This window comes from Salmonella sp. NW38, from assembly GCF_051807745.1.
GTDB lineage: Bacteria > Pseudomonadota > Gammaproteobacteria > Enterobacterales > Enterobacteriaceae > Salmonella > Salmonella enterica.
In genome coordinates, this window is sequence record NZ_JAMMTO010000001.1 from 686,329 (window position 1) to 737,494 (window position 51,166).

47 protein-coding genes, 2 tRNA genes, 5 other RNA genes and 1 other annotated feature are annotated in these 51,166 nt (G+C 51.6%); of the genes, 33 read left to right on the forward strand and 21 right to left on the reverse strand.

All coding sequences use genetic code 11. From position 1 onward, the window contains the following. Positions 1-74 precede the first annotated feature (74 nt). The 10 genes from trpL to NA624_RS03570 all read left to right on the forward strand — a co-directional run bounded on the left by trpL (position 75) and on the right by NA624_RS03570 (position 9,474). Complete coding sequence (gene trpL, locus NA624_RS03525) at positions 75-119, forward strand: trp operon leader peptide (protein WP_010989026.1); 45 nt, start codon at positions 75-77, stop codon at positions 117-119. After that, positions 96-191: a sequence feature (Trp leader region), on the forward strand. Its footprint overlaps the gene before it by 24 nt. Before the next feature lie 22 nt (positions 192-213). Beyond that, positions 214-1,776: an anthranilate synthase component I gene (trpE, locus tag NA624_RS03530; RefSeq protein WP_001194069.1), complete on the forward strand. Its 1,563-nt coding sequence runs from the start codon at positions 214-216 to the stop codon at positions 1,774-1,776. After that, positions 1,776-3,371 carry a bifunctional anthranilate synthase glutamate amidotransferase component TrpG/anthranilate phosphoribosyltransferase TrpD gene (gene trpD / locus NA624_RS03535; protein ID WP_000763497.1) on the forward strand — a complete coding sequence of 532 codons (1,596 nt, stop codon included), beginning with the start codon at positions 1,776-1,778 and terminating at the stop codon, positions 3,369-3,371. Before trpE ends, trpD begins: the two co-directional genes overlap by 1 nt. Before the next feature lie 3 nt (positions 3,372-3,374). Further along, the gene (gene trpCF / locus NA624_RS03540) at positions 3,375-4,733 is read left to right on the forward strand and encodes a bifunctional indole-3-glycerol-phosphate synthase TrpC/phosphoribosylanthranilate isomerase TrpF (protein WP_001195293.1); all 1,359 of its coding nucleotides are present in this window, start codon (positions 3,375-3,377) and stop codon (positions 4,731-4,733) included. Positions 4,734-4,742: 9 nt separating this feature from the next. Next, on the forward strand, positions 4,743-5,936 hold the full coding sequence (trpB, locus tag NA624_RS03545) for a tryptophan synthase subunit beta (RefSeq protein ID WP_000209487.1): 1,194 nt from the start codon (positions 4,743-4,745) through the stop codon (positions 5,934-5,936). Continuing rightward, complete coding sequence (trpA, locus tag NA624_RS03550) at positions 5,936-6,742, forward strand: tryptophan synthase subunit alpha (protein WP_000443034.1); 807 nt, start codon at positions 5,936-5,938, stop codon at positions 6,740-6,742. Before trpB ends, trpA begins: the two co-directional genes overlap by 1 nt. 478 nt (positions 6,743-7,220) lie before the next feature. Next, complete coding sequence (locus tag NA624_RS03555) at positions 7,221-7,403, forward strand: general stress protein (RefSeq protein ID WP_000807657.1); 183 nt, start codon at positions 7,221-7,223, stop codon at positions 7,401-7,403. An 89-nt stretch (positions 7,404-7,492) separates the two neighbouring features. Further along, on the forward strand, positions 7,493-7,996 hold the full coding sequence (locus NA624_RS03560) for a YciE/YciF ferroxidase family protein (protein WP_001022826.1): 504 nt from the start codon (positions 7,493-7,495) through the stop codon (positions 7,994-7,996). A 73-nt stretch (positions 7,997-8,069) separates the two neighbouring features. Then, complete coding sequence (locus tag NA624_RS03565; protein WP_001109977.1) at positions 8,070-8,576, forward strand: ferritin-like domain-containing protein; 507 nt, start codon at positions 8,070-8,072, stop codon at positions 8,574-8,576. Positions 8,577-8,595: 19 nt separating this feature from the next. Continuing rightward, positions 8,596-9,474, forward strand: coding sequence for a manganese catalase family protein (locus tag NA624_RS03570; RefSeq protein WP_000488353.1), 879 nt, complete (start codon positions 8,596-8,598; stop codon positions 9,472-9,474). Between the two features lie 81 nt (positions 9,475-9,555). On the opposite strand, the gene ompW is transcribed toward NA624_RS03570, so the two are convergent. Then, positions 9,556-10,194, reverse strand: coding sequence for an outer membrane protein OmpW (ompW, locus tag NA624_RS03575; RefSeq protein ID WP_000714801.1), 639 nt, complete (start codon positions 10,192-10,194; stop codon positions 9,556-9,558). A gap of 336 nt (positions 10,195-10,530) precedes the next feature. On the opposite strand from ompW, the gene NA624_RS03580 reads away from it, so the two are divergent. The 4 genes from NA624_RS03580 to yciA all read left to right on the forward strand — a co-directional run bounded on the left by NA624_RS03580 (position 10,531) and on the right by yciA (position 12,862). Continuing rightward, entirely contained in the window at positions 10,531-10,935 is a 405-nt protein-coding gene (locus NA624_RS03580) for a YkgJ family cysteine cluster protein (RefSeq protein ID WP_000114955.1), read from the forward strand. A gap of 25 nt (positions 10,936-10,960) precedes the next feature. Beyond that, positions 10,961-11,704 carry a YciC family protein gene (locus tag NA624_RS03585; protein WP_000028507.1) on the forward strand — a complete coding sequence of 248 codons (744 nt, stop codon included), beginning with the start codon at positions 10,961-10,963 and terminating at the stop codon, positions 11,702-11,704. Between the two features lie 56 nt (positions 11,705-11,760). Beyond that, the gene (locus tag NA624_RS03590) at positions 11,761-12,300 is read left to right on the forward strand and encodes a septation protein A (RefSeq protein WP_000808682.1); all 540 of its coding nucleotides are present in this window, start codon (positions 11,761-11,763) and stop codon (positions 12,298-12,300) included. A gap of 160 nt (positions 12,301-12,460) precedes the next feature. After that, positions 12,461-12,862 carry an acyl-CoA thioester hydrolase YciA gene (gene yciA / locus NA624_RS03595; protein ID WP_000210317.1) on the forward strand — a complete coding sequence of 134 codons (402 nt, stop codon included), beginning with the start codon at positions 12,461-12,463 and terminating at the stop codon, positions 12,860-12,862. Between the two features lie 59 nt (positions 12,863-12,921). Here the strand turns inward: yciA and tonB are convergent, their stop codons facing one another. Then, positions 12,922-13,650, reverse strand: a complete 729-nt coding sequence (gene tonB / locus NA624_RS03600; protein WP_023376765.1) for a TonB system transport protein TonB — start codon at positions 13,648-13,650, stop codon at positions 12,922-12,924. Positions 13,651-13,873: 223 nt separating this feature from the next. On the opposite strand from tonB, the gene NA624_RS03605 reads away from it, so the two are divergent. Next, positions 13,874-14,170, forward strand: coding sequence for a YciI family protein (locus NA624_RS03605; protein ID WP_000967605.1), 297 nt, complete (start codon positions 13,874-13,876; stop codon positions 14,168-14,170). A gap of 43 nt (positions 14,171-14,213) precedes the next feature. Here NA624_RS03605 and NA624_RS03610 read toward each other — a convergent pair whose 3' ends face one another. Then, positions 14,214-14,387 (reverse strand): YciY family protein, encoded by a 174-nt coding sequence (locus tag NA624_RS03610; protein WP_001531561.1) that lies wholly within the window; start codon positions 14,385-14,387, stop codon positions 14,214-14,216. 142 nt (positions 14,388-14,529) lie between these two features. Between NA624_RS03610 and cls the strand changes: the two genes are divergently transcribed. Together cls and NA624_RS03620 are read left to right on the forward strand one after the other, a co-directional pair. Beyond that, a complete protein-coding gene (cls, locus tag NA624_RS03615) occupies positions 14,530-15,990 on the forward strand; it encodes a cardiolipin synthase (RefSeq protein WP_000206886.1) in 1,461 nt (486 codons plus the stop codon). Positions 15,991-16,023: 33 nt separating this feature from the next. Beyond that, positions 16,024-16,353 (forward strand): HI1450 family dsDNA-mimic protein, encoded by a 330-nt coding sequence (locus NA624_RS03620; protein ID WP_000425070.1) that lies wholly within the window; start codon positions 16,024-16,026, stop codon positions 16,351-16,353. 47 nt (positions 16,354-16,400) lie between these two features. Here the strand turns inward: NA624_RS03620 and NA624_RS03625 are convergent, their stop codons facing one another. The 7 genes from NA624_RS03625 to NA624_RS03655 form a co-directional block, all read right to left on the reverse strand. Further along, entirely contained in the window at positions 16,401-17,237 is an 837-nt protein-coding gene (locus tag NA624_RS03625) for an ion transporter (RefSeq protein ID WP_000059074.1), read from the reverse strand. Positions 17,238-17,284: 47 nt separating this feature from the next. Beyond that, on the reverse strand, positions 17,285-18,289 hold the full coding sequence (oppF, locus tag NA624_RS03630; RefSeq protein WP_000994697.1) for a murein tripeptide/oligopeptide ABC transporter ATP-binding protein OppF: 1,005 nt from the start codon (positions 18,287-18,289) through the stop codon (positions 17,285-17,287). Continuing rightward, on the reverse strand, positions 18,286-19,293 hold the full coding sequence (locus NA624_RS03635) for an ABC transporter ATP-binding protein (protein ID WP_000058861.1): 1,008 nt from the start codon (positions 19,291-19,293) through the stop codon (positions 18,286-18,288). The genes oppF and NA624_RS03635 overlap by 4 nt, the downstream gene beginning before the upstream one ends. Before the next feature lie 11 nt (positions 19,294-19,304). Beyond that, positions 19,305-20,213 carry an oligopeptide ABC transporter permease OppC gene (gene oppC, locus NA624_RS03640; protein WP_000979653.1) on the reverse strand — a complete coding sequence of 303 codons (909 nt, stop codon included), beginning with the start codon at positions 20,211-20,213 and terminating at the stop codon, positions 19,305-19,307. Positions 20,214-20,227: 14 nt separating this feature from the next. Beyond that, positions 20,228-21,148, reverse strand: coding sequence for an oligopeptide ABC transporter permease OppB (oppB, locus tag NA624_RS03645; protein WP_000911097.1), 921 nt, complete (start codon positions 21,146-21,148; stop codon positions 20,228-20,230). A gap of 122 nt (positions 21,149-21,270) precedes the next feature. Next, positions 21,271-22,902, reverse strand: coding sequence for an oligopeptide ABC transporter substrate-binding protein OppA (gene oppA / locus NA624_RS03650; protein WP_001543136.1), 1,632 nt, complete (start codon positions 22,900-22,902; stop codon positions 21,271-21,273). Positions 22,903-23,666: 764 nt separating this feature from the next. Further along, complete coding sequence (locus NA624_RS03655) at positions 23,667-24,314, reverse strand: YchE family NAAT transporter (protein ID WP_000615840.1); 648 nt, start codon at positions 24,312-24,314, stop codon at positions 23,667-23,669. A 476-nt stretch (positions 24,315-24,790) separates the two neighbouring features. Here NA624_RS03655 and adhE point away from each other — a divergent pair, with 476 nt between their 5' ends. Next, a complete protein-coding gene (gene adhE / locus NA624_RS03660; protein ID WP_000301678.1) occupies positions 24,791-27,469 on the forward strand; it encodes a bifunctional acetaldehyde-CoA/alcohol dehydrogenase in 2,679 nt (892 codons plus the stop codon). Positions 27,470-27,665: 196 nt separating this feature from the next. Here the strand turns inward: adhE and tdk are convergent, their stop codons facing one another. Then, positions 27,666-28,283 carry a thymidine kinase gene (tdk, locus tag NA624_RS03665; protein WP_000068097.1) on the reverse strand — a complete coding sequence of 206 codons (618 nt, stop codon included), beginning with the start codon at positions 28,281-28,283 and terminating at the stop codon, positions 27,666-27,668. Between the two features lie 662 nt (positions 28,284-28,945). Here tdk and hns point away from each other — a divergent pair. After that, a complete protein-coding gene (gene hns / locus NA624_RS03670) occupies positions 28,946-29,359 on the forward strand; it encodes a histone-like nucleoid-structuring protein H-NS (RefSeq protein ID WP_001287383.1) in 414 nt (137 codons plus the stop codon). 131 nt (positions 29,360-29,490) lie between these two features. On the opposite strand, the gene galU is transcribed toward hns, so the two are convergent. From galU to rssA, 3 genes are all read right to left on the reverse strand, one after another. Continuing rightward, complete coding sequence (galU, locus tag NA624_RS03675) at positions 29,491-30,399, reverse strand: UTP--glucose-1-phosphate uridylyltransferase GalU (RefSeq protein WP_000729450.1); 909 nt, start codon at positions 30,397-30,399, stop codon at positions 29,491-29,493. 202 nt (positions 30,400-30,601) lie between these two features. Further along, positions 30,602-31,615, reverse strand: coding sequence for a two-component system response regulator RssB (gene rssB, locus NA624_RS03680; RefSeq protein ID WP_000193432.1), 1,014 nt, complete (start codon positions 31,613-31,615; stop codon positions 30,602-30,604). 90 nt (positions 31,616-31,705) lie between these two features. After that, on the reverse strand, positions 31,706-32,611 hold the full coding sequence (gene rssA / locus NA624_RS03685) for a patatin-like phospholipase RssA (protein ID WP_001230575.1): 906 nt from the start codon (positions 32,609-32,611) through the stop codon (positions 31,706-31,708). Positions 32,612-32,721: 110 nt separating this feature from the next. Between rssA and NA624_RS03690 the strand changes: the two genes are divergently transcribed. The 10 genes from NA624_RS03690 to NA624_RS03735 all read left to right on the forward strand — a co-directional run bounded on the left by NA624_RS03690 (position 32,722) and on the right by NA624_RS03735 (position 35,987). Then, positions 32,722-33,180, forward strand: a complete 459-nt coding sequence (locus tag NA624_RS03690) for a YchJ family protein (RefSeq protein WP_023257667.1) — start codon at positions 32,722-32,724, stop codon at positions 33,178-33,180. Between the two features lie 50 nt (positions 33,181-33,230). Next, a complete protein-coding gene (gene purU, locus NA624_RS03695) occupies positions 33,231-34,073 on the forward strand; it encodes a formyltetrahydrofolate deformylase (protein WP_001191157.1) in 843 nt (280 codons plus the stop codon). A gap of 170 nt (positions 34,074-34,243) precedes the next feature. Next, a non-coding RNA gene (locus tag NA624_RS03700) (RtT sRNA) lies at positions 34,244-34,385 on the forward strand. 28 nt (positions 34,386-34,413) lie between these two features. After that, positions 34,414-34,498, forward strand: a tRNA-Tyr gene (locus NA624_RS03705). Positions 34,499-34,542: 44 nt separating this feature from the next. Next, positions 34,543-34,674: non-coding RNA, RtT sRNA (locus NA624_RS03710), on the forward strand. 34 nt (positions 34,675-34,708) lie between these two features. Then, a tRNA-Tyr gene (locus NA624_RS03715) sits at positions 34,709-34,793 on the forward strand. A gap of 43 nt (positions 34,794-34,836) precedes the next feature. Further along, a non-coding RNA gene (locus NA624_RS03720) (RtT sRNA) lies at positions 34,837-34,967 on the forward strand. Between the two features lie 43 nt (positions 34,968-35,010). Further along, a non-coding RNA gene (locus NA624_RS03725) (RtT sRNA) lies at positions 35,011-35,142 on the forward strand. Between the two features lie 43 nt (positions 35,143-35,185). Next, a non-coding RNA gene (locus NA624_RS03730) (RtT sRNA) lies at positions 35,186-35,316 on the forward strand. Positions 35,317-35,432: 116 nt separating this feature from the next. Beyond that, the gene (locus NA624_RS03735) at positions 35,433-35,987 is read left to right on the forward strand and encodes an AAA family ATPase (RefSeq protein WP_001088482.1); all 555 of its coding nucleotides are present in this window, start codon (positions 35,433-35,435) and stop codon (positions 35,985-35,987) included. A gap of 167 nt (positions 35,988-36,154) precedes the next feature. Here the strand turns inward: NA624_RS03735 and narI are convergent, their stop codons facing one another. The 5 genes from narI to narK form a co-directional block, all read right to left on the reverse strand. Next, a complete protein-coding gene (gene narI, locus NA624_RS03740) occupies positions 36,155-36,832 on the reverse strand; it encodes a respiratory nitrate reductase subunit gamma (RefSeq protein ID WP_000545594.1) in 678 nt (225 codons plus the stop codon). Next, entirely contained in the window at positions 36,832-37,542 is a 711-nt protein-coding gene (narJ, locus tag NA624_RS03745) for a nitrate reductase molybdenum cofactor assembly chaperone (protein ID WP_000571666.1), read from the reverse strand. The genes narI and narJ overlap by 1 nt, the downstream gene beginning before the upstream one ends. Continuing rightward, the gene (narH, locus tag NA624_RS03750; protein ID WP_000702614.1) at positions 37,539-39,077 is read right to left on the reverse strand and encodes a nitrate reductase subunit beta; all 1,539 of its coding nucleotides are present in this window, start codon (positions 39,075-39,077) and stop codon (positions 37,539-37,541) included. The genes narJ and narH overlap by 4 nt, the downstream gene beginning before the upstream one ends. Beyond that, entirely contained in the window at positions 39,074-42,817 is a 3,744-nt protein-coding gene (locus tag NA624_RS03755; RefSeq protein ID WP_000032874.1) for a nitrate reductase subunit alpha, read from the reverse strand. The genes narH and NA624_RS03755 overlap by 4 nt, the downstream gene beginning before the upstream one ends. 387 nt (positions 42,818-43,204) lie before the next feature. Next, on the reverse strand, positions 43,205-44,602 hold the full coding sequence (narK, locus tag NA624_RS03760; RefSeq protein ID WP_000019849.1) for a nitrate transporter NarK: 1,398 nt from the start codon (positions 44,600-44,602) through the stop codon (positions 43,205-43,207). A 340-nt stretch (positions 44,603-44,942) separates the two neighbouring features. Here narK and narX point away from each other — a divergent pair, with 340 nt between their 5' ends. Both narX and narL read left to right on the forward strand, forming a co-directional pair. Further along, complete coding sequence (narX, locus tag NA624_RS03765) at positions 44,943-46,739, forward strand: nitrate/nitrite two-component system sensor histidine kinase NarX (protein WP_000476260.1); 1,797 nt, start codon at positions 44,943-44,945, stop codon at positions 46,737-46,739. Next, positions 46,732-47,382 carry a two-component system response regulator NarL gene (gene narL / locus NA624_RS03770; protein ID WP_001064598.1) on the forward strand — a complete coding sequence of 217 codons (651 nt, stop codon included), beginning with the start codon at positions 46,732-46,734 and terminating at the stop codon, positions 47,380-47,382. Before narX ends, narL begins: the two co-directional genes overlap by 8 nt. Here narL and NA624_RS03775 read toward each other — a convergent pair whose 3' ends face one another. Beyond that, the gene (locus NA624_RS03775) at positions 47,383-48,807 is read right to left on the reverse strand and encodes a YchO/YchP family invasin (protein ID WP_001116354.1); all 1,425 of its coding nucleotides are present in this window, start codon (positions 48,805-48,807) and stop codon (positions 47,383-47,385) included. A 176-nt stretch (positions 48,808-48,983) separates the two neighbouring features. On the opposite strand from NA624_RS03775, the gene NA624_RS03780 reads away from it, so the two are divergent. Next, entirely contained in the window at positions 48,984-49,337 is a 354-nt protein-coding gene (locus NA624_RS03780) for a DsrE/DsrF/TusD sulfur relay family protein (protein ID WP_001179794.1), read from the forward strand. A 79-nt stretch (positions 49,338-49,416) separates the two neighbouring features. Here the strand turns inward: NA624_RS03780 and chaB are convergent, their stop codons facing one another. Next, on the reverse strand, positions 49,417-49,647 hold the full coding sequence (gene chaB / locus NA624_RS03785) for a putative cation transport regulator ChaB (protein ID WP_001146392.1): 231 nt from the start codon (positions 49,645-49,647) through the stop codon (positions 49,417-49,419). A 266-nt stretch (positions 49,648-49,913) separates the two neighbouring features. Between chaB and chaA the strand changes: the two genes are divergently transcribed. Next, positions 49,914-51,014, forward strand: a complete 1,101-nt coding sequence (gene chaA / locus NA624_RS03790) for a sodium-potassium/proton antiporter ChaA (RefSeq protein ID WP_000148418.1) — start codon at positions 49,914-49,916, stop codon at positions 51,012-51,014. The last annotated feature ends 152 nt before the right edge of the window (positions 51,015-51,166 follow it).

The window sequence follows — 51,166 nt, forward strand, 5'->3', positions numbered from 1 at the left end:
CTGAAATAGGTGTTGACATTATCCCATCGAACTAGTTAACTAGTACAAAAGTTCACATGAAGAGGGTATCTAAAATGGCAGCGACATTTGCATTACACGGTTGGTGGCGCACTTCCTGATAGCGGGCGGTGTATGAACAGCTGTAATCAGCCAAACGATACCCGGCCCGCCTGTTAAGCGGGCTTTTTTTTGAACAAAATAATGAGAATAACCATGCAAACACTAAAACCCACGCTCGAACTGTTGACCTGCGATGCCGCCTACCGGGAAAACCCAACGGCGCTTTTTCACCAGGTCTGCGGCGATCGCCCGGCCACGCTGCTGCTGGAGTCCGCAGATATCGACAGTAAAGACGATTTAAAAAGCCTGCTGCTGGTAGATAGTGCGCTGCGCATTACCGCTCTAGGTGACACTGTCACTATTCAGGCGTTATCTGATAATGGCGCCTCGTTATTACCGCTACTGGATACCGCCCTCCCCGCTGGCGTGGAGAACGAAGTCCTGCCTGCCGGTCGCATTCTACGCTTTCCGCCCGTCAGCCCATTATTAGATGAAGACGCCCGTTTATGCTCTCTGTCGGTATTTGATGCGTTCCGCCTGTTACAGGGAGTGGTGAACATACCGACGCAAGAGCGGGAGGCTATGTTTTTCGGCGGTCTGTTTGCCTACGACCTGGTCGCTGGCTTTGAAGCGCTGCCACACCTTGAGGCTGGCAATAACTGCCCGGACTACTGCTTTTATTTAGCGGAAACGCTGATGGTGATAGACCATCAGAAAAAAAGCACCCGTATTCAGGCCAGTCTGTTCACCGCCAGCGACCGGGAAAAACAGCGCCTGAACGCCCGCCTGGCGTACCTTAGCCAACAGTTAACCCAGCCTGCGCCGCCGTTGCCAGTGACGCCGGTGCCGGACATGCGCTGCGAATGTAATCAGAGCGATGACGCGTTCGGCGCGGTGGTACGCCAGTTGCAAAAAGCCATCCGCGCGGGGGAGATATTTCAGGTGGTGCCGTCGCGCCGCTTTTCATTGCCCTGCCCGTCGCCGTTGGCTGCCTACTACGTGCTGAAAAAGAGCAACCCCAGCCCGTATATGTTCTTTATGCAGGATGATGATTTCACGCTTTTCGGCGCGTCGCCGGAAAGCTCGCTGAAATATGACGCCACCAGCCGTCAGATTGAAATTTACCCCATCGCGGGTACCCGTCCACGCGGTCGCCGCGCCGATGGTACGCTGGACAGAGATCTCGACAGCCGTATTGAGCTGGACATGCGTACCGACCATAAAGAGCTTTCCGAACATCTGATGCTGGTCGATCTGGCGCGCAATGACCTGGCGCGCATCTGTACGCCGGGCAGTCGCTACGTTGCCGATCTGACAAAAGTTGACCGCTATTCGTACGTGATGCATCTGGTTTCCCGGGTGGTGGGCGAACTGCGTCACGATCTCGACGCGCTGCACGCCTATCGCGCCTGCATGAACATGGGCACCCTGAGCGGCGCGCCGAAAGTACGCGCCATGCAGTTGATTGCCGATGCGGAAGGACAGCGCCGCGGCAGCTATGGCGGCGCTGTCGGTTACTTCACCGCCCACGGCGATCTGGACACCTGTATTGTTATCCGCTCCGCGCTGGTGGAGAACGGTATCGCCACCGTACAGGCGGGCGCCGGAATCGTGCTGGACTCTGTTCCGCAGTCTGAAGCCGATGAAACCCGTAATAAAGCGCGCGCCGTATTGCGTGCTATCGCCACCGCGCATCATGCACAGGAGACCTTCTGATGGCTGATATTCTGCTGCTCGATAACATCGACTCGTTTACATGGAACCTGGCAGATCAGCTACGGACCAACGGTCATAACGTGGTGATTTACCGTAACCATATTCCGGCACAGACGCTTATCGATCGCCTGGCGACAATGAAAAATCCGGTGCTAATGCTCTCCCCCGGTCCGGGCGTTCCCAGCGAGGCAGGCTGTATGCCGGAGCTGCTGACCCGACTACGCGGCAAGTTACCGATCGTCGGCATTTGTCTGGGGCATCAGGCGATTGTCGAAGCTTACGGCGGTTATGTCGGTCAGGCGGGAGAAATCCTGCATGGCAAAGCCTCCAGCATTGAGCATGACGGTCAGGCGATGTTCGCCGGGCTGGCGAATCCGCTACCGGTCGCGCGTTATCATTCGCTGGTCGGCAGTAATGTTCCTGCCGGGCTGACCATTAACGCCCATTTCAACGGCATGGTGATGGCGGTACGTCATGATGCGGATCGCGTTTGCGGTTTTCAATTTCATCCTGAGTCCATCCTGACGACACAGGGCGCGCGTCTGCTGGAGCAAACATTAGCCTGGGCGCAGCAAAAGCTGGAACCGACCAACACCCTACAGCCGATTCTGGAGAAACTCTATCAGGCGCAAACTCTGACGCAACAAGAGAGCCATCAGTTGTTTTCGGCGGTCGTCCGCGGCGAACTTAAGCCTGAACAGCTCGCTGCTGCGCTGGTGAGCATGAAAATTCGCGGCGAGCATCCCAATGAAATTGCCGGCGCCGCCACTGCGTTGCTGGAAAATGCCGCCCCGTTCCCGCGCCCGGAGTATCTGTTTGCGGATATCGTTGGTACCGGCGGCGATGGCAGTAACAGTATCAATATCTCTACCGCCAGCGCCTTTGTCGCGGCGGCCTGTGGACTGAAAGTGGCGAAACACGGCAACCGCAGCGTGTCCAGCAAATCGGGGTCATCCGATCTGCTGGCGGCATTCGGTATTAATCTGGATATGAACGCCGATAAATCACGTCAGGCGTTAGATGAACTGGGCGTCTGTTTCCTGTTCGCGCCGAAATATCACACCGGATTCCGTCACGCGATGCCGGTTCGCCAACAGTTAAAAACGCGAACCCTGTTCAACGTACTCGGCCCGCTGATCAACCCGGCGCATCCGCCGCTGGCATTGATTGGCGTCTATAGTCCGGAACTGGTGCTGCCGATTGCGGAAACCTTAAGGGTACTGGGCTATCAGCGCGCGGCGGTAGTACATAGCGGCGGCATGGATGAGGTTTCGCTCCATGCGCCGACGATTGTCGCGGAGCTGCATGACGGCGAAATTAAAAGCTATCAACTTACGGCGGAGGATTTTGGCCTGACGCCTTACCATCAGGATCAGTTGGCTGGCGGCACGCCGGAAGAAAACCGTGACATTCTGACGCGGTTATTACAAGGTAAAGGCGATGCCGCGCATGAGGCCGCCGTCGCCGCCAATGTGGCGATGCTGATGCGTCTGCATGGTCAGGAAGATCTCAAAGCCAACGCGCAAGCCGTGCTTGATGTTCTGCGCAACGGCACCGCATATGACAGAGTCACCGCACTGGCGGCAAGAGGGTAAATAATGCAAACCGTTTTAGCGAAAATCGTCGCAGACAAGGCGATTTGGGTAGAAGCCCGCAAACAGCAACAGCCGCTGGCCAGTTTTCAAAATGAGATCCAGCCAAGTACACGCCATTTTTATGATGCGCTCCAGGGCGCGCGTACCGCCTTTATTCTGGAGTGTAAGAAAGCATCGCCATCAAAAGGCGTGATTCGCGATGATTTCGATCCGGCGCGTATTGCCAGTATTTATCAACATTACGCCTCGGCAATCTCGGTGCTCACCGACGAAAAATATTTTCAGGGGAGCTTCGATTTTCTGCCGGTCGTTAGCCAAAGCGCGCCGCAGCCGATTCTGTGTAAGGATTTTATTATCGATCCCTATCAGATCTACCTTGCCCGTTACTATCAGGCCGATGCCTGTTTACTGATGCTCTCGGTTCTGGATGACGAACAGTATCGCCAACTCTCCGCCGTCGCGCACAGTCTGAAAATGGGCGTGCTCACGGAGGTCAGTAATGACGAAGAACGGGAGCGCGCGATAGCGTTAGGCGCAAAAGTGGTAGGTATCAACAATCGCGATCTGCGCGATCTGTCGATTGATTTGAATCGCACCCGCCAGCTGGCGCCAAAACTGGGCCACGGCGTGACTGTCATCAGCGAGTCCGGGATTAACACCTATGGTCAGGTACGCGAACTGAGCCACTTCGCCAACGGTTTTTTAATTGGCTCCGCGTTAATGGCGCATGACGATCTTAACGCCGCCGTCCGTCGCGTGCTGCTTGGCGAGAATAAAGTCTGCGGCCTGACCCGCGCCCAGGACGCTAAAGCTGCCTGTGACGCTGGCGCAATATATGGCGGGTTGATTTTTGTACCCTCATCTCCGCGCGCGGTGAGCGTTGAGCAGGCGCGAGAAGTGATAAGCGCCGCGCCATTGCAGTATGTCGGCGTTTTCCAGGACGCTGATATCGCCGATGTTTGCCAGAAAGCTGCCGTCCTGCCGCTTTCTGCCGTACAGCTACATGGCAGCGAAGACCAGGCGTATGTCAACGCGCTGCGCGAGGCGTTGCCCAAACAGGTGCAAATCTGGAAGGCGCTGAGCGTTAGCGATGCCCTTCCCGCACGCGATTACCACCATGTCGATAAATACATTTTCGACAATGGGCAAGGCGGCAGCGGGCAGCGCTTCGACTGGTCACTGCTACAGGGGCAACCGCTGGATAATGTGTTACTGGCGGGCGGGCTGGCGGCCGATAACTGCGTCCAGGCGGCGCAAGTCGGCTGTGCCGGTCTCGATTTTAATTCAGGTGTGGAGTCACAGCCGGGCATCAAAGATGCTCGTCTTCTGGCCTCGGTTTTTCAGACACTGCGCGCATATTAAGGAAAAAACATGACAACACTTCTCAACCCCTACTTTGGTGAATTCGGCGGCATGTATGTGCCGCAGATCCTGATGCCTGCGCTGAACCAGCTTGAAGAGGCCTTCGTCAGCGCGCAAAAAGATCCTGAATTTCAGGCGCAATTCGCCGATCTGCTAAAAAACTACGCGGGACGCCCCACTGCGCTGACGAAATGCCAGAACATTACCGCCGGTACGCGTACCACGTTGTATTTAAAGCGCGAAGATTTACTGCACGGCGGCGCGCACAAAACCAATCAGGTACTGGGTCAGGCGCTGCTGGCCAAACGGATGGGGAAAAGCGAGATTATCGCTGAAACCGGCGCCGGTCAGCACGGCGTCGCCTCTGCGCTCGCCAGCGCCCTGCTGGGTCTGAAATGCCGTATCTATATGGGCGCCAAAGACGTTGAGCGCCAGTCGCCGAACGTCTTCCGTATGCGTCTGATGGGCGCTGAGGTCATCCCGGTTCATAGCGGCTCCGCTACGCTAAAAGATGCCTGTAACGAGGCGCTGCGCGACTGGTCCGGTAGTTACGAAACCGCGCACTATATGCTCGGCACGGCGGCAGGACCGCATCCCTATCCCACCATCGTTCGCGAGTTCCAACGCATGATTGGCGAAGAGACGAAAGCGCAAATCCTCGGCAAAGAGGGCCGTCTGCCAGATGCCGTTATCGCTTGCGTCGGTGGCGGCTCAAACGCTATCGGGATGTTTGCGGATTTTATTAATGATACCAGCGTCGGGCTAATAGGCGTTGAACCTGGCGGTCACGGTATTGAAACCGGCGAGCATGGCGCGCCGCTTAAACATGGTCGCGTTGGCATCTATTTCGGGATGAAAGCGCCGATGATGCAAACAGCGGACGGGCAAATTGAAGAGTCCTATTCCATTTCCGCCGGGCTCGATTTCCCGTCCGTTGGGCCGCAACATGCGTACCTGAACAGCATCGGACGCGCGGATTATGTCTCCATTACCGATGATGAGGCGCTGGAAGCCTTCAAAACGTTGTGCCGCCATGAGGGAATTATCCCGGCGCTGGAATCCTCCCACGCGTTGGCGCACGCTCTGAAAATGATGCGCGAGCAGCCGGAAAAAGAGCAACTGCTGGTGGTTAATCTCTCTGGCCGCGGAGATAAAGACATCTTTACCGTACACGATATCCTGAAAGCGCGAGGGGAAATCTGATGGAACGCTACGAAAATTTATTTGCACAGCTCAACGATCGCCGGGAAGGCGCTTTTGTCCCCTTCGTGACCCTGGGCGACCCTGGCATTGAACAGTCACTGAAAATTATCGACACACTGATTGACGCTGGCGCCGACGCTCTGGAACTGGGGGTTCCCTTCTCCGATCCGCTGGCCGATGGCCCTACTATCCAGAATGCGAACTTACGCGCCTTCGCCGCTGGCGTCACGCCGGCTCAGTGTTTTGAAATGCTGGCGCTGATTCGTGAAAAACACCCGACCATTCCGATTGGCCTGCTAATGTACGCGAATCTGGTGTTCAATAACGGCATAGATGCGTTCTATGCCCGTTGTGAACAGGTTGGCGTAGATTCCGTGCTGGTCGCAGATGTCCCGGTTGAAGAATCGGCCCCCTTCCGCCAGGCGGCGTTACGGCATAATATCGCGCCGATCTTCATCTGCCCGCCAAATGCGGATAACGATCTTCTGCGCCAGGTCGCATCTTACGGCCGCGGTTACACCTACCTGCTTTCGCGTTCGGGCGTCACCGGCGCGGAAAACCGTGGCGCATTGCCGTTGCATCATCTCATTGAGAAGCTTAAAGAGTACCACGCCGCGCCTGCGTTACAGGGCTTCGGTATCTCCTCGCCGGAACAGGTGTCTGCGGCCGTGCGTGCCGGGGCGGCTGGCGCTATCTCCGGCTCAGCCATTGTCAACATTATCGAGAAAAACCACACGTCTCCCGAACAGATGTTGGCGGAGCTCAGGTCCTTTGTCTCAGCGATGAAAGCCGCCAGCCGCGCATAACGGGTTAAGCCGTCAGCATAACGCTGGCGGCTTAATGAGAGGTTGCGCCGAACCAGAATCACGATTCAGGCGTACATCATCAATCTTTTTGGTGTTATTCCCTGTCCAGCTTTCAAAAAGTCTGAAGTCAATTTTTGTTAAGAAAACTCCTAATCACGCCGAAAAATTTAGCGTTTTCACGTCAATTTCCCCCACCTTTATGTAAAGAAATGTCAACAAGCAATGCATTAACGTTTCTATTGCCGCAGATAGTGACACTTGTTATTAATAACAATGCAAAGCATTTTCTGTTAAATCGCTTATTCTAAAAGAAAATATAGAATATATTATCTCTAAACCATTTTTTGTGTGTTATTTACGCGGTAAATCACAACTATTTCCGTCAATTTGACTAATCGGTTTAACCAACTAATTTTAATAGGGTGTCGACACGGTTAAAACCGATTTTTTCAGCAAGCAACGAGACAGGAGAAATAATATGGCCGAACATCGTGGTGGTTCAGGAAATTTCGCCGAGAATCGTGAAAAAGCATCTGAAGCGGGCCGCAAAGGCGGTCAGCATAGCGGCGGGAATTTCAAAAACGATCCGCAACGAGCTTCTGAAGCCGGTAAAAAAGGTGGTCAGAATAGTCACGGCGGACGTAAATCCGATAATTCCTGATTTACTGTAATGTAAATATAACACATGCTTTTATCAAGCAATCTGCGAGTCTTCTGGCTCGCAGTATTTTGCCCAGGAGAATTAGATTTATGAATATTAAAACCGTTGAAGACCTTTTTATCCATCTACTTTCAGATACCTATAGTGCAGAAAAACAATTAACCAAGGCTCTTTCTAAACTAGCCAGAGCCACGTCCAATGAAAAATTAAGCCAGGCCTTTCAATCTCATCTTGAAGAAACCCAGGGTCAGATTGAACGTATTGATCAGATCGTCGAATCTGAATCTGGCATTAAACTGAAAAGAATGAAATGCGTCGCTATGGAAGGGCTGATTGAAGAAGCCAATGAAGTCATCGAAAGTACGGAGAAAAACGAAGTACGCGATGCAGCGCTTATCGCCGCGGCGCAAAAAGTCGAGCATTACGAAATCGCCAGCTACGGCACGCTTGCCACCCTGGCCGAGCAGCTCGGCTATAGCAAAGCATTAAAACTGCTCAAAGAAACCCTCGACGAGGAAAAACAAACTGATTTAAAACTTACCGATTTAGCAGTCAGCAATGTTAATAAAAGTGCTGAACGCAAATCGAAATAATATTTTTAATTATCAGCTTGCATGATTCCGATTTTATTATCGGAGCAGATTATCACGCATTGAGGAATTTAAAATGAATTATACTGAACATTATCATGACTGGCTTCGTGACGCCCATGCCATGGAAAAACAGGCAGAATCGATGCTTGAATCTATGGCCAGCCGTATTGAAAATTATCCGGATATAAAAGCCAGAATTGAACAACATATTAGTGAAACCAAACATCAAATTACCATGCTCGAAGAAGTATTGGACCGTAATGGCATTTCTCGTTCGGTGTTGAAAGACTCCATGAGTAAAATGGCAGCAATGGGGCAATCTATCGGTGGCATGTTCCCTTCCGATGAAATTGTCAAAGGCTCAATTAGCGGTTATGTTTTCGAGCAGTTCGAAATTGCTTGTTATACCTCCCTGCTGGCGGCGGCAAAAAAAGCTGGCGACACTGCCTCAATTCCGACGATTGAAGCCATTCTGAAAGAAGAAATGCAAATGGCTGACTGGCTTATCAAACATATTCCGCAGACAACGGAACAATTTTTACTGCGATCTGAAGCAGATGGCGTTGAAGCCAAAAAATAAATAATAAGCAGGAGGCAATATGTTTCGACACGTAAAACAACTTCAATATACAGTGCGAGTGAGCGAACCTAATCCTGGATTAGCTAACCTGCTGCTGGAACAGTTTGGCGGCCCGCAGGGCGAACTGGCGGCCGCCTGCCGCTACTTCACGCAAGGTTTAAGCGATGATGATGCCGGTCGTAGAGAGATGTTAATGGACATCGCCACCGAGGAGCTGAGTCATCTGGAAATTATCGGCTCACTGGTAGGAATGCTTAATAAAGGCGCTAAAGGCGAGCTGGCGGAAGGCACCGAAAGCGAAGCGGAACTTTATCGCTCGCTGACGCAGAATGGTAATGACAGCCATATCACCTCTCTGCTGTATGGCGGCGGCCCTGCGTTGACAAACTCCGGCGGCGTACCGTGGACCGCGGCTTATATTGATACTATCGGCGAAGTCACAGCCGATCTACGCTCAAACATCGCGGCAGAGGCGCGAGCGAAGATCATTTATGAACGCCTGATTAATCTGACCGACGATCCTGGCGTAAAAGACACGCTCAGTTTCTTAATGACCCGTGAAGTCGCGCACCAGCTCTCTTTTGAAAAGGCGCTGTATTCGATTCGTAACAACTTCCCGCCGGGTAAATTACCGCCAGTAGAACAGTATACCGACGTGTACTACAACATGTCGCAAGGCGACGATCCGCGAGGTAGCTGGAATAGCGATGAGAACTTCAACTATGTCGCAGAACCGATGCCTGCTGTTGATGGCGGCGATGGCCTGGCGACAGTGAAATTGCCGCGCGAGCAGCTGGCGCTGCTCAAAGCGATGGCAGAAAGAACGAAATCGGACCCCACCGTTGATCCTCTCACTGGCGCAGAACTAGGCTGCGGCGAACCGAAAGAAGACAAGTGAGTTCCGACAAGTAAAATCCGTGTGTCATGTCCTTTTTTGACCCCGCCTGGCGGGGTCTTTTTTCGTCACAACATCACGCGATTAGAAACGATAGCCTGCCGAGAACATAAATACCCATGGGTCCAGACGCACGCTGTCATGATGCTGAACGCCGCCCATTTTATAATTGGCGGTAGTATCAATATCCATGTACCAGACAGAGGCGCCAATTAACCAGTCGCGGTTAATCAGGTAATCTACCCCAACTTGCCCTGCCGCGCCCCAGGAATCCTTAAAGCTCAGATCGGACAGCCCGGCATTTTTACCATTATCGTTAAAGCCGTTATCGAAGAAGGTGGTGTAGTTCACCCCTACGCCGACATAAGGACGCACTTTGCTGCTGGAATCGCCGAAGTACCACTGCGCCATTAACGTTGGCGGTAACAGGTGGACCGTGGCGATATCGCCCGTCGCGCCCGTACCCACCTTATGGCGGAACGGCGTGGCCGCCAGCAATTCAACCCCGATATTGTCCGTCGCCATGTAAGTGAATGTCAGGCCGAGTTGCGTGTTATTACTCACATCAAACCCGTTTAAATGCCCCAGCGTACCACCCGCCCCTTCTGTAGGTCTGACGGTTGCCGGACCTGCACGCATAAAGAATTCTCCGGCTTCGTGCGCGAACGCGCTGCCTGAGAGAAGAGTTGTTAACGCCAGTGCCGCCACTGTAAATTTTTTCATACCCGCTCCATCGTTATGGTTATAAAAGCGTGATGAATATACCCACAATGAAGTAATAAGTGATCTAACACAGATCACATTTGTTCTTATAATTTAACATTTATTGATCCAGATTAATTTAGAACTTGTATTGAAAATCCTGGTTATAGGAATTCAGATCAATTTTGACATATTCACGCTATGCAAATATTTGTCTGCTCTGTTGCCCTGGCGATAAAGGCTGGCTAAGGTAATCAATGTCCCGCAATGGCGCGTGGCGTTAAGATTCGCGAACACTGCGGGACAGATTAATTTCCGTTGTAATCTATTGATACGTGAGTTTTTTGCAGGTGAATCATGAGCGTTCTTAACCCATGCATGACATGCGGTGCCTGTTGTGCCTATTTTCGTGTCTCCTTTTATTGGGCTGAAGGCGACGATGCCAGCGGACGCGTTCCGGCATCATTAACCGAGCCCGTTACCCCTTTTTTACGTTGTATGGCCGGCACCAACCAAAAACAGCCGCACTGTAAAGCGCTAATTGGCACGCCGGGTGAAAACGTCAGTTGCGCTATTTATGAAAACCGCCCTTCAACCTGTCGCGAATTTTCGATATCGGGCGAAGGAGGCGAAGTGAATGAGGCGTGCAATCGCGCCCGCGCGCGATACGGATTACCGCCGCTTTACAAAGATATGCTTTTCCATACAACTGCTGATGCTGCCACTGTAGAGTTATCCAGGGTACAATTGCCCGCAAATTAACACCTGCAAAACTCAAGGAGAGTGCATGTCTATCACGGCGAAGTCCGTTTACCGTGACGCCGGAAATTTTTTCCGAAATCAATTTATTACTATCTTGCTGGTTTCGTTGCTGTGCGCATTTATCACGGTGGTCTTAGGTCATGCCTTTTCACCCAGCGATGCGCAAATCGCGCAACTCAGTGAAGGAGAACATCTGGCAGGCAGCGCTGGCCTGTTTGAGCTGGTGCAAAATATGACGCCGGAGCAGCAGCAGATCCTGTTGCGCGCCTCTGCCGCCTCGACGTTTTCCGGGCTTATCGGCAACGCTATTCTGGCCGGCGGTATCATCCTGATGATTCAGTTAGTTTCAGCGGGACATCGGGTTAGCGCGCTGCGCGCTATCGGCGCCAGCGCCCCTGCATTGCCTAAACTGTTTATTCTCATTTTTCTGACTACCCTGTTAGTGCAAATCGGTATAATGCTGATTGTCGTTCCGGGGATTATTATGGCCATTGTGCTGGCGCTTGCGCCAGTGATGTTGGTTGAAGAGAAAATGGGCGTGTTTGCCGCAATGCGCAGCAGTATGCGTTTAGCCTGGGCTAACATGAGACTGGTCGCGCCTGCGGTGATAGGCTGGTTGCTGGCTAAAACATTGCTATTGCTGTTCGCGCCCAGCTTCGCTGTACTGACCCCAAATGTAGGCGCTGTACTGGCGAATACGTTGAGCAATCTGATTTCCGCAGTATTGCTTATCTACTTATTCCGCCTGTATATGTTGATTCGCCAATAATCCGCAATGCGCCGTTACGCGGCGCATTCGACGCTCGTTGATGATGGAATCGAAGAATGAAGCAGTTTCTGGATTTTTTACCGCTGGTTGTCTTTTTTGCGTTTTATAAACTTTATGACATCTATGCGGCGACCTCCGCACTGATTGTCGCGACGGCAATCGTGCTGATTTATAGCTGGGTGCGCTATCGGAAAATAGAGAAGATGGCGCTGATTACCTTTGTTCTGGTTGCCGTCTTCGGCGGTCTGACGCTCTTCTTCCATAACGATGAATTTATTAAATGGAAGGTGACGGTTATTTATGCGCTGTTCGCTGGCGCGCTGTTAATAAGCCAGTGGGTGATGAAAAAACCGTTAATCCAACGTATGTTAGGTAAAGAACTGGCGTTGCCGCAGCAGGTCTGGTCAAAGCTGAACCTGGCGTGGGCGCTGTTTTTTATTGCGTGCGGTCTGGCTAACATTTATATCGCCTTCTGGTTGCCGCAAAATATCTGGGTTAACTTTAAGGTCTTCGGACTCACGGCGCTGACGCTCATTTTTACCCTGCTGAGCGGCGTCTATATCTACCGGCATCTGCCACAGGAAGATAAATCATAACCCTCCCGTGACTTATCATCGCCAGACTGCGAACGCCTGGCGATATTTTCTCCACCTTTACGCCCTGCGCTTTCCCGTCAGTACCTTTATTCCCTCTATTCTCCACACAAAATTCATAGTAGCATCGCGGCTGTAATTTTTTCTGATAGTCGGTTTTACAATGACAACAATGGATAATACTCCTCAGGGCGAGCTGGTTTTACGTACATTGGCCATGCCTGCCGATACCAATGCGAACGGCGATATTTTTGGCGGCTGGCTGATGTCGCAAATGGATATTGGCGGCGCGATACTGGCCAAAGAGATCGCGCACGGTCGGGTTGTAACCGTACGCGTGGAAGGAATGACATTTCTGCGCCCCGTCGCGGTTGGCGATGTCGTATGCTGCTACGCGCGCTGCGTTAAACGCGGTACGACGTCTATTAGCATAAATATTGAAGTCTGGGTGAAAAAAGTCGCGTCAGAACCGATTGGACAGCGCTACAAGGCCACCGAGGCGCTGTTTATTTATGTTGCCGTCGATCCGGACGGTAAACCTCGCCCGCTCCCGGTTCAGGGTTAAGTATACCCGCTTACGCCGCCAGCAGGTGATGGTAATATTCCTACTGGCGGCGCCAGAGATTACTCAATCTGTGCCGTACCGTTCAGACGGAAGATAATATTGACCACCAGCCCGGAACCCGGCTTGCCTGCTTCATAGCGCCATTTGCGCATCGCATTCTTAACTTCACGCTCAAACATATTGGCTGGCTGCGCGGACAGAATCTGTACATTTTCCACTCGCCCAGCAGAGGTCACGTCAAACTTCACCTTTACGCGGCCTTCAATACGTAACGCCTGTGCTCGCGCCGGATACTGCGGCTGGTTACGGCTCAGAGCGCGAGGCCCAGTGGGCACGCTCACCGCCGGCTTGCTGGTCGCCGACGCGGTGCTGCTTGTTGGCCGCGCCGGGGCGCTATTTTCAAACGGTGAGGCAGGACGCGGCGCAGCCGGTTTGACTTCGCGCTTCGGCTGCTCTTCAACCTTTTTCACCGGTTCCGGTTTCGGTTTTGGCTTGGGTTTTGGCTTAGGTTTGGTTTTCTCAATCACCACGGGCGCTTCTTTAGGCGGTTCAGGGATCGGCTCTGGCTCCGGTTCGGGTTCAACCACTGGCTCCGGCGGCGGCTGAACCGCCTGGGGCGGCTCCAGGTCAGCGGGTGAAACCATTGTCACCGTGATAGGCTGCGCTGGCGCAGGCAATTCAATAACCTGATGTACCGAGGTATAGAGCAAACCTGCCACTACAGCACCATGAATGCCTACGGAAAGGAGTGTCGGCCAGGGAAAGCGACGAGGTAAATCAAGGGTCATTGAAGTCATAATCGTTTCAGTTGAAAAACCAGAGCTGAATTTTAAATGCAAATAGCAATCATATTCAATAAGGCATTGCCGATAGCGGCATTTAAAAGATGATATCGCACAAAAACACCACACAAAATGTGCATGTTTAACAAAGTCGGTATCTTTACATTGCAGTTAAATGCCCTTTCCAATAACGTAATCAGCAACTTTTACCGATTAAGGAGCTCTACCCGTGCTGTATGTTATTTACGCTCAGGATAATGCCAACTCGCTTGAAAAACGCCTCTCGGTACGGCCCGCGCATCTGGCGCGCCTGCAACTTCTGCATGATGAAGGGCGATTATTAACTGCCGGGCCGATGCCCGCAGTGGACAGTAACGATCCTGGGGTAGCCGGATTTACCGGGTCAACGGTGATTGCTGAATTTGAATCTTTAGAAGCGGCGCAATCCTGGGCTGATGCGGACCCCTACGTCGCAGCGGGCGTCTATGCGCAGGTTTCGGTCAAACCATATAAGAAGATCTTTTGAAAAGGATGGCCTGTTGGGCACCGCATACGGTGCCCTTTCTGGCTCACACACCGTGAATCGCAAAGAGTAATGAATTACGCTGACGATTAAAGATGCATTTCCTGATGGTATGGATACGCATATTACGGCGTGATTGCCCTTCAAGCCAACGCGCTTTACGGCGGCTCGCCTGACGTAGCATTCGCCAGCGCCCCACTTCCGTTCTACTACGCTTCATGTTTACGACTCTCACTGTAACAGAAGCGCCATTATACCCCCTCGCCGGATGCAGACCAGCGCTTTTCCCGTGTTTTTATTTGCCATGTGAATCCTGACGCGTAAACTCTTAACAACACGCTTTCTAAAGGATTTTTAAAGTTATGACAACCTTCTACACCGTGGTGAGTTGGCTGGTCATTTTGGGATACTGGGTTCTCATTGCCGGCGTCACATTACGTATTCTAATGAAACGGCGCGCAGTTCCCTCCGCAATGGCCTGGTTATTAATCATCTATATCCTTCCGCTGGTCGGGATCATCGCCTATTTGTCCGTGGGCGAATTGCATTTAGGCAAACGTCGCGCCGAGCGTGCCCGCGCCATGTGGCCGTCTACCGCCAAATGGTTGAATGACCTCAAAGCCTGCAAACACATTTTCGCGCAAGAAAACAGTAGCGTCGCATCGTCCTTGTTTAAGCTGTGCGAACGACGTCAGGGGATTGCGGGCGTCAAAGGCAACCAGTTGCAATTGCTTACCGACTCCGATGATGTCATGCAGGCGCTTATTCGCGATATCCAACTGGCGCGGCATAATATCGAAATGGTATTTTACATCTGGCAGCCAGGCGGCATGGCGGATCAGGTCGCTGAATCGTTAATGGCCGCCGCCCGCCGCGGCATCCACTGCCGGCTTATGCTGGATTCCGCGGGTAGCGTCGCTTTCTTCCGCAGCCCCTGGGCGGCCATGATGCGTAACGCTGGCATTGAAGTCGTAGAGGCGCTGAAGGTGAATCTGATGCGCGTCTTTTTACGCCGTATGGATCTTCGCCAGCACCGTAAAATGGTGATGATTGACAATTACATCGCCTATACCGGCAGTATGAATATGGTGGACCCGCGTTTTTTCAAACAGGATGCCGGCGTTGGGCAATGGGTCGATTTAATGGCGCGGATGGAGGGCCCCGTGGCGACAGCAATGGGGATTGTTTACTCCTGCGATTGGGAAATTGAGACGGGTAAACGCATTCTGCCTCCCCCGCCGGATGTGAATATTATGCCGTTTGAGCAGGCCAGCGGGCATACCATTCATACCATTGCTTCCGGTCCTGGTTTTCCGGAGGATCTCATTCACCAGGCACTATTAACCGCCACCTATGCTGCGCGCGAATATTTAATTATGACCACGCCATATTTCGTCCCCAGCGACGATCTGCTGCACGCCATTTGTACCGCTGCGCAGCGCGGCGTGGATGTCAGTATTATCCTGCCCCGTAAAAATGATTCACTGCTCGTCGGCTGGGCCAGTCGCGCCTTTTTCAGCGAGTTACTGGCGGCGGGCGTGAAAATCTATCAGTTCGAAGGCGGGCTGTTGCATACCAAAAGCGTACTGGTCGATGGCGAACTGAGCCTGGTCGGTACCGTGAATCTCGACATGCGTAGCCTGTGGCTTAATTTCGAGATTACGCTGGTCATTGATGATACGGGTTTCGGCGCCGATCTGGCTGCGGTACAGGACGATTATATTTCGCGCTCCCGCCTGTTAGATGCGCGTTTGTGGGTAAAACGTCCGTTATGGCAGCGTATTACCGAGCGATTGTTTTACTTCTTTAGTCCATTGCTGTAAAACGTGACCAACATGAGTAAACAGGTAGTCACTATGGAAATGGATCTGAACAATCGCCTGACTGAAGACGAAACGCTTGAGCAGGCTTACGATATTTTTCTTGAGCTGGCGGCGGATAATCTTGATCCGGCTGATATCATTCTGTTCAATTTGCAATTCGAGGAGCGCGGCGGCGCGGAGTTGTTTGATCCCGCTGAAGACTGGCAAGAGCACGTCGATTTTGACCTGAATCCAGACTTTTTTGCCGAGGTGGTGATTGGCCTGGCGGATACCGAAGACGGCGAAATTAACGACATTTTCGCCCGCGTTCTGCTGTGCCGGGAAAAGGACCACAAGCTGTGCCATATTCTCTGGCGCGAATAAGCGGTTCAGGCCGGATGGCGTTTGATTGCGCCCTCCGGCAAGCCTGTTTAATCCGGTAGCTTACTGCCGCATCGGTTACAATATTGCGCGCTATGTTCATGCTGGCTTTGCTGGCACTGCGGACATTTTCGCTGCCAGTGACGTTTTTGAAACGCGCTGCTCATGTGCGTGGTAATCAGTCCTGTAGGAATCGCAATCACCGAATAACCAATCAAAATAAGCACCGACGCGACAATACGTCCCAGCGGCGTATGCGGCGTAATATCACCGTACCCCACGGTTGTGACTGTCACTATCGCCCAATACACCGAGGCATTAAGCGTCGTGAAGCCATATTTCGGTCCTTCAATAAGATACATCAGGGCACCGAAAATAATCATCACGATCGCAATAAATGAATAGAACAGAATAAGCTGATGACGCGCGCTAATAATGGCGCTCCAGAATACGCGCAGAGATGGCATAAAGCGTAGCAGTTTAAGAATACGCAGCACGCGAATCGCTCGCATAGCACGCCAGGCAAACATATAGTTCAGGCTAATTTCCGGCCACAGCCACATGACGTACAGCGGCAAAATCGTCACCAGATCAATAAATCCCCAGAAACTAAAAACGTATTTTGCCGGTTCGGGCCAGCTAAACAGTCTGAGCAAGTATTCACCGGTAAATATCAGGGTAACGCAGAGCTCCAGCCAGACAAAAATATGCCATTCATCAAATGTCAGGTGATATTCCGTTCCTACGCCTGATTCAACAAAAATGACCAGTACACTAAGCAGCGCAAACAGCGCGCATAACCCTTCAAAACGGCGACCTGAGCGCGTAGTCAAATCGAACAGATTATGATAAAGACGACGGCGAACCGACGACAAAGAAAGTGACACGGTAACCTCACCTACAAGAAGGGCTGACGAATTGTCAGCCCTTGCGATTATAACGGGTCTACTTTAAGGCAGGAAACGGCATGGCGAAAACTCCCTTCCAGCACCGGTCGCGTTAGCGCGCATTCTGGCCCGGCTAGCGGACAGCGTGTACGGAACACGCAGCCGGAAGGTGGGTTAATGGGCGAAGGTAATTCGCCCTCCAGCAATTGTATCTTCTTATTTCGCTCCAGATCGGGATCGGGAATCGGTACCGCCGACATCAGCGCTTTGGTATAAGGATGCAGTGGGTTATGGTACACCTCATCATAGGTGCCCAATTCTACCGCATGACCGAGATACATCACCAGGACACGATCGGATATGTGCTTTACGACCGCCAGATCGTGCGCAATAAAAATCAACGACAGCCCCATCTCTCGCTGTAACTGCTGGAGCAAATTCACCACCTGCGCCTGAATAGAAACGTCCAGCGCCGACACCGGCTCATCGCAAATAATGAGCTTAGGTTCCAGGATCAACGCCCGGGCGATACCGATGCGCTGGCACTGCCCCCCGGAAAACTCATGGGGATAACGGTTGATGAGATTCGGCAGCAGCCCCACTTTCAGCATCATGGCTTTCACACGGTCACGCACGTCCTGGCGCGAAAGTTTAGGATGATAAGTGCGCAGCGGTTCAGCGATAATTTCGCCAATCGTCATTCGCGGGTTGAGTGACGCCAGCGGGTCCTGGAAAATCATCTGGATATCGCTGCGCACCTCGCGCCACTCATCCGCTTTCATGCCCAGCAGATCTTTTCCCAGCCAGGCGACTTTACCGTCTGTCGCCTTCACCAGACCAATAATGGCGCGCGCAAACGTCGACTTGCCGCAGCCGGATTCCCCCACCACGCCCAGCGTTTCGCCTTCATACAGTCGTAGCGTAACGCCGTCCACCGCTTTCAGGGTTTTCGGCGGTTGCCAGAACCACTGCTTCCCTTCTTTGATATCAAAATGTACTTTCAGATCGGCGATTTCGAGGAGAACTTTACGTTGTTCAATCACAGCATTCATAGCAGTTCCTCCACCGGTTTAAAACAGGCGCGCAAGCGACCAGGACTGAACGCTTCAAGTGGCGGCGCATTATTGCAGATCTCCATCGCATGAGGACAACGCGGCTGGAACGGACACCCTTTAGGCAAACGCAATAAATTGGGAGGATTGCCCGGAATCGTCAGCATTTCCGCCCCCTCGCTATCCAGACGCGGCACCGCATTAAGCAGGCCTATCGAATACGGATGAACGGGCTGATAAAAGACATCGCGCGCCTTACCGTATTCCATGGTACGCCCGGCATACATTACCAGGACCTTATCGCAAATACCCGCGACCACACCCAGATCGTGGGTAATCATGATAATGGCGGTATTAAATTCGCGCTTTAGCTCATTAAGCAAGGTCATAATCTGCGCCTGTACGGTAACATCAAGCGCGGTGGTAGGCTCATCGGCAATAAGCAGTTTCGGCCTGCACAACAGCGCCATCGCAATCATCACACGTTGACGCATTCCGCCGGAAAATTCGTGCGGATACATTTTCATCCGTTTGCGCGCTTCCGGCATTTTTACGGCATCCAGCATTCTGACGGACTCTTCAAAAGCTTCCGCTTTGCTCATCCCTTTATGCAGCATCAGGACTTCCATTAACTGCTCCCCAACGCGCATATAAGGATTTAGCGAGGTCATCGGGTCCTGAAAAATCATCGAAATCTGTTCTGCGCGCAGCGTATTCAGTTCGCGCTCAGGTAGATTAAGAATTTCACGTCCGTTAAAGGTCGCGGAACCGCCGATTCGACCATTCGTCGCCAGCAGTCCCATTAATGCGAACGCCGTTTGCGATTTCCCCGATCCAGACTCGCCAACAATACCTAACGTTTCTCCAGCGCGAAGCGTAAAGTTCAGATCGTTGACCGCCGTCACATCACCATCAGGCGTAGCGAACGTAACACGAAGATCGTTTACCTCCAGCAGTACATTCGCCGATTGCGGCGCCTGAGTTGCGGTTTCTGATAAGCTCATGGCTGTACTCCTTAACGATCTTTCGGGTCGAGGGCATCACGCAGGCCATCGCCAATAAAGTTAAAACAGAATAACGTCACCACGAGAAAGCCAGCCGGAAACAGCAGCAGCCACGGTGAGACTTCCATTGAATTTGCGCCATCGCTCAACAACGCTCCCCAACTGCTTAACGGTTCCTGCGTCCCAAGCCCCAGGAAACTGAGGAAAGACTCAAACAGAATCATGCTGGGCACCAGCAACGATGCATACACTACCACTACGCCCAGGACGTTAGGCACAATATGGCGGATCACAATGCTGGCGGTCGACACACCACCCACCTGCGCGGCTTCGATGAACTCTTTACGTTTAAGACTTAGGGTTTGGCCACGCACGATACGCGCCATATCAAGCCAGGAGACCATGCCGATGGCGACGAAAATCAACAGAATGTTCTGCCCAAAAAACGTCACCAGCAAAATCACAAAGAACATAAACGGGAACGAGTTGAGGATCTCCAACAACCGCATCATCACAGAATCAATTTTGCCGCCCAGATAGCCGGACAGCGAGCCATACAGCGTTCCAACAATGACCGCCACCAGCGCGGCGGCAATCCCGACCATCAATGAGATACGCCCGCCGATGGCAACGCGCACCAACAGATCGCGCCCGGAAGAGTCAGTGCCGAAATAGTGACCGGACGCCATATCCGGCGCGCTGGACATCATGCCCCAGTCGGTATCGAAATAGGTAAATTGCGACAGCATAGGAGCCACTGTCACGAATAAGGCTATCAGAAACAGGACAATAAGACTGGCCACCGCCGCACGGTTATGCATAAAGCGCCGACGGGCATCTTGCCAAAGGCTGCGACCTTCCACCTCCAGCTTTTCACTGAAATTTTCCAGCGTCTCGCTGTTTTTCTTACTTAACATCATCGCGAGCTCCAGTATCAATAGCGAATTTTCGGGTCGATAACGGCATAGAGCACATCGACAATGGCGTTAAACAATATGGTCAGAGCCCCGACTAAAATGGTCAAACTTAACACCAGCGAGTAATCGCGGTTGAGCGCGCCATTAACGAAAAGCTGCCCAATGCCCGGTAAGCCATAAATAGTTTCAATCACCATTGAGCCGGTAATAATGCCGACAAAGGCTGGCCCCATATAGGATAAAACCGGCAGCAGCGCAGGTTTTAACGCATGGCGGAAGATGATTCTGCGCATCGGTAATCCTTTTGCCCGCGCGGTACGAATAAAGTTCGAATGCAGAACTTCAATCATTGAGCCGCGCGTAATACGAGCGATGCTGGCAATATAGGCCAGTGAAAGCGCGACCATCGGCAGGATCATAAATTTTAACGCCCCGCCGTTCCAGCCGCCGCCAGGCAGCCATTGCAAGGTTATCGCAAAGACCATCACCAGTAGCGGCGCTACCACAAAACTGGGGATAACGACGCCGGTCATGGCAAATCCCATCACCGTATAATCCCATCGCGTATTTTGCTTTAGCGCGGCAATCACGCCAGCGCTGACACCAATAATGACCGCCAGTAAAAAAGCGGCGGCGCCAAGTTTCGCCGAAACGGGGAAGCTGGCGGCAACCAGATCGTTGACCGTGTAATCTTTGTATTTAAACGATGGTCCAAAATCGCCATGCGCCAGCTGCTTCAGGTAGCTGAAGTACTGCGTCATGATAGGATCGTTCAGATGATATTTTGCTTCAATATTGGCCAGCACTTCCGGCGGCAATGCGCGCTCGCCGGTAAAAGGACTCCCCGGCGCGAGGCGCATCATAAAGAAAGAGATGGTAATAAGAATAAACAGCGTCGGAATCGCTTCCAGACAGCGGCGTAAAATAAATTTCAACATTGCCCGTACCTTCTGGCCTGTGCCTTTACTTCCCGGACGTGACAAACAGATCCGCCAGGGAACGTTATAGTGCGATGAAAAAAGACACCATGGGACAACCGCAGTTGTCCCATGTCTTGCCATTAATGTTTGATAATATATAAGTTTTTCACATAAATATTATCCAGCGGGTCTTTACCGGTATACCCGCCCACCCAGGGTTTCACCAGGCGCGCGTTAACGTAGTAATACACCGGCACAATAGCCGAGTCTTTATCTAACTGCTGCTCCGCTTTAGCGTAGAGTTCGCTGCGCTGCGTATCGTCCGCCACTTTCAGCGTGTCGGCAATCAGCTTATCAAACGCCGGGCTCTTATAATGCGCGGTGTTATTTGAACTGTCGGACAACATGGTATTCAGGAACGAGGTCGGTTCATTATAATCTGCGCACCACCCGGCTCTGGCGACATCAAAGGTGCCCTGATGACGGGTGTCCAGGAAGGTCTTCCATTCCTGATTCTCCAGATTCACATTGACACCCAGATTTTTCTTCCAGATAGACGCCACGGCAATGGCCAGTTTTTTATGCAGATCGGAGGTGTTATACAGCAGGTCGAATGTTAAGGGCTTATCCGCCGTAAAGCCGGCTTCAGCCAACAATTTCTTCGCTTCTTCATTACGCTTTTGCTGGGGCCATTTGAACCACTCAGGCTCTACCAGTTTTGCGCCATCGGTATACGGCGGCGTGTAGCTATAAGCGGGTAAATCGCCCTGATTTTTAACCTTATTAACAATAATGTCGCGATCTAACGCCAGTTTCAGCGCTGTACGCACGCGGACATCGTTAAATGGCGCTTTTTGATTATTAATTTCGTAATAATAGGTACACAAATAAGGGTCTACGCGAACTTCATTCGGGATCTCTTTTTTCAGTTTCTGGAATAATTCGATCGGCATATTGTTATAAGTCATATCGATCTCGCCGCTGCGGTAGCGGTTGACATCCGTCACCTCCGAAGAGATAGGCAAATAAGTTACCTGATTGATGACGGTTTTGGCGTTATCCCAGTATTGCGGGTTACGCTCCAGCACGATACGTTCGTTCACCACCCAGTTTTTTAACTTATAAGCGCCGTTAGTGACAATATTGGCCGGTTGCGTCCATTTATCGCCAAATTTTTCGACCGCTGATTTCGGTACAGGAGACACTGAAGGATGGACCAACAATTTGTAGAAATAAGGCACCGGCTCACTTAAGGTCACTTCAAAGGTGTGATCATCAAGCGCTTTTACCCCCAGATCGGTGGCGGGTTTTTTACCGGCGATAATGTCATCGATATTAGCGATATGACCGTATTGCAGATAGCTGGCGTACGGCGATGCCGTATTAGGATCGGCCAGGCGTTGCCAGCTATAAACGAAATCATGGGCGGTGACAGGCGTACCATCTGACCATTTCGCATTTTCACGTAGATGGAATGTCCAGACTTTAAAATCTTTATTCTCCCATTTTTCCGCGACGCCCGGTGAAGGATGCCCCTCGACATCACTAATTAATAAGCCTTCAAAGAGATCACGGCTGACGTTCGATTCCGGCACGCCTTCAATTTTATGCGGGTCGAGAGACTGCACTTCTGATCCGTTATTACGTACCAACGTTTGCTTGTCGGCTAACTGAACGCCGGCGGGCACGTCTGCCGCAGTCGCGGCGCTGGCGGCGATGAGCGCAGTGAGTATTCCCGCTGCAATCAAACTTTTTTTCGTGATGTTAGACATTGTGTTTGTACTCCACTCATTATAATTACTGGTTTTTACCAGCCTGTTTAATCCCGTCAGGGCTCCTGTACAGCACTGGTGGTGTACTGCCAGGTCTGTCACTGCTTTTGCTATCACCGACTTTATTTATTCTGACGATTCGTTCGATCGCCTTTCGTCGATTCGGTATACGACGTACCTGCCCACGTCGCACGTTATTTCTGACAACCATGTAAATGAAAATAGTTATCAACAATGTGAAATCTTCTGCAAAATGTTTGGCCGAAAAGTATCAAATGCGTTTCTGAACCGCCAATTCATTTTACAATTTTGTTAACCAATTCTCTTTTATGGAAAATTTCCTGCCCAGAAAAACAGTTAAAGAATGTTAAAAAATTTTAATTTATTATTTATAATCAACCAGTTGAAAGAAAATCATCTCGCTGTCACATCGTAGGATATACTTGCGCCAGAAAACACACACAAATTTAACAAATGCTCATTATTTAGCACATTCATCTACGATGGAGCTGAAACAACTAATAACATTTCAATAATCCTTCATCAAGCCCCAGAGTATGGTGTGAATAAAATAACAGACCTACCGCTTCTCACGGACTCAGTAATGTTCATAATAGTTTGATTAATAAAAATAAATAGCGTTAGATTATATTAGTATTTTTTATCATTAAAACGCTGAATGCTTATCAAAGTAAGAAGTGTTACGTGGGAATGTCACAAGGCGGCCCCCTTAGGGCACCGCCTGTAAATCAACAGGTGGGAGTTTAGTTGAGCAAGCCGGGGAAAATGCCTTTTATTCCTGTGACAATAAATTCGATGCCGAGCGCCATTAACAACAACCCCATGATTCGGGTAATAACGTTGATACCGGTTTGCCCCAGCAAACGAACCAGCCACGGCGCCATACGGAACACGCCCCAGCAGCAAAGCGCAAAAAGCGCAATGGCAACTGAAAAACCAAGCAAATGCGCGATACTGTGATAACGCGTCCCCCAGACGATAGTGGAGCTAATCGCCCCTGGCCCCGCCATTAACGGCAGCGCTAACGGCACAACGCCAATGCTCTCGCGTATGGCCGTCTCTGACTTTTCTTGCTTGTTTTGTTTATCTTCCCCCAGCTTCCCGCTGATCATCGACATTGCAATGGTGACAACCAGGATACCGCCCGCAATTCTGAACGAATCAATAGAAATACCAAACAGCTGCAGGATGCCATCGCCGAGGAATAAGGAACTCCACAAGATAATCGCGACCGACAGATTCGCGGTGAGGTTAGTTTTATTACGCGCCGTGGCCGTCTGGTAGCTGGTCATGCTGATGAAAACGGGGATAATCCCCACCGGGTTAACCAGCGCAAAGAGCCCGATAAAGAACTTAAAGTAAACAGGAAAATCAAAAAGCGGTTGAATCACGGTTAGCTCCGAAGCGTTAGCCGGATGAAGTCAATGTTCGTTAATGATCAAAACGCGCAGAAGATACGCCTTTTATTCGCATAGTTCACCTCTTATCTACACCTAATTTCATCCATTCATCGCTGTTATTTATATGTACTCGTTATGCTAATCCACTCACTCTTCATGACAACGATTTCTTAACAATTTACATAAAAGGCTAAAATGGCCTGCTGAAAGGTGTCAGCTTTGCGTAATCTTGATTTAGATCACACAATCGCTACTCAGAAGTGAGTAATCTTGCTTACGCCACCTGGACGTAACGCGTTAGAGTTAAATGATACTAACGCAGAAGCTCTTTTAGTAAATCAGAGCGAAACGGACGTTAAGTAACCACCTGAATTTCAGGCATTTATACAAAGTATCGTCGATCTGTCTATACTCACGTATCGCGCAGATGATTTACTAAAAAAGTTTAACATTATCAGGAGAGCATTATGGCTGTTACTAATGTCGCTGAACTTAACGCACTCGTAGAGCGTGTAAAAAAAGCCCAGCGTGAATATGCCAGTTTCACTCAAGAACAGGTCGACAAAATCTTCCGCGCCGCCGCTCTGGCAGCCGCTGATGCCCGCATTCCGCTGGCCAAAATGGCCGTCGCCGAATCCGGTATGGGTATCGTGGAAGACAAAGTGATTAAAAACCACTTCGCTTCTGAATATATTTACAATGCCTATAAAGATGAAAAAACCTGCGGCGTGCTGTCTGAAGACGACACCTTCGGTACTATCACTATTGCTGAACCAATTGGTATCATCTGCGGTATCGTCCCGACAACTAACCCAACTTCAACCGCTATCTTTAAGTCTCTGATTAGCCTGAAGACCCGTAACGCCATCATCTTTTCTCCGCATCCGCGCGCTAAAGAAGCAACCAACAAAGCGGCAGACATCGTTCTGCAAGCGGCTATCGCTGCCGGCGCGCCGAAAGATCTGATTGGCTGGATCGATCAACCTTCCGTAGAACTGTCTAATGCGCTGATGCACCACCCGGATATTAACCTGATCCTCGCCACTGGCGGTCCAGGCATGGTTAAAGCAGCATACAGCTCCGGTAAACCGGCAATCGGCGTAGGCGCAGGCAACACCCCGGTTGTCATTGATGAAACCGCTGATATCAAACGCGCTGTGGCGTCTGTTCTGATGTCTAAAACCTTCGATAACGGCGTAATCTGTGCTTCTGAACAGTCTGTTGTCGTTGTTGATTCCGTCTATGATGCCGTTCGCGAACGTTTCGCCAGCCACGGCGGCTACATGCTGCAGGGCCAGGAGCTGAAAGCGGTTCAAAACGTTATCCTGAAAAATGGCGCTCTGAACGCCGCTATCGTCGGTCAGCCAGCCTACAAAATTGCTGAACTGGCAGGCTTCTCCGTACCAGAAACTACCAAGATTCTGATCGGTGAAGTTACGGTCGTTGATGAAAGCGAACCGTTTGCACACGAAAAACTGTCTCCGACTCTGGCGATGTATCGTGCGAAAGATTTCGAAGAAGCGGTAGAAAAAGCAGAAAAACTGGTCGCTATGGGCGGTATCGGTCACACCTCCTGCCTGTACACTGACCAGGATAACCAGCCAGAACGCGTTGCTTACTTCGGTCAGATGATGAAAACCGCGCGTATCCTGATCAACACTCCGGCCTCTCAGGGTGGTATCGGTGATCTGTACAACTTCAAACTCGCACCTTCCCTGACGTTGGGTTGTGGTTCCTGGGGTGGTAACTCCATCTCTGAAAACGTTGGTCCGAAACACCTGATCAACAAGAAAACCGTTGCTAAGCGAGCTGAAAACATGTTGTGGCACAAACTTCCGAAATCTATCTACTTCCGCCGTGGCTCTCTGCCCATCGCGCTGGATGAAGTGATTACTGATGGCCACAAACGTGCGCTCATCGTGACTGACCGCTTCCTGTTCAACAACGGCTACGCAGACCAGATCACCTCTGTGCTGAAAGCGGCTGGCGTTGAAACCGAAGTCTTCTTCGAAGTTGAAGCCGACCCGACGCTTTCCGTTGTTCGCAAAGGCGCTGAGCTGGCTAACTCCTTCAAACCGGACGTGATCATCGCGCTGGGCGGTGGTTCCCCGATGGACGCGGCGAAAATCATGTGGGTCATGTACGAACATCCGGAAACTCACTTCGAAGAACTGGCGCTGCGCTTTATGGACATCCGTAAACGTATCTACAAGTTCCCGAAAATGGGCGTGAAAGCGAAAATGATCGCCGTCACCACCACTTCCGGTACCGGTTCTGAAGTCACACCGTTTGCGGTTGTGACCGACGATGCAACCGGTCAGAAATATCCGCTGGCTGACTACGCCCTGACCCCGGATATGGCGATTGTCGATGCCAACCTGGTGATGGATATGCCGAAGTCCCTGTGTGCGTTCGGTGGTCTGGATGCGGTAACTCACGCCCTGGAAGCTTACGTTTCCGTACTGGCTTCTGAGTTCTCTGACGGTCAGGCTCTGCAGGCTCTGAAACTGCTGAAAGAAAACCTGCCGGCGTCTTACCACGAAGGGTCTAAAAACCCGGTTGCGCGTGAACGTGTTCACAGTGCAGCGACTATCGCCGGTATCGCGTTTGCCAACGCCTTCCTCGGTGTATGTCACTCCATGGCGCACAAACTGGGCTCTCAGTTCCACATTCCGCACGGTCTGGCGAACGCCCTGCTGATTTGTAACGTTATCCGCTACAACGCGAATGACAACCCGACCAAGCAGACCGCTTTCAGCCAGTACGATCGTCCGCAGGCACGCCGTCGTTACGCTGAAATTGCTGACCACTTGGGCCTGAGCGCGCCGGGCGACCGTACCGCCGCTAAGATTGAAAAACTGCTGGCATGGCTGGAAAGCATTAAAGCTGAGCTGGGTATTCCTAAGTCTATCCGTGAAGCAGGCGTGCAGGAAGCTGACTTCCTGGCACACGTTGACAAACTGTCTGAAGATGCCTTCGATGACCAGTGCACCGGCGCTAACCCGCGTTATCCGCTGATCTCCGAACTGAAACAGATTCTGCTGGATACCTACTACGGTCGTGATTTCACCGAAGGTGAAGTTGCAGCGAAGAAAGACGTCGTTGCCGCACCGAAAGCAGAGAAAAAAGCGAAAAAATCCGCTTAATTCGTTATCTGCTTTAGCATGACAATAACGGCCTCAATTGAGGCCGTTTTTTTGTTTTACCTGTTTACCTGATGCCTGAAGGCGCTATGCTGATCATCTGGCCTACGTGCTCACGGCACGCCCTTCGTCTGGAGGCCTGAATAATGACCTCCAAAGCGCTACAGGGCGTTTTATAAGCCGATCTTTACCTCAGGTATCATATGTGCCGATGACGCTCCTGAATCGCCGTCAGTGAGCCCTCCTCCAGCGCGTCCTTATAATGCTTACGGCAAACTGAAACGTAGCGTTCATTCCCGCCAATAACCACCTGTTCGCCTTCGTTATAAGGCCTGCCGTCCTGATCAAGTCGCAGAACCATACTGGCTTTACGACCGCAGAAACAGATAGTTTTTAATTCCACCAGCTTATCTGACCATGCCAGCAAGTATTGGCTGCCGACAAAGAGCTCCCCACGAAAGTCTGTTCGTAGCCCATAGCAGAGTACTGGAATATCTAATTTGTCGACAACCTCGGATAATTGATAAACCTGCTGGCGAGTCAAAAACTGGCTTTCGTCGACTAACACGCAATGTATTGTCTGCCGCGCGCTCTCGGCACGAATCTCTTCAAACAAGGATGTATTTTGGTTAAACAATTTTGCCGGCGACGACAAACCGATACGAGAGCTGACTTTGCCTGCGCCGAAACGATCGTCGATTTCCGCCGTATATACGACGGTACGCATCCCGCGTTCCTGATAATTGTATGAAGATTGCAGCAGTGCAGTCGACTTACCCGCATTCATTGCCGAATAGTAGAAATATAGCTGTGCCATTGGTCGCAGGACCTCACCTGAGTGAAATAAAGATTGGCGGGATTGTACCATAATTTACCGACGCGACGGCGCGGCTCGCGCTCCGGTGAGTATTAAGAATTGTACAAACATCGCTCACTATACCCAAAATAATTCGAGTTGCTTAAAGGCGGCAAGGGAGTGAGTCCCCAGGAGCATAGATAACTATGTGACTGGGGTGAGCGAGCGTAGCCAACACATAAGCAACTTGAAGTATGAAGGGTATATACACATTCCTTCACAAATTATGCCGTTAAAATTCATCAACAATGCTTATCATCACCCGCCAATATGAAAACCTTGTACTTATTGTTACCGTTACTCATACCCGGTGCAAAGTAATAGGGTTTTCTTGTAAGGAAAGCTAATACAAGAGATTGATATCTCAGCAATGAGATCGTATTTCATCATGATAAAATGTGACCTGACTCCTAAATTTTTAGCGACAAACGGTGAGTATCCCCCCTGCCAATAAGCTCTTTTTTGTGCGGCGCCTCAAGGAAAATTTAAGTTGAGATAATTAAAACGTGTGCTTAATAAAGCGTAATTTTGAATTCCTTACATTCCTGGCTATTGCACAACTGAATTTATCGCTCTATTATTAGCTCAACAAACCACCCCAATATAAGTTTGAGATTACTACAATGAGCGAAGCACTTAAAATTCTGAACAACATCCGTACTCTTCGTGCGCAGGCAAGAGAATGTACTCTGGAAACGCTTGAAGAAATGCTGGAAAAATTAGAAGTTGTCGTTAATGAGCGTCGTGAAGAAGAAAGCGCTGCTGCTGCTGAAGTGGAAGAACGCACTCGTAAACTGCAACAGTATCGTGAAATGTTAATTGCCGACGGCATTGACCCGAATGAACTGCTGAATAGCATGGCTGCCGCTAAATCCGGCACCAAAGCTAAACGCGCAGCTCGTCCGGCTAAATATAGCTATGTTGACGAAAACGGTGAAACTAAAACCTGGACTGGCCAGGGTCGTACACCGGCTGTAATCAAAAAAGCAATGGAAGAACAAGGTAAGCAACTGGAAGATTTCCTGATCAAGGAATAATTTACTTCCTGGATGCTTAAAATCCCGCCGCTGGCGGGATTTTTTTTGCCTGAGTTCTCCGCTGACAACCCCAGGCATAAAAAAAGCGCCGGATTTACCAGCGCTTCTGTTAAAAAATTTATAACGTATCGTTACTTCTTAATACCCATTTCTTCTTCAAGCCAGGCTTTAAATTCAGCACCCAGCGAATTATGACGGATGCCATATTCAACGAATGCCTGCATATATCCTAACTTATTACCACAGTCATGGCTTTTACCCTTCATGTGGTAGGCTTCAACCGTTTCTTTTTCGATCAGCATATCGATAGCATCGGTCAACTGAATTTCATCCCCGGCGCCCGGAGGGGTTTTCGCCAGCAACGCCCAGATATCCGCGCTCAACACATAACGCCCGACAATCGCAAGGTTAGACGGCGCGACATCCGCTTTTGGTTTTTCAACCACGCCAACCATCGGCACACTTTCGCCCGGTGCCAGCTCAACGCCTTTACAATCGACCACGCCGTATGCAGTCACATCTTCTACTGGCTCAACCATAATCTGGCTATTGCCGGTTTCGTCGAAACGGCGGATCATTTCAGCCAGGTTATCCTGAGACAGGTCGGACTCATATTCGTCAAGAATAACGTCTGGCAGAATAACAGCGACAGGTTCGTTTCCGACAACGGGATGCGCGCACAATACGGCATGGCCTAGGCCTTTTGCCAGCCCTTGACGTACCTGCATAATAGTGACATGCGGAGGGCAAATAGACTGGACCTCTTCCAGAAGCTGACGCTTAACGCGTTTTTCCAGCATCGCTTCCAGCTCAAAACTGGTATCAAAGTGGTTTTCAATAGAGTTTTTAGACGAGTGCGTCACAAGCACGATTTCAGTAATGCCAGCAGCGATACATTCGTTCACGACGTACTGAATTAATGGCTTATCAACCAGCGGCAGCATCTCTTTCGGGATAGCTTTGGTCGCTGGCAGCATCCTGGTTCCCAATCCCGCGACCGGGATAACGGCTTTTTTGACTTTCGAATTAAGGGCAGCCATTTAAAATTCTCCTGGACTGTTCATGTATTGAACGTGTTCATTAATCTGTATCGTGTTCCAGTATATCAGTACCAGAACAAGCCTCAGGTCCAAAAAGGACTTATATTGGTATAATTAAGACAAATACTTATAAATCTGCCGCAGATAGTAACACTCGTCGGGAAAGGCCGGTAAAGCAATTTCCGCTCACTCTTCCGTTTGGTCATTCCGCAGACAACATCAATCGCAGACGCCCTCCTGCGCCCCATATTTGACACTGCCATGAGTCGCAACGCTGGCTTAATTGGTTAAGGTAGGCGTTACCCAATGTTCCTAGCGGCACGCCGCTGCTAATTTGAACCTGATGAGCGCCCGTATTTAAGGTGGCGTTCAATCCGGCGGAGACGAGAATCAAATTTTTGAGCTCACTGTGATAGTAGCCGACAAATAGCGGGAATTGCCCAGGTAAATTGGCTTGTCTGAGCAGATGATTTACCTGTTTTAATAGCGCGCCTAACTCCGGTAAACGGTGCTTTTGTTGGCCGAGCTGATCCTGCAATAAGCCGTTAAATAGCGCCCGCAGCAACAATGCGGCTAACACGCCGTTATCGCCCGCCCGGGTGACATCCAGGCAATAAAATGCCAGTTCGTTATCAGATAGCGGCGCAATATCCAGCACCAGTCCAGGCTGATCGGCGGAGACGAGCTGCCGGTAATTAATGCGGCAATGAGAAATCACCTGCTGTACCGGGGGCTGCAATTCCTGCAACAATTGCGCTGCGGCGGTCGGATTACTCACCATTGCATCCCAGTCACGAAACAGGCGTTCTTCTTCTTCAACCCGCGAGTTAAACATATTAGGGTATAAGCAAGCGAATACGGTTTCCCGCAAGCGGTTGAGATCTTTTACCGGCTTCAGCAAGACATCTTCAACCCCAAGGCGTAACGCTTTGGCGATATCCGCCATATTTTCTGTTGCGGAAATAACCAGAATAGGCGTCTGGTCTCCGCGATTACGTAAGTTTTCTACCAGTTTGAGACCGTTCATTCTCGGCATAGCGATATCACATATCATGAGATCAGGGGTAAAACGCCCCATCAACTCCAGGGCATCCACCCCGTCGCCTGCCAATGCCGTTGTCGCTCCCAAAGAGGAAAACCACGAATCCAGAAGCGAGCGAAATACAGGCTCGTCTTCAACAATAAGAATCTGTTTTCCGACCAATGGCTGCGTCATGTTCTCTCCCCTGACTGGCTTTAATCAATAGTGGCATGGTATTGCCGCTTGCGCCTGTCAGAATTTGCTTAAGTGATCGTAAAAGGTACATTAAACGTCGGTACGCACCAAGGGTATAAGTTCGTCCATCTTTTTCTCTACGGCTAACTGACCCGCCGCAATAGCGGCATGGGCGCGATGAAAATCCAGCGTAGAGATTTGCGGACAGAATGGTTGAATGAGAATATCAGGCGGATCGCCAGCCATACGGTTACGTTTAAGACGATTTTCCAACACCTGAATGGAGGTTGTCATGATTTCCATTGCCCCAGGCGAACTCACGCCACGGCGTGAAGTCAGGCTACTGAAACGTTCTTTTAAACGCTTATGCCAGGGCAGCGCATCATCGCTCTCTTCATTGATATTCCCGACATTTACAGAGAGCAAATCTTGCTGCATGAGGTGGGCATCATGTTGCAGATCTACCGCAATAACGATATCAGCCCCCAGCGCCCTGGTTAACGAAACAGGTACCGGATTAACGACTGCGCCATCTACCAGCCAGTAACCGTTATGTTCAACCGGAGACATCAGCCCTGGCATACTGCACGACGCGCGTACGGCAAGGTGTAGATCGCCTTCAGTAAACCATAGCTCTCGTCCCGTGCTAAGATTCGTCGCGACCGCGCCAAAACGTCTTGAACAGTGGTCAAAATCCGTGACGGGCATAATATCCCGATAGTGATTAAATACGCGTTCGCCGCGAAGCAACCCTCCTCTGCCCCAGGATACATCCATCAGGCGTAAAACATCCCAGTAGCGGAATGAACATACCCACTGTTCAAGCGCCGATAATTTATTACAGGCATACGCGGCGCCGACCAGTGAACCTATTGAGCATCCCGCAACGATATCAATATCAATGCCTGTTTGCTTGAGGGCTTTGATGACCCCAATATGAGACCATCCTCTCGCTGCGCCAGATCCCAGCGCCAGCCCTATTTTCATTTTTCTCATCGTACTTAACGACTTCCCCTGGCTTCAAGACGTAGCAACATCGCCACTGCTCAGTTAACATAATGCCACCCTGGCGTTCAACGCCGTTTTTTATATTCAGGGAGATTATTGTGTCTCAGCCTTGTCCCTGTGGTAGCGCTGACGAGTATAGCCTATGTTGTGGTCGTATTGTGTCCGGAGAACGAGTAGCACCCGATCCGTCACATCTCATGCGCTCTCGTTACTGCGCTTTTGTGATGAAAGACGCAGATTACTTAATTAAGAGCTGGCATCCAACCTGCAATGCGGCCGCGTTTCGCGATGATATCATCGCCGGATTTGCCAATACCAGGTGGCTCGGCCTGACTATTTTTGAACATACCTGGTCAGACGCAGAAAATACAGGGTATGTTAGTTTTATCGCGCGCTTTTCCGAACAAGGGAAAACCGGGGCGATTATCGAACGCTCTCGTTTTATCAAAGAAAACGGTCAGTGGTATTATATTGACGGTACCCGCCCGCAGTTGGGTCGAAATGATCCCTGCCCGTGCGGTTCAGGCAAAAAATTTAAAAAGTGCTGCGGCCAGTGATGCCTGACAGTATCGATACAACAAACACTCTCAACAGGATTTTTCCGGCAATGCAATCACTACAACGTAAAGTTCTGCGTACTATTTGTCCCGATCAAAAAGGCCTTATCGCGCGGATTACCAACATTTGCTATAAGCACGAGCTTAATATTGTGCAAAACAATGAATTTGTGGACCATCGCACCGGACGCTTTTTTATGCGGACCGAGCTGGAAGGCATCTTCAATGATTCCACTCTTCTGGCCGATCTGGACAGCGCCTTACCGGAAGGCTCTGTTCGTGAACTCAATCCCGCCGGACGCCGTCGGGTAGTGATTCTGGTTACTAAAGAGGCGCATTGTCTGGGCGACTTGCTGATGAAAGCCAACTATGGCGGGCTGGATGTTGAAATCGCCGCGGTCATTGGCAACCATGAAACGTTACGCTCGCTGGTTGAACGTTTTGAGATCCCTTTCGAACTGGTCAGCCATGAGGGATTAACGCGTGAAGAGCATGACACGAAGATGGCGGACGCCATTGATGCCCATCAACCGGACTATGTGGTGCTGGCCAAGTATATGCGTGTTTTGACGCCAGGTTTTGTGGCGCGCTTTCCGAACAAAATTATCAATATCCACCACTCATTCCTGCCTGCTTTTATTGGCGCACGTCCTTATCATCAGGCCTATGAGCGCGGCGTGAAAATCATCGGCGCTACCGCGCACTATGTGAATGATAATCTGGATGAAGGTCCGATCATTATGCAAGATGTGATTCACGTCGATCACACCTACACATCAGAAGATATGATGCGTGCCGGGCGCGACGTTGAGAAAAACGTATTAAGCCGCGCGCTGTATCAGGTTCTGGCGCAGCGGGTCTTTGTTTACGGCAATCGGACGATTATTCTTTAATCGTCAGTAATATGAATTGATTAGCTTTAATCCGTTACGGATGAAAAGTACGCAAACAGTTCATTTCAGGCAAAGGAATGCTTTACAGCGGCGTGTCATTTGATATGATGCGCCCCGCTTCCCGAAAGGAAGCAGGCCAGTATTAAGCATTACCCCGTGGTGGGGTTCCCGAGAGATCATAAGGGAGCTGACTGCAAATCTGCCGTCATCGACTTCAAGGTTCGACTCGAGCAATAGTGAGAGAACGTTGCCGCAGGCAACGGCCCGAAGGGTGAGGAGCTTTAGCTCCGAATAATCCTTCCCGCTATAGAATGCAAGCAGCATAATGAATTTACCCCATGGTGGGGTTCCCGAGCGGCCAAAGGGAGCAGACTGTAAATCTGCCGTCATCGACTTCGAAGGTTCGAATCCTTCCCCCACCACCATTATTCACTACAGCGATGTAGTTAACTCGATGAGCAATGCAGAAGTTTGCACTTGTCGGGGAAGGGTGAGAACCTTCGATTAAGGTTCGACTCGAGCGAAAGCGAGAGAACGTTGCCAACGGCAACGGCCCGTAGGTTGAGGAGCGAAGCGACGAATAATCCTTCCCCCACCACCATCTTCAAGCTTTACCTACAATTTGAATTACCCCTGGTGGGGTTCCCGAGCGGCCAAAGGGAGCAGACTGTAAATCTGCCGTCATCGACTTCGAAGGTTCGAATCCTTCCCCCACCACCATCACTTCCGTCGCGTATCTTATCCCCGTTAAGCACAGTGCTCATATCTCTCCGTACGGGGAAGGATGAGAAGCTTCGACTAAGGTTCGATTCGAGCGCAGCGAGAAAGCGTTGCCGTAGGCAACGACCCGAAGGGCGAAGCGCGCAGCGCTGAGTCATCCTTCCCCCACCACCATCACTCCCGTCGCGTATCTTATCCCCGCTAAGCACAGTGCCTTATATCTCTCTGTACGGGAAGGATGAGAAGCTTCGACTAAGGTTCGATTCGAGCGAAAGCGAGAAAGCGTTGCCGCAGGCAACGACCCGAAGGGCGAAGCGCGCAGCGCTGAGTAATCCTTCCCCCACCACCATCACTCTCGTCGCGTATCTTATCCCCGTTAAGCACAGTGCCTTATATCTCTCTGTACGGGAAGGATGAGAAGCTTCGACTAAGGTTCGATTCGAGCGCAGCGAGAAAGCGTTGCCGTAGGCAACGACCCGAAGGGCGAAGCGCGCAGCGCTGAGTAATCCTTCCCCCGTCATCCGCTGCTGAACACATCTATTCCAAATCACGTCATTCACATCCGAAAACCGCTGCCTTCAGATCTTTTTCAACACCTACCCCCAATTTCCTCACTACAAATGTATAAAGACTATTGCTATGAATTCACGCATTATCATTACTGGCGGGCCCAGCGCGGGTAAAACTACGCTGATTACGGCTCTGGAAAAAAGTGGTTTCCACTGTCAGCCCGAATCCGGGCGTGCTGTTATCAAACAACAAATGGACATAAACGGCGATGCGCTGCCGTGGCGTTCTCCGGCGCGATTTGCAGAAGCCATGCAGGCAATGGATATTAATGCCTGGTATCAGGCCGAACAGTCCGATCGTCCCCTCTTCTACGACCGTGCGCTGCCGGATATTGCAGGCTATCTCACGCTGGTGGGCGAACCAATACCCAACCGGTTACATCGTGCTATTAACCAATTTCGCTATGCCACTGACGTTATTATTCTCCCGCCATGGAAAGCGATATATAAGCAGGATAACGAACGAACACAATCGTGGGAGGAAGCGGTACGGACATATGAGGCAATGAGAGAAATATATCCACGTTATGGTTATCGGCTCCACTTGTTGATGCCTGCATCAATTCAGGAGCGCGTAAATCGGCTTCTGGGGCTTATTAACGTCATATTACCCAGCCGAAAATAAGGCACCGAGCGGTTCAACGTGTGCTTATCCCCGCTCACGCAGGGAAAAATGGGCAAGAAGTGCGAAAAAACGGGCAGGAAGTCAGCCTCCATGCCCGTGCTATTTTTTTCTGCTATATTGCTGAATACATCTCAGTATTACAGTGACTTAAGCTTGTCAATGCACAATCAGTGACGTGCACGTACAATCTGGTATTTGCGGGTCAGATACTCGACCGGCACGCTCCAGATATGCACCAGGCGCGAGAATGGGAACAACAGGAACAGCGTCATCCCCAGTACCAGGTGCATACGGAAGATAAAGGCTACACCGTCCAGATGTGCGGATGCGCCACCGTGGAAGGTCACAACTGACTGCGCCCACCCGACCAGCTTCATCATTTCACTCCCGTCCATATGCTGGGCGGAGAACGGAATGGTCAACAGGCCCAGCGCGCACTGAATCACCAGCAGCGAGAGAATCAAAATATCTGCTCCGGTAGTGGTGGCGCGGACACGTGGGCTGAACAGACGACGCTTGAGCAGTAAAATACCGCCAACCAGAGTCAGCACGCCGCAGGCGCCGCCGGCAATCATCGCCATCTTCTGTTTCACGTCGACCGGCAGAAAAGCTTCATACATCCAGTGCGGCGTTAACATGCCCAGGAAGTGACCGGCGAAAATACCCAAAATCCCAATGTGGAACAGGTTTGACGCCAGGTTCATTCCTTTGCGATCCAGCATCTGGCTGGAGGCCGCCCGCCAGGTGTACTGGCCGTAGTCGTAACGTAACCAGCTACCGATCAGAAATACCGATCCGGCAATGTACGGGTAGATATCAAAGAAGAACATATTCAGGAAGTGCATTAGTGCTGTCCTCCGGTGGTGATATTCAGATATTGCGGCGCCACGGCACCGGCAAAACGACGCTGGTGAGCGGAGATCTCCGACTCGCCACACCCCTGATCGGCGAAGAATTTCACCTGCTCTTCTTCCCAGACCGCATCCAGAGCCTGTGGGGTATCATCACGTGCTTCATTCGCAATTTTTTCAGCCACTTTATCGCTGTCGATAACGGTATTCGCCAGTTTTAACAGCAGATCGAACAGCACCGCATAACGGCTGTCACGCTGTTGCAAACGTGCGCTTAGCAGCGCCAGAATCGGCGCGATATCCTGTAAACCCCCTAACGCTTCGCTTTTCGGCAACTGCGCAAGGTATTCCAGATACAGCGGAAGATGATCGGGAAGTTCGCGGCTGTCGAGCTGCAAACCGTGCTGCTCATACTGTGCCATCAGGTCAACCATCGCCTGACCGCGATCGCGGGATTCCCCGTGTACATGTTCAAACAGCAGCAGCGATGTGGCACGGCCACGGTCAAACAGTTCGCTATAAGCGGCCTGTACATCCAGCATGTCCTGCGCGGTTAAATCGCGCAGGAAAATGCCCAGAGTCTGGGCATCCTCTTTATCCAGGTTCTCAGATGACGCGAGCGCATCGAACAACTCCTGCTGATGCTGCCACAGGGCAGCATCCGGGTACTCGAGCAGACGCGAAACAATGACGAGTTCAATCATGCGTGCGGCTCCGTTTTGCTGGTCACATCAACAGCGTCGATGCGGCGGCTGTTGAACAGATTGAATTTGGTATCAGACCCGTGGCAACCATCGCCGAAGGTAAAGCCACAACCGCTTTTCTCCGGGAATGCGTCACGCGCCAGTTCACGATGGCTGCTCGGCACCACAAAGCGATCTTCATAATTAGCAATTGCCAGGTAACGATACATTTCCTGCGCCTGGGCTTCGCTTAAACCCACCTCTTCCAGCGCGCGGGTATCCACTTTACCGTCTACGGTTTCCGCACGTTTGTAGTGACGCATCGCCAGCATGCGTTTCAGCGCCAACAGTACCGGCTGAGTGTCGCCAGCGGTCAACAGGTTCGCCAGGTACTGCACCGGGATACGCAAACTGTCTACATCCGGCAGAATACCGTTGCTGCCCAGTTCACCCGCGTCGGCGGCAGACTGAATCGGCGACAGCGGCGGCACGTACCAGACCATCGGCAGCGTGCGGTATTCCGGATGCAGCGGCAGCGCCAGCTTCCAGTCCATCGCCATTTTGTACACTGGCGATTGCTGCGCCGCATCGATCACGCTCTGCGGCACGCCGTCCTTCAGCGCCTGTTCAATGACAGCCGGATCGTTCGGATCGAGGAACACGTCCAGTTGACGCTGGTACAGATCTTTTTCGTTTTCCGTACTGGCGGCGCTTTCAATGGCATCTGCGTCATACAACAGTACGCCAAGATAACGGATACGGCCCACGCAGGTTTCGGAGCAAACGGTCGGCTGGCCAGCTTCGATACGCGGGTAGCAGAAGATGCACTTCTCGGACTTGCCGCTCTTCCAGTTGAAATAAATCTTCTTGTACGGGCAACCGGTGATGCACATCCGCCAGCCGCGGCACTTGTCCTGGTCGATCAGCACGATGCCATCTTCTTCACGCTTGTAGATAGCACCGCTCGGGCAGGTCGCCACGCACGCCGGATTGAGGCAGTGCTCGCACAGGCGCGGCAGGTACATCATGAAGGTGTTTTCGAACTGGCCGTACATCGCCTTCTGCATGTTTTCGAAATTCTGATCTTTGGCGCGTTTTTCGAACTCGCCGCCCAGAATCTCTTCCCAGTTTGGCCCGCTGGTAATTTTGTCCATCCGCTGGCCGGTAATCAGCGAGCGCGGACGGGCAATCGGCTGCGCTTTGCTGCCTTCCGGCGCGGTGTGCAGATTCTGATAGTCGAAATCAAATGGCTCGTAGTAGTCGTCGATGCCTGGCAGATGCGGGTTAGCGAAGATTTTACCCAGCAGCAGCGCCCGGTTGCCCATGCGCGGCTGTAGTTTGCCGTTGATTTTGCGGATCCAGCCGCCTTTCCATTTTTCCTGATTTTCCCAGTCATTCGGAAAACCAACGCCAGGCTTACTTTCTACGTTGTTGAACCACGCGTATTCCATACCTTCGCGACTGGTCCAGACGTTTTTACAGGTGACTGAACAGGTATGACAGCCGATGCACTTATCGAGATTCAGCACCATGCCGACTTGTGAACGAATTTTCATTTTACGCTCTCCTGTACCTGGTCATTGCCTTCGCCATCCAACCAGTTAATGTTCTTCATCTTACGTACCACCACAAACTCATCGCGGTTGGAGCCGACGGTACCGTAGTAGTTAAAGCCGTAGGCTAACTGCGCATAGCCGCCGATCATATGGGTCGGTTTCGGCGTAATGCGCGTCACCGAGTTATGAATACCGCCGCGCTGCTGGGTAATTTCCGACCCCGGCAGGTTTACGATACGTTCCTGCGCGTGGTACATCATGGTCATGCCCGCCGGTACACGCTGGCTGACCACTGCGCGTGCGGTCAATGCGCCGTTGCTGTTGAAGACTTCGATCCAGTCGTTATCTTCAATGCCCAGATCTTTGGCGTCGGTTTCGCTCATCCACACAATCGGGCCGCCACGCGACAAGGTCAGCATCAACAGGTTATCGCTGTAGGTCGAGTGGATACCCCATTTCTGGTGCGGCGTCAGGAAGTTGAGCGCCTTCTCCGGATTACCGTTGGATTTACGCCCCATCACCGCTTTCACCGAGCGGGTGTCGATCGGTGGACGATACACCAGCAAACTTTCGCCGAAGTCGCGCATCCACTGGTGATCCTGATACAACTGTTGGCGGCCAGACAGCGTACGCCATGGAATCAACTCGTGAACGTTGGTATAACCGGCGTTATAAGAAACGTGCTCATCTTCCAGACCAGACCAGGTCGGGCTGGAGATAATTTTGCGCGGCTGGGCCTGAATATCGCGGAAGCGGATTTTCTCTTCTTCTTTATTGGTTGCCAGATGCGTATGGTCGCGACCGGTAAACTCGCTCAGCGCCGCCCAGGCTTTCACCGCCACCTGACCGTTGGTTTCCGGCGCTAACGTCAGGATCATCTCTGCCGCGTCAATCGCCGTGTTGAGCATCGGCTGGCCTTTCGCCGGACCGTCCGCTTTGGTGTAATTGAGCTTACGCAGCAAGTCCATTTCGCTCTGCGTGTTCCAGGCAATCCCTTTCCCGCCGTTGCCGATTTTCTCCATCAGCGGGCCGATAGAGGTAAATCGCTCATAGGTGGCCGGATAATCACGCTCAACGGTCATGATGTGCGGCGCGGTTTTCCCTGGAATCAGGTCGCATTCGCCTTTTTTCCAGTCTTTCACGTCCAGCGGCTGCGCCAGTTCAGCGGCAGAATCGTGCTGGATCGGCAGAGTCACGACGTCAGTCTCTTTACCCAGGTGGCCTACACAGACTTCGGAGAATTTCTTCGCAATGCCTTTGTAGATTTCCCAGTCGCTTTTCGATTCCCAGGCCGGATCTACGGCGGCAGACAGCGGATGAATAAACGGATGCATATCCGAGGTATTCATATCGTCTTTTTCATACCAGGTGGCGGTCGGCAGTACGATATCGGAGTACAGGCAGGTGCTCGACAGGCGGAAGTCCAGCGTCACCACCAGATCCAGTTTGCCGTCCAGGCCATTGTCGCGCCACTCCACTTCTTCCGGCTTCACACCGCCCTGTTTACCCAGATCCAGCCCCTGAATACCATGCTCAGTACCCAGCAGATACTTCAGCATGTACTCATGGCCTTTACCGGAAGACCCAAGCAGGTTAGAACGCCAGATGAACAGGTTACGCGGGTGGTTTTTACCGTTTTCCGGCTGCTCGGCGGCAAAGCGAATCGAACCCTCTTTCAGGGATTTGACGGTATAATCTACCGGCGTCATACCGGATTTTTCCGCTTCACGCGCAATATACAGCGGGTTGGTGCCTAACTGCGGTGCCGACGGCAACCAGCCCATACGCTCGGCGCGCACATTGAAGTCAATCAGATGACCGCTATAGCGGGATTTGTCCGCCATCGGCGACAGTAACTCCTCGGCGGTCACCGTCTCGTAGCGCCACTGGCTGGAGTGGTTATAGAAGTAAGAGGTGCTGTTCATGTGACGCGCCGGACGCTGCCAGTCAAGGGCAAACGCCAGCGGCTGCCAGCCGGTCTGCGGACGCAGTTTTTCCTGGCCGACGTAGTGCGCCCAGCCGCCACCACTCTGACCAACGCAACCACAGAACACCAACATATTGATCAGCCCGCGATAGTTCATATCGAGGTGATACCAGTGGTTCAGACCGGCGCCAACGATAATCATTGAACGCCCGTGCGTTTTGTCCGCGTTATCGGCGAACTCCCGTGCGATACGGATGATCTGCGCCCGCGGCACGCCAGTGATCTGCTCGGCCCATGCTGGCGTATACGCTTTGGTATCGTCATAACTGGCGGCACAGTTTTCATCGTTCAGGCCGCGTTCCAGACCATAGTTCGCCATGGTCAGGTCATATACGGTAGTAACTAACGCGGTAGAACCATCGGCCAGTTGCAGACGTTTAACCGGCAGTTTATGCAGCAGGACGTTATCCAGCGCCACATGATTAAAGTACTCTGAACCTTCGCCGCCGAAATACGGGAAGCCCACGTCAGCAATCTCATCCTGGCTGCCCAGCAAGCTGAGCTGCAATTCAGTTTCTGCACCGGTAGTCCCGTCGCGCTGTTCGAGGTTCCATTTGCCTTTTTCACCCCAGCGGAAACCAATTGAACCGTTTGGCGCCACCATTTCACCGTTGCTGTTGATAGCGACGGTTTTCCATTCCGGGTTATTTTCCTGCCCCAGCGAATCAAAGAGATCGGCAGCGCGCAGCATACGACCTGCGGCATAATAACCATCACGTTCTTCAAGCATCACCAGCATTGGCATGTCGGTATAGCGACGGACATAATCGGTGAAGTACTGGCGCGGGTTGTCGAGGTGGAACTCGCGCAGCATGACGTGGCCCATCGCCAGCGCCATCGCCGCATCGGTCCCCTGCTTCGGCGCCAGCCACAGATCGCACAGTTTGGCGATTTCAGCATAGTCCGGCGTCACCGCGACGGTTTTAGTGCCTTTGTAACGTACTTCGGTAAAGAAGTGGGCATCCGGCGTACGGGTTTGCGGCACGTTAGAGCCCCAGGCGATAATATAGCTGGAGTTGTACCAGTCAGCGGATTCCGGCACGTCGGTCTGCTCGCCCCAGGTCTGCGGGGAGGCTGGCGGCAGGTCGCAGTACCAGTCGTAAAAGCTCAGGCAGGTACCGCCAATCAGCGAAAGATAACGTGCGCCGGAAGCGTAGGAAACCATCGACATCGCCGGAATGGGTGAGAAGCCCGCGACGCGGTCAGGGCCATAGGTTTTCACGGTGTACACGTTGGAGGCGGCGATCAGCTCGTTCACTTCCTGCCATGAGGAGCGAACAAAGCCGCCACGACCACGCGCCTGTTTGAAGCTTTTGGCTTTATCGGCATCTTCAATGATGGAGGCCCATGCCTCTACCGGATCGCGATGCAGTTTTTTCGCCTCGCGCCACATCTTCATCAGACGTTTGCGCATTAGCGGATATTTCAGTCGGTTAGCGCTGTAGAGATACCAGGAGTAACTTGCCCCGCGCGGGCAGCCGCGAGGTTCATGGTTTGGCATATCAGGACGGGTGCGCGGGTAATCGGTTTGCTGTGTTTCCCAGGTCACCAGACCATTTTTGACATAAATTTTCCAGCTACAAGAACCGGTGCAGTTCACCCCATGGGTTGAGCGCACAATTTTGTCATGCTGCCAACGTTGGCGGTATCCGTCCTCCCAGTCCCGGTTTGTTTCGAGAAGCTGGCCGTGCCCATCGGCAAAGGTTTCGCCCTTCTGTTTGAAGTAGCGAAACCGGTCCAGGAATTTACTCATCGGGTTTCTCCTGTGTGGAACCTTACGGCTCTCTGATAAATCGACATTGCTTAACTAAGGGCGAAGGTAACGCGCTGAATGGGCGTGAGAATTGATAACGATCAAGGCGGACAGGGATGCAAATGGCGCGCAAACCTCCTGTATACTCCTTTTGGAGGAGGAGTTTTATTTATATATGTTACTGATTTAATTACATAAAATTAAATTTACGCACGACATGAATGTTAAATTTTCAACAAGTGGGTATTAAGGGGTATCCCCCTGGATGACCGATAAAGATGAGCGTGGTCAGCCCTGTCGCGCCTCTCTTTTTGACTATAAGTATGTTGTAACTAAATGCGGGTAAAAAAAAGCGCGGTCTAACGCCGCGCAAAGGATAATCAAAAGTTACTTTTTATTTTTAGAATGACGTCCATATACCGCCCAGGTAATAACGACGCAGGCGATATAGAAAATAAGAAAGACCTTCATCGCGCCGACTGGCGAACCGGTTAATGCTAAAGATGAACCAAATGCTTTCGGAATAAAAAAGCCGCCAATCGCGCCAATCGCGGAAATAAAGCCCAGCGCCGCCGCCGTATCGGTCGCCGCTTCACGCATGGCTTTTTCTTCCGACCCGCCTTCCGCTTTTACCCGGTCCATCGTCAGTTTACGGAAGATAACGGAGATCATCTGGAAGGTAGAACCACTCCCCAGCCCAGCCGTCAGGAACAGCGCCAGAAATACCCCGTAGAATGCGATAAAGCTACCGCCAACGCCGCCAGTAGGTAATGTCAGGAACAGCAGACCGCTGAAAATCGCCATCAGGACAAAGTTGATAAGCGTGACGCGAGTCCCCCCCAGACGGTCAGAAATTGCGCCGCCTGCCGAACGCGCCAGCGCGCCGATAAACGGACCGAAAAACGCATAATGCAGGATCTGCACATCCGGGAATTGCGTTTTAGACAGCATAGCGAACCCCGCGGAGAAACCGATAAACGATCCGAAGGTCGCCAGATACAGCAGACTCATGATCCACAGATGACCACGTTTGAGCACCGGCAGTTGCTCTTTTAGCGAGGCCTTAGACGTCGCCAGTTCGTTCATGCCGAACCACGCCGCCAGCGTAAAAATGGCCAGGAAAGGCACCCAAATCCAGGCCGCGTTCGCCAGATAGAGCTGAGAACCGTCCGGCTGCTCTACACCGTGGCTGCCAAAGGCGGCAAAGATAGAGAGCGAAACCACCAGCGGCGCAACCAGCTGCATCACGCTCACGCCCATATTGCCCAGACCGCCGTTCAGACCCAGCGCGCCGCCCTGCTTTTGTTTAGGAAAGAAAAAGCTGATGTTCGCCATACTGGAGGCAAAGTTCGCGCCGGCAAAACCACACAGCAAGGAAATAATAATGAAAGTGCTAAAGGGCGTACTGGTATCCTGAACGGCAAAGCCTAACCATACGCAAGGCACGATGAGGATACCGGTACTGAACGCTGTCCAGCGACGTCCGCCAAATAGCGGCACCATAAAGGAGTAAGGCACCCGTAGCAGCGCGCCGGAAACAGATGGCAGCGCAGTCAACATAAAGAGCTGATCGGTCGTAAAATTAAATCCCACTTTCGGCAGGTTCACCGCCACTGCGCTGAATAGCATCCAGACGCAAAACGCCAGCAGTAAACACGGGACAGAAATCCACAGATTACGGCTGGCGACACGATGGCCGCGCTGCTGCCAGAATGCCGGATCTTCCGGACGCCATTCCGTGATAACAGCGCCAGTTGCCCTTTCCGGGGCGGATGAGTGACTCATAGACACCTCTGATTCTTGATTTGATGTCTGCCACATTAGGGTTTACTGCCGAAGGTAAGTTGATATAAATCAAAGGAAAAGTCGTCATCACCGGCGACTAAAAAGCGTTATTACCCTTAATGAGTAGGCTATTTTGGTAAAAAAGCTGTGGTTTTTCACCATGCTGTGTCTGTCTACTCCTTCCCGTCGCAGATACCTCTCTACGGCGGCAATTAAGGAGTAACTCGTTATAGGTATGGGTATACTCCGCTGTATCGTTGAGAATAGCGGCACAGCCGATTGACGCCCCTCTTTTTTGCTACGCTTTTTCGGCGACATTACCCCGAAGAAAGAAGGTAACATGTTTAAACGGTGTTTCTCTCCTCTTACGCTGGTTAACCAACTGGCGCTGATTGTCATGCTCTCTACCGCTATCGGCGTGGCGGGGATGGCGGTTTCCGGCTGGCTGGTTCAGGGCGTACAGGGTAGCGCTCATGCGATTAATAAAGCGGGCTCATTGCGTATGCAAAGCTATCGACTACTGGCCGCTGTCCCGCTGGATACTAAAGATCAAAAGCTGCTGGATGAGATGGAGCAAACGGCATTCAGCCCGGAACTGACCCGCGCCGCTGAGCGAGACGGGCAGCAGAAGCAGCTTAAAGCGTTGCAGGATTACTGGCATAACGAACTCTCGCCAGGGCTACAGCACGCGCAAAACGCGCACGCGGTCGCAGAAGATGTCACGCGCTTTGTAGCGGGCCTGGATCGCCTGGTGACGTCGTTCGACCATACTACTGAATTGCGTATCGAACGCGTGGTATTAGTTCACCGGGTAATGGCGATCTTTATGGCGCTATTGCTGGTATTTACGATTATCTGGCTACGTGTTCGCCTTTTGCAGCCCTGGAAACAGTTGTTATCAATGGCGCGCGCCGTCAGTCAGCGCGACTTTACCCAACGTGCCAATATCAGTGGACGCAATGAGATGGCCGCGTTGGGTTCTGCGCTCAATAATATGTCTGAAGAACTGGCCGAAAGTTATGCGGTACTGGAACAGCGCGTACAGGAAAAAACAGCCGGTCTGGAACATAAAAATCAGATTCTCTCGTTTTTGTGGCAAGCCAACCGCCGGCTGCATTCACCGGCTCCGCTATGTGAGCGTCTTTCACCGGTACTGAATGGCCTGCAAAATTTAACCCAGTTGCATGATATTGAGCTGCGAGTCTATGACCTGGAAGATGAAGATAATCACCAGGAATTTACCTGTCAGTCGGACATCAGTTGCGATGATAAAGGCTGCCACCTTTGCCCACGTAGCGCCCTGCCGATGATTAACGGCGGCACCACCTTAAAATGGCGGCTCACCGATTCTCACACCCAATACGGTATTTTGCTGGCAACGCTGCCCTATGGACGCCATCTCAGCCACGATCAGCAACAGTTGGTGGACACGCTGGTTGAACAGCTGACCGCGACTCTGGCGCTCGACAGGCATCAGGAGCGCCAGCAGCAGTTGATTGTCATGGAAGAGCGTGCCACCATTGCCCGCGAACTGCATGATTCTATTGCCCAGTCGCTCTCTTGTATGAAGATGCAGGTGAGCTGCCTGCAAATGCAGGGCGACGTGTTACCGGAAAGCAGCCGTGAGTTACTCAGCCAAATTCGCAATGAGCTGAACTGCTCCTGGGCGCAACTGCGCGAACTGTTAACCACTTTCCGGTTACAGTTGACGGAACCCGGGCTACGTCCGGCGCTGGAGGCAAGCTGCCAGGAGTTCAGCGCCCGGTTTGGCTTTACGGTAAAACTGGATTATCAGCTTCCCCCCCGCCTGGTGCCTTCACACCAGGCGATACACCTGTTGCAAATTGCCAGGGAAGCCCTCAGCAACGCCCTTAAACACTCTCATGCCGACGATGTGGTGGTGACAGTGACGCAATGTGGCAAACAGGTCAAACTAAAAGTGCAGGATAATGGCTGCGGCGTCCCGGAAAACGCCGAACGCAGTAATCACTACGGCATGATTATCATGCGCGATCGGGCGCAAAGTTTGCGCGGCGATTGCCAGGTACGCCGACGCGAGACTGGCGGAACAGAGGTCACTGTTACTTTTATTCCAGAAACAAACTTCACAGAAACCCAGGGAGATACCCATGAATAATCAGGAACCGGCAACCATCCTGTTAATTGACGACCATCCGATGCTACGCACGGGTGTAAAGCAGCTTGTGAGTATGGCGCCCGATATCAGCGTGGTCGGAGAAGCCAGCAACGGTGAGCAGGGTATTGACCTGGCGGAATCGCTCGATCCCGATCTGATCCTCCTTGATTTGAATATGCCGGGAATGAATGGTCTCGAAACGCTGGATAAATTACGCGAAAAAGCGCTGTCAGGACGTATTGTCGTTTTCAGCGTATCCAACCATGAAGAAGATGTCGTCACGGCGCTAAAGCGCGGCGCGGACGGTTATCTGTTGAAAGACATGGAGCCGGAGGACTTGCTCAAAGCGTTACAACAGGCCGCCGCCGGCGAAATGGTATTAAGTGAAGCGTTAACGCCGGTACTGGCGGCCAGCCTGCGGGCCAACCGCGCCACCACCGATCGCGATGTAACGCAACTCACCCCGCGTGAGCGCGATATTCTGAAGCTCATCGCGCAGGGGTTACCGAATAAGATGATTGCCCGGCGTCTGGATATCACCGAAAGTACGGTCAAAGTGCACGTGAAACATATGCTCAAGAAAATGAAGCTGAAATCGCGCGTGGAGGCCGCCGTCTGGGTACATCAGGAACGCATCTTTTAATTATTGCTCCTGGAACGGTTGCCAATGCGGATTATCGTCCGGCATCGTGATAAACGGTTCAGTCAGCGCGAGCGTGATCTCATTGGAAGAGACACGCTGACCTTTTTCATCTTCAATCACCACTGATAAACGCCAGCGATTTGCCGCGCCTTCGCGGTGATCCCAGGCCGGCATAATGATTGTCCAGCCCTCGGTACTGCGGGTGTCCGTTCCTGCCGTCAAACTTAATGCCTGTGTATCGCCCTGCCAGCTCAAATGACGAATACCGTGCACGCTGCGCACCTGCAATTTTAACGCAACCGTCTCACCAGGCGTAAGATCCCAGGGTGGCGTCGCCAGAAAAACCGTTAACGTTTTACGCTGCCGATACTCCATTGTCGGCAGCGAGTTACGTTGCGGCGTATCATAGCGGCTACCGCGTAATGACTGGCTTTGCGCCACTTCACTGGCAGCAAGCTGCTTTTTGAGCGGCACGCCGAAGCGGTAGTTAAGCGTCAGCCCCAGGTTATTTTGACTGACCCCGCTCTCGCCCTGTTTGTGCTGGGCGGTCATGGTAAGCAAAGGTACTGGCGTATAGTTGAGACCCAGTTTTAACGCGACAGGATTGTGATACCCCGTTCCGGAGTCAAACAGATCCACGCTATCGCCAAAGTACTGCTCCAGACTAACGCTGGTATTGATATGCTGGTAAAACGGCAGCCGCATTTGCGCGTTGATATCATACCCGCGCGCCATTCGCTGTTCTAAGGTCGCCGTATGCGTCTGCCAGTCGGCAAAAGGCTGATAATAGTTGGCGGATAAACGTAAATATTCTCCCCACGCCTCCGCGCCAAAGCCGGCGCGCTGCAGATTTTCATCCAGCAGATTATCGTAAAAGGTATTATAGCCAAGAAGCCAGCCATCCTGCGCCCAGCGCTGTCCTACGCCAACGTTGCTTACCAGTCCGTCAGTCTGTTGCGTAAGGCCAAGCTGGCTCCAGGTCAGATAGCGCTGTTTATCCTGTAAAGGGATAAACCAGCTTCCGCGACTGCCGTTAAAATGACCTTCGTTATCGACGTTAATATCAACGCTGGCGCTGCCCCAGGCTGATAGCCAGCTTTCAAGCTGCTGGTTAACCTGCTCGCTGACCACATCGCGTACCTGTCCGAAAGCGAATTGCCGCGCCTGTTCACCAGTATCCAGATCGTTATTTTTCATGCTGGCTTCGCCAAACGCTTTGGCCATCTCGGCAAAATGCTTTTCCCCTTCGTGGGATTCCGGCATCATGCCTAAATCCGGCAGACGGTTTTGATCGAAAGGATCTTGCGCCTGCGCACAGATCGTACCACTGGCAGTCAGCAAGAGAAGCGAGAGTGAGAATGAACGAAAAACAATACGGCTCAACGTGTCGGCAACTTCTACAACAAAAGATAAGAGGAATGGCATCAGAGTAAACCATAACGTGTCCGGACAGGTTTTGCAGCCTTTTCTCGTGCTTCCAGGAATATCCTTATTTTTTCCGCAGAGCGTCCCGGGATTTTATCCACGCATTTGGCGGCACCCGGTTCCCGAGGTAACATAACGCCATTGCCGACAAAATTTCTCAAGGAGAAGGGTTATCCATGCAAAATATCGTCATTATCGCTAACGGCGCCGCCTACGGCAGCGAATCATTATTTAATAGCCTGCGTCTGGCCATTGCGCTGCGCGAGCAGGAAAGCCATCTCGATTTACGCCTGTTTTTGATGTCAGATGCCGTAACCGCAGGGTTACGCGGTCAAAAACCAGCCGAAGGCTACAATATTCAGCAAATGCTGGAAATTCTGACCGCGCAAAACGTACCGGTAAAATTATGCAAAACCTGTGCGGACGGACGTGGTATCACTCCCCTGCCGCTGATTGACGGTGTGGAAATCGGAACGCTGGTCGAGCTGGCGCAATGGACGCTGGCGGCGGACAAAGTGCTGACATTTTGAATCTGTACGCGGGAAAAGCTCCCGCGTCAGGATAGACTTCCGGCAAGAAAATCAGGCTAACGCGTGAGTAATACCGCGTTTATTTTTTCTTATGCCATTTATCATCCTCGCCTTTTTCATAATCGTTTTTAACCGCCGCCCAGGCGACTTTGTGTGCGGTTTCCTCGCGACTGGCGTCATCACGACGATCGGCTTTATCTTTATATTGCTCCCAGGCGCTATTAAACGCTTCTTTGTAAATGTCCTGGGCATGGGCTGGAAGAACATTCCGTACATTATCGGGTAAATCACTTTTGGCTTTATACGGCATCAGCGCCTCCGTCTTCAGGGAAAACATTAAGTGTGGTAAACAATGCGTTATTACGCCAGTCGAGGAGGATTTTTGCTTTTTACGGAAATTAACTTTTTGTTATTTAAACAGTGTTAAAACAAGATGGTTGTTTTACTGACCTTGAAAGAAAAAAATCGTCCACGCCGTAAAACTACGTAAAAAACCGCTAAAAAAATACAAATTTCTGCTATTTTTACCTTCTTTACTCTTTCCAAAATATTAACACCTGCACAAGGGAGACCCTCATGACACATGCCTGTGAGGCGGTGAAAACCCGCCATAAGGAGACTTCGCTTATTTTCCCGGTTCTTGCGCTGGTAGTGCTGTTCCTTTGGGGAAGCAGCCAGTCACTACCAGTGGTTATTGGCATCAATATCCTTGCACTTATTGGTATTTTAAGCAGCGCATTTAGCGTGGTCCGTCATGCCGATGTATTAGCGCACCGACTCGGCGAACCCTACGGATCGCTTATTTTAAGCCTGTCCGTCGTTATTCTTGAAGTGAGTTTAATTTCAGCGCTGATGGCCACCGGCGATGCTGCGCCAACGCTTATGCGTGATACGCTCTACTCTATTATTATGATTGTCACCGGGGGACTGGTCGGTTTCTCGTTGTTGTTGGGCGGGCGTAAATTCGCAACGCAATATATGAATTTATTCGGGATTAAGCAGTATCTTATCGCGCTGTTTCCGCTGGCGATTATTGTGCTGGTTTTTCCCATGGCATTGCCGCAAGCCAATTTCTCTACCGGTCAGGCATTATTGGTCGCGTTAATTTCCGCCGCGATGTACGGCGTATTTTTGTTGATTCAAACCAAAACGCACCAGAGCTTATTTATCTATGAACATGAAGATGAAGGCGATGATGACAATCCACACCACGGTAAACCCTCCGCGCACAGTAGCGGCTGGCATACGGTCTGGTTACTCATTCATTTAATTGCGGTCATTGCCGTTACCAAAATGAATGCCAGCCCGCTGGAGGCGTTGTTGACCAGCATGAACGCCCCGGTCGCCTTTACCGGTTTCCTGGTCGCGCTGTTAATTCTCTCGCCGGAAGGACTGGGCGCGCTGAAGGCGGTACTGAATAATCAGGTTCAGCGGGCAATGAATCTGTTCTTCGGATCGGTGTTGGCGACGATTTCATTAACCGTGCCGGTCGTCACGCTCATCGCCTGGGCGACAGGTAATGATCTGGTGTTTGGTTTAGGCGCGCCGGAAATGGTAGTGATGGTAGCCTCGTTAGTGCTGTGCCATATTTCGTTCTCTACCGGACGCACCAACGTGCTAAACGGCGCGGCGCATCTGGCTTTATTTGCCGCCTATCTGATGACGATTTTTGCCTGATATAATAAATATCCTCCGGCATAGCCGGAGGTTTTTCAGATGCGCCTGTAAGGCTCTCTTACCAGCCGCGCCCTAACAGGCGCATACGATCTGACATTTGCATCAAACTTCGTTACTTACGGCCCGTAAACGGGCTGCCCGGATAAGGGATC

Excerpts from the sequence above, each read along its gene's own strand:
- narK (WP_000019849.1), bottom strand. The coding sequence starts at position 44,602 with ATGAGTCACTCATCCGCCCCGGAAAGGGCAACTGGCGCTGTTATCACG.
- NA624_RS03635 (WP_000058861.1), bottom strand. The coding sequence starts at position 19,293 with ATGAGCTTATCAGAAACCGCAACTCAGGCGCCGCAATCGGCGAATGTA.
- NA624_RS03555 (WP_000807657.1), top strand. The coding sequence starts at position 7,221 with ATGGCCGAACATCGTGGTGGTTCAGGAAATTTCGCCGAGAATCGTGAA.
- narJ (WP_000571666.1), bottom strand. The coding sequence starts at position 37,542 with ATGATTGAACTCGTCATTGTTTCGCGTCTGCTCGAGTACCCGGATGCT.
- NA624_RS03775 (WP_001116354.1), bottom strand. The coding sequence starts at position 48,807 with ATGCCATTCCTCTTATCTTTTGTTGTAGAAGTTGCCGACACGTTGAGC.
- yciA (WP_000210317.1), top strand. The coding sequence starts at position 12,461 with ATGACAACAATGGATAATACTCCTCAGGGCGAGCTGGTTTTACGTACA.
- oppF (WP_000994697.1), bottom strand. The coding sequence starts at position 18,289 with ATGAATGCTGTGATTGAACAACGTAAAGTTCTCCTCGAAATCGCCGAT.
- tonB (WP_023376765.1), bottom strand. The coding sequence starts at position 13,650 with ATGACCCTTGATTTACCTCGTCGCTTTCCCTGGCCGACACTCCTTTCC.
- trpB (WP_000209487.1), top strand. The coding sequence starts at position 4,743 with ATGACAACACTTCTCAACCCCTACTTTGGTGAATTCGGCGGCATGTAT.
- rssB (WP_000193432.1), bottom strand. The coding sequence starts at position 31,615 with ATGACGCAGCCATTGGTCGGAAAACAGATTCTTATTGTTGAAGACGAG.
- oppA (WP_001543136.1), bottom strand. The coding sequence starts at position 22,902 with ATGTCTAACATCACGAAAAAAAGTTTGATTGCAGCGGGAATACTCACT.
- cls (WP_000206886.1), top strand. The coding sequence starts at position 14,530 with ATGACAACCTTCTACACCGTGGTGAGTTGGCTGGTCATTTTGGGATAC.
- NA624_RS03560 (WP_001022826.1), top strand. The coding sequence starts at position 7,493 with ATGAATATTAAAACCGTTGAAGACCTTTTTATCCATCTACTTTCAGAT.
- NA624_RS03610 (WP_001531561.1), bottom strand. The coding sequence starts at position 14,387 with ATGAAGCGTAGTAGAACGGAAGTGGGGCGCTGGCGAATGCTACGTCAG.
- chaA (WP_000148418.1), top strand. The coding sequence starts at position 49,914 with ATGACACATGCCTGTGAGGCGGTGAAAACCCGCCATAAGGAGACTTCG.
- chaB (WP_001146392.1), bottom strand. The coding sequence starts at position 49,647 with ATGCCGTATAAAGCCAAAAGTGATTTACCCGATAATGTACGGAATGTT.
- trpD (WP_000763497.1), top strand. The coding sequence starts at position 1,776 with ATGGCTGATATTCTGCTGCTCGATAACATCGACTCGTTTACATGGAAC.
- NA624_RS03585 (WP_000028507.1), top strand. The coding sequence starts at position 10,961 with ATGTCTATCACGGCGAAGTCCGTTTACCGTGACGCCGGAAATTTTTTC.
- trpCF (WP_001195293.1), top strand. The coding sequence starts at position 3,375 with ATGCAAACCGTTTTAGCGAAAATCGTCGCAGACAAGGCGATTTGGGTA.
- narX (WP_000476260.1), top strand. The coding sequence starts at position 44,943 with ATGTTTAAACGGTGTTTCTCTCCTCTTACGCTGGTTAACCAACTGGCG.
- narI (WP_000545594.1), bottom strand. The coding sequence starts at position 36,832 with ATGCACTTCCTGAATATGTTCTTCTTTGATATCTACCCGTACATTGCC.
- NA624_RS03780 (WP_001179794.1), top strand. The coding sequence starts at position 48,984 with ATGCAAAATATCGTCATTATCGCTAACGGCGCCGCCTACGGCAGCGAA.
- galU (WP_000729450.1), bottom strand. The coding sequence starts at position 30,399 with ATGGCTGCCCTTAATTCGAAAGTCAAAAAAGCCGTTATCCCGGTCGCG.
- tdk (WP_000068097.1), bottom strand. The coding sequence starts at position 28,283 with ATGGCACAGCTATATTTCTACTATTCGGCAATGAATGCGGGTAAGTCG.
- oppB (WP_000911097.1), bottom strand. The coding sequence starts at position 21,148 with ATGTTGAAATTTATTTTACGCCGCTGTCTGGAAGCGATTCCGACGCTG.
- trpA (WP_000443034.1), top strand. The coding sequence starts at position 5,936 with ATGGAACGCTACGAAAATTTATTTGCACAGCTCAACGATCGCCGGGAA.
- oppC (WP_000979653.1), bottom strand. The coding sequence starts at position 20,213 with ATGATGTTAAGTAAGAAAAACAGCGAGACGCTGGAAAATTTCAGTGAA.
- hns (WP_001287383.1), top strand. The coding sequence starts at position 28,946 with ATGAGCGAAGCACTTAAAATTCTGAACAACATCCGTACTCTTCGTGCG.
- rssA (WP_001230575.1), bottom strand. The coding sequence starts at position 32,611 with ATGAGAAAAATGAAAATAGGGCTGGCGCTGGGATCTGGCGCAGCGAGA.
- ompW (WP_000714801.1), bottom strand. The coding sequence starts at position 10,194 with ATGAAAAAATTTACAGTGGCGGCACTGGCGTTAACAACTCTTCTCTCA.
- NA624_RS03580 (WP_000114955.1), top strand. The coding sequence starts at position 10,531 with ATGAGCGTTCTTAACCCATGCATGACATGCGGTGCCTGTTGTGCCTAT.
- narH (WP_000702614.1), bottom strand. The coding sequence starts at position 39,077 with ATGAAAATTCGTTCACAAGTCGGCATGGTGCTGAATCTCGATAAGTGC.
- purU (WP_001191157.1), top strand. The coding sequence starts at position 33,231 with ATGCAATCACTACAACGTAAAGTTCTGCGTACTATTTGTCCCGATCAA.
- trpE (WP_001194069.1), top strand. The coding sequence starts at position 214 with ATGCAAACACTAAAACCCACGCTCGAACTGTTGACCTGCGATGCCGCC.
- NA624_RS03590 (WP_000808682.1), top strand. The coding sequence starts at position 11,761 with ATGAAGCAGTTTCTGGATTTTTTACCGCTGGTTGTCTTTTTTGCGTTT.
- NA624_RS03565 (WP_001109977.1), top strand. The coding sequence starts at position 8,070 with ATGAATTATACTGAACATTATCATGACTGGCTTCGTGACGCCCATGCC.
- narL (WP_001064598.1), top strand. The coding sequence starts at position 46,732 with ATGAATAATCAGGAACCGGCAACCATCCTGTTAATTGACGACCATCCG.
- NA624_RS03735 (WP_001088482.1), top strand. The coding sequence starts at position 35,433 with ATGAATTCACGCATTATCATTACTGGCGGGCCCAGCGCGGGTAAAACT.
- NA624_RS03620 (WP_000425070.1), top strand. The coding sequence starts at position 16,024 with ATGGAAATGGATCTGAACAATCGCCTGACTGAAGACGAAACGCTTGAG.
- NA624_RS03755 (WP_000032874.1), bottom strand. The coding sequence starts at position 42,817 with ATGAGTAAATTCCTGGACCGGTTTCGCTACTTCAAACAGAAGGGCGAA.
- adhE (WP_000301678.1), top strand. The coding sequence starts at position 24,791 with ATGGCTGTTACTAATGTCGCTGAACTTAACGCACTCGTAGAGCGTGTA.
- NA624_RS03570 (WP_000488353.1), top strand. The coding sequence starts at position 8,596 with ATGTTTCGACACGTAAAACAACTTCAATATACAGTGCGAGTGAGCGAA.